The 56477-nt window shown below is 62.9% G+C and carries 54 protein-coding genes (2 of these 54 running past the window's edge); 19 read left to right on the top strand and 35 right to left on the bottom strand.

Annotated features, from left to right (window positions below; translation table 11 throughout):
* The 4 genes in view from AC1DSF_RS25170 to AC1DSF_RS25155 are tightly spaced (at most 15 nt apart) and all read right to left on the bottom strand, a layout consistent with a single transcriptional unit that may run on beyond the window.
* Positions 1-1555, bottom strand: the 5' portion of a protein-coding gene (locus AC1DSF_RS25170) for an ABC transporter ATP-binding protein (protein ID WP_478183631.1). The gene continues 227 nt to the left of window position 1, outside the view; only the first 1555 of its 1782 coding nucleotides appear in the window; its start codon is at positions 1553-1555; the stop codon falls past the left edge of the window.
* Between the two features lie 15 nt (positions 1556-1570).
* The gene (locus AC1DSF_RS25165; RefSeq protein WP_478183630.1) at positions 1571-2044 is read right to left on the bottom strand and encodes a CreA family protein; all 474 of its coding nucleotides are present in this window, start codon (positions 2042-2044) and stop codon (positions 1571-1573) included.
* Positions 2041-2592, bottom strand: a complete 552-nt coding sequence (locus tag AC1DSF_RS25160; protein WP_478183629.1) for an NUDIX hydrolase — start codon at positions 2590-2592, stop codon at positions 2041-2043. Before AC1DSF_RS25160 ends, AC1DSF_RS25165 begins: the two co-directional genes overlap by 4 nt.
* 7 nt (positions 2593-2599) lie before the next feature.
* Positions 2600-3301: a fumarylacetoacetate hydrolase family protein gene (locus AC1DSF_RS25155; protein ID WP_478183628.1), complete on the bottom strand. Its 702-nt coding sequence runs from the start codon at positions 3299-3301 to the stop codon at positions 2600-2602.
* A gap of 102 nt (positions 3302-3403) precedes the next feature.
* Between AC1DSF_RS25155 and maiA the strand changes: the two genes are divergently transcribed.
* Together maiA and pgeF are read left to right on the top strand one after the other, a co-directional pair.
* Positions 3404-4042, top strand: coding sequence for a maleylacetoacetate isomerase (gene maiA, locus AC1DSF_RS25150; RefSeq protein ID WP_478183635.1), 639 nt, complete (start codon positions 3404-3406; stop codon positions 4040-4042).
* Positions 4039-4812, top strand: coding sequence for a peptidoglycan editing factor PgeF (gene pgeF / locus AC1DSF_RS25145; protein ID WP_478126769.1), 774 nt, complete (start codon positions 4039-4041; stop codon positions 4810-4812). Before maiA ends, pgeF begins: the two co-directional genes overlap by 4 nt.
* On the opposite strand, the gene AC1DSF_RS25140 is transcribed toward pgeF, so the two are convergent.
* The gene (locus AC1DSF_RS25140) at positions 4744-5031 is read right to left on the bottom strand and encodes a hypothetical protein (protein ID WP_478126768.1); all 288 of its coding nucleotides are present in this window, start codon (positions 5029-5031) and stop codon (positions 4744-4746) included. The two genes, pgeF and AC1DSF_RS25140, sit on opposite strands and share 69 nt — an antisense overlap.
* Positions 5032-5136: 105 nt before the next feature.
* Here AC1DSF_RS25140 and phaC point away from each other — a divergent pair, with 105 nt between their 5' ends.
* The 3 genes from phaC to AC1DSF_RS25125 all read left to right on the top strand — a co-directional run bounded on the left by phaC (position 5137) and on the right by AC1DSF_RS25125 (position 8890).
* On the top strand, positions 5137-6888 hold the full coding sequence (phaC, locus tag AC1DSF_RS25135) for a class I poly(R)-hydroxyalkanoic acid synthase (RefSeq protein WP_478145585.1): 1752 nt from the start codon (positions 5137-5139) through the stop codon (positions 6886-6888).
* Between the two features lie 58 nt (positions 6889-6946).
* Entirely contained in the window at positions 6947-8125 is a 1179-nt protein-coding gene (locus AC1DSF_RS25130) for an acetyl-CoA C-acetyltransferase (protein ID WP_478145584.1), read from the top strand.
* 81 nt (positions 8126-8206) lie between these two features.
* Complete coding sequence (locus tag AC1DSF_RS25125; protein WP_478126765.1) at positions 8207-8890, top strand: RraA family protein; 684 nt, start codon at positions 8207-8209, stop codon at positions 8888-8890.
* A gap of 14 nt (positions 8891-8904) precedes the next feature.
* Here AC1DSF_RS25125 and AC1DSF_RS25120 read toward each other — a convergent pair whose 3' ends face one another.
* The 5 genes from AC1DSF_RS25120 to AC1DSF_RS25100 all read right to left on the bottom strand — a co-directional run bounded on the left by AC1DSF_RS25120 (position 8905) and on the right by AC1DSF_RS25100 (position 14274).
* A complete protein-coding gene (locus AC1DSF_RS25120; RefSeq protein ID WP_478183627.1) occupies positions 8905-10311 on the bottom strand; it encodes an XVIPCD domain-containing protein in 1407 nt (468 codons plus the stop codon).
* Positions 10308-11096 carry a hypothetical protein gene (locus AC1DSF_RS25115; RefSeq protein ID WP_478146469.1) on the bottom strand — a complete coding sequence of 263 codons (789 nt, stop codon included), beginning with the start codon at positions 11094-11096 and terminating at the stop codon, positions 10308-10310. The genes AC1DSF_RS25120 and AC1DSF_RS25115 overlap by 4 nt, the downstream gene beginning before the upstream one ends.
* A 166-nt stretch (positions 11097-11262) precedes the next feature.
* A complete protein-coding gene (locus AC1DSF_RS25110) occupies positions 11263-12051 on the bottom strand; it encodes a hypothetical protein (protein ID WP_478128975.1) in 789 nt (262 codons plus the stop codon).
* Between the two features lie 31 nt (positions 12052-12082).
* A complete protein-coding gene (locus AC1DSF_RS25105; RefSeq protein ID WP_478183626.1) occupies positions 12083-13480 on the bottom strand; it encodes an XVIPCD domain-containing protein in 1398 nt (465 codons plus the stop codon).
* Positions 13477-14274: a hypothetical protein gene (locus tag AC1DSF_RS25100; RefSeq protein ID WP_478183625.1), complete on the bottom strand. Its 798-nt coding sequence runs from the start codon at positions 14272-14274 to the stop codon at positions 13477-13479. The genes AC1DSF_RS25105 and AC1DSF_RS25100 overlap by 4 nt, the downstream gene beginning before the upstream one ends.
* A 194-nt stretch (positions 14275-14468) precedes the next feature.
* On the opposite strand from AC1DSF_RS25100, the gene AC1DSF_RS25095 reads away from it, so the two are divergent.
* Positions 14469-15470 (top strand): tripartite tricarboxylate transporter substrate-binding protein, encoded by a 1002-nt coding sequence (locus AC1DSF_RS25095; protein WP_478146121.1) that lies wholly within the window; start codon positions 14469-14471, stop codon positions 15468-15470.
* 23 nt (positions 15471-15493) lie between these two features.
* Here the strand turns inward: AC1DSF_RS25095 and AC1DSF_RS25090 are convergent, their stop codons facing one another.
* The 5 genes from AC1DSF_RS25090 to AC1DSF_RS25070 are packed head-to-tail and all read right to left on the bottom strand — an operon-like array spanning position 15494 to position 20492.
* Positions 15494-16369, bottom strand: a complete 876-nt coding sequence (locus AC1DSF_RS25090; RefSeq protein WP_478128321.1) for an endonuclease/exonuclease/phosphatase family protein — start codon at positions 16367-16369, stop codon at positions 15494-15496.
* Positions 16366-17205, bottom strand: coding sequence for a carbohydrate ABC transporter permease (locus AC1DSF_RS25085; protein WP_478183624.1), 840 nt, complete (start codon positions 17203-17205; stop codon positions 16366-16368). The genes AC1DSF_RS25090 and AC1DSF_RS25085 overlap by 4 nt, the downstream gene beginning before the upstream one ends.
* On the bottom strand, positions 17202-18104 hold the full coding sequence (locus AC1DSF_RS25080; protein ID WP_478128319.1) for a carbohydrate ABC transporter permease: 903 nt from the start codon (positions 18102-18104) through the stop codon (positions 17202-17204). Before AC1DSF_RS25080 ends, AC1DSF_RS25085 begins: the two co-directional genes overlap by 4 nt.
* Positions 18105-18120: 16 nt before the next feature.
* A complete protein-coding gene (locus AC1DSF_RS25075; RefSeq protein WP_478128318.1) occupies positions 18121-19425 on the bottom strand; it encodes an ABC transporter substrate-binding protein in 1305 nt (434 codons plus the stop codon).
* A gap of 50 nt (positions 19426-19475) precedes the next feature.
* Complete coding sequence (locus AC1DSF_RS25070; RefSeq protein WP_478128317.1) at positions 19476-20492, bottom strand: ABC transporter ATP-binding protein; 1017 nt, start codon at positions 20490-20492, stop codon at positions 19476-19478.
* Between the two features lie 132 nt (positions 20493-20624).
* On the opposite strand from AC1DSF_RS25070, the gene phbB reads away from it, so the two are divergent.
* The 3 genes from phbB (at position 20625) to AC1DSF_RS25055 (ending at position 24566) form a co-directional block, all read left to right on the top strand.
* The gene (gene phbB, locus AC1DSF_RS25065) at positions 20625-21362 is read left to right on the top strand and encodes an acetoacetyl-CoA reductase (RefSeq protein ID WP_478128316.1); all 738 of its coding nucleotides are present in this window, start codon (positions 20625-20627) and stop codon (positions 21360-21362) included.
* Positions 21363-21496: 134 nt separating this feature from the next.
* Complete coding sequence (locus AC1DSF_RS25060; RefSeq protein ID WP_478128315.1) at positions 21497-22837, top strand: dicarboxylate/amino acid:cation symporter; 1341 nt, start codon at positions 21497-21499, stop codon at positions 22835-22837.
* 37 nt (positions 22838-22874) lie between these two features.
* On the top strand, positions 22875-24566 hold the full coding sequence (locus tag AC1DSF_RS25055) for a cation:proton antiporter domain-containing protein (RefSeq protein WP_478128314.1): 1692 nt from the start codon (positions 22875-22877) through the stop codon (positions 24564-24566).
* 4 nt (positions 24567-24570) lie between these two features.
* Here the strand turns inward: AC1DSF_RS25055 and AC1DSF_RS25050 are convergent, their stop codons facing one another.
* Positions 24571-24975 carry a hypothetical protein gene (locus tag AC1DSF_RS25050; RefSeq protein ID WP_478128313.1) on the bottom strand — a complete coding sequence of 135 codons (405 nt, stop codon included), beginning with the start codon at positions 24973-24975 and terminating at the stop codon, positions 24571-24573.
* Positions 24976-25133: 158 nt separating this feature from the next.
* On the opposite strand from AC1DSF_RS25050, the gene AC1DSF_RS25045 reads away from it, so the two are divergent.
* Together AC1DSF_RS25045 and AC1DSF_RS25040 are read left to right on the top strand one after the other, a co-directional pair.
* Positions 25134-25394, top strand: coding sequence for a hypothetical protein (locus tag AC1DSF_RS25045; RefSeq protein ID WP_478128312.1), 261 nt, complete (start codon positions 25134-25136; stop codon positions 25392-25394).
* 29 nt (positions 25395-25423) lie between these two features.
* A complete protein-coding gene (locus AC1DSF_RS25040; RefSeq protein ID WP_478128311.1) occupies positions 25424-25996 on the top strand; it encodes a hypothetical protein in 573 nt (190 codons plus the stop codon).
* A gap of 36 nt (positions 25997-26032) precedes the next feature.
* Here AC1DSF_RS25040 and xylB read toward each other — a convergent pair whose 3' ends face one another.
* From xylB to AC1DSF_RS24990, 10 genes are all read right to left on the bottom strand, one after another.
* Positions 26033-27487 carry a xylulokinase gene (gene xylB, locus AC1DSF_RS25035; protein WP_478128310.1) on the bottom strand — a complete coding sequence of 485 codons (1455 nt, stop codon included), beginning with the start codon at positions 27485-27487 and terminating at the stop codon, positions 26033-26035.
* A gap of 11 nt (positions 27488-27498) precedes the next feature.
* On the bottom strand, positions 27499-28437 hold the full coding sequence (locus tag AC1DSF_RS25030; protein ID WP_478128309.1) for an AraC family transcriptional regulator: 939 nt from the start codon (positions 28435-28437) through the stop codon (positions 27499-27501).
* 22 nt (positions 28438-28459) lie between these two features.
* Positions 28460-29275 carry an L-iditol 2-dehydrogenase gene (locus AC1DSF_RS25025; RefSeq protein ID WP_478128308.1) on the bottom strand — a complete coding sequence of 272 codons (816 nt, stop codon included), beginning with the start codon at positions 29273-29275 and terminating at the stop codon, positions 28460-28462.
* Positions 29272-30690: a D-arabinitol 4-dehydrogenase gene (gene dalD / locus AC1DSF_RS25020; protein WP_478128307.1), complete on the bottom strand. Its 1419-nt coding sequence runs from the start codon at positions 30688-30690 to the stop codon at positions 29272-29274. Before dalD ends, AC1DSF_RS25025 begins: the two co-directional genes overlap by 4 nt.
* A gap of 9 nt (positions 30691-30699) precedes the next feature.
* Positions 30700-31734 carry an ABC transporter ATP-binding protein gene (locus tag AC1DSF_RS25015; protein ID WP_478128306.1) on the bottom strand — a complete coding sequence of 345 codons (1035 nt, stop codon included), beginning with the start codon at positions 31732-31734 and terminating at the stop codon, positions 30700-30702.
* 139 nt (positions 31735-31873) lie between these two features.
* Entirely contained in the window at positions 31874-32698 is an 825-nt protein-coding gene (locus AC1DSF_RS25010) for a carbohydrate ABC transporter permease (RefSeq protein WP_478128305.1), read from the bottom strand.
* A 10-nt stretch (positions 32699-32708) separates the two neighbouring features.
* Positions 32709-33566: a carbohydrate ABC transporter permease gene (locus AC1DSF_RS25005; protein ID WP_478128304.1), complete on the bottom strand. Its 858-nt coding sequence runs from the start codon at positions 33564-33566 to the stop codon at positions 32709-32711.
* A 122-nt stretch (positions 33567-33688) separates the two neighbouring features.
* Complete coding sequence (locus tag AC1DSF_RS25000; RefSeq protein ID WP_478128303.1) at positions 33689-35008, bottom strand: ABC transporter substrate-binding protein; 1320 nt, start codon at positions 35006-35008, stop codon at positions 33689-33691.
* 172 nt (positions 35009-35180) lie between these two features.
* The gene (locus AC1DSF_RS24995; protein ID WP_478128302.1) at positions 35181-36386 is read right to left on the bottom strand and encodes an MFS transporter; all 1206 of its coding nucleotides are present in this window, start codon (positions 36384-36386) and stop codon (positions 35181-35183) included.
* Positions 36387-36454: 68 nt separating this feature from the next.
* Positions 36455-37660: an MFS transporter gene (locus AC1DSF_RS24990; RefSeq protein WP_478128301.1), complete on the bottom strand. Its 1206-nt coding sequence runs from the start codon at positions 37658-37660 to the stop codon at positions 36455-36457.
* Positions 37661-37882: 222 nt separating this feature from the next.
* Here AC1DSF_RS24990 and AC1DSF_RS24985 point away from each other — a divergent pair, with 222 nt between their 5' ends.
* Together AC1DSF_RS24985 and dusA are read left to right on the top strand one after the other, a co-directional pair.
* Complete coding sequence (locus AC1DSF_RS24985; protein WP_478128300.1) at positions 37883-39013, top strand: DUF2235 domain-containing protein; 1131 nt, start codon at positions 37883-37885, stop codon at positions 39011-39013.
* A gap of 77 nt (positions 39014-39090) precedes the next feature.
* Positions 39091-40116, top strand: coding sequence for a tRNA dihydrouridine(20/20a) synthase DusA (gene dusA, locus AC1DSF_RS24980; protein WP_478128299.1), 1026 nt, complete (start codon positions 39091-39093; stop codon positions 40114-40116).
* On the opposite strand, the gene AC1DSF_RS24975 is transcribed toward dusA, so the two are convergent.
* From AC1DSF_RS24975 to AC1DSF_RS24955, 5 genes are all read right to left on the bottom strand, one after another.
* Positions 40089-40880 (bottom strand): amino acid ABC transporter ATP-binding protein, encoded by a 792-nt coding sequence (locus tag AC1DSF_RS24975; protein WP_478128298.1) that lies wholly within the window; start codon positions 40878-40880, stop codon positions 40089-40091. The genes dusA and AC1DSF_RS24975 overlap by 28 nt on opposite strands.
* Positions 40877-41545, bottom strand: coding sequence for an amino acid ABC transporter permease (locus AC1DSF_RS24970; protein ID WP_478128297.1), 669 nt, complete (start codon positions 41543-41545; stop codon positions 40877-40879). Before AC1DSF_RS24970 ends, AC1DSF_RS24975 begins: the two co-directional genes overlap by 4 nt.
* Positions 41546-41557: 12 nt before the next feature.
* Entirely contained in the window at positions 41558-42406 is an 849-nt protein-coding gene (locus AC1DSF_RS24965) for a transporter substrate-binding domain-containing protein (RefSeq protein ID WP_478128296.1), read from the bottom strand.
* Positions 42407-42455: 49 nt separating this feature from the next.
* Entirely contained in the window at positions 42456-43193 is a 738-nt protein-coding gene (locus AC1DSF_RS24960) for an SDR family NAD(P)-dependent oxidoreductase (RefSeq protein ID WP_478128295.1), read from the bottom strand.
* 122 nt (positions 43194-43315) lie between these two features.
* Positions 43316-43963, bottom strand: a complete 648-nt coding sequence (locus tag AC1DSF_RS24955) for a GntR family transcriptional regulator (RefSeq protein ID WP_478128294.1) — start codon at positions 43961-43963, stop codon at positions 43316-43318.
* Positions 43964-44087: 124 nt separating this feature from the next.
* Between AC1DSF_RS24955 and scpA the strand changes: the two genes are divergently transcribed.
* The 5 genes from scpA (at position 44088) to AC1DSF_RS24930 (ending at position 51555) form a co-directional block, all read left to right on the top strand.
* Positions 44088-46241 carry a methylmalonyl-CoA mutase gene (gene scpA, locus AC1DSF_RS24950; RefSeq protein WP_478128293.1) on the top strand — a complete coding sequence of 718 codons (2154 nt, stop codon included), beginning with the start codon at positions 44088-44090 and terminating at the stop codon, positions 46239-46241.
* A gap of 138 nt (positions 46242-46379) precedes the next feature.
* Entirely contained in the window at positions 46380-47432 is a 1053-nt protein-coding gene (gene meaB / locus AC1DSF_RS24945; protein ID WP_478128292.1) for a methylmalonyl Co-A mutase-associated GTPase MeaB, read from the top strand.
* Between the two features lie 48 nt (positions 47433-47480).
* Positions 47481-49013: an acyl-CoA carboxylase subunit beta gene (locus AC1DSF_RS24940; protein ID WP_478128291.1), complete on the top strand. Its 1533-nt coding sequence runs from the start codon at positions 47481-47483 to the stop codon at positions 49011-49013.
* Positions 49014-49030: 17 nt separating this feature from the next.
* The gene (locus AC1DSF_RS24935; protein ID WP_478128290.1) at positions 49031-51079 is read left to right on the top strand and encodes an acetyl-CoA carboxylase biotin carboxylase subunit; all 2049 of its coding nucleotides are present in this window, start codon (positions 49031-49033) and stop codon (positions 51077-51079) included.
* On the top strand, positions 51079-51555 hold the full coding sequence (locus tag AC1DSF_RS24930; RefSeq protein ID WP_478128289.1) for a VOC family protein: 477 nt from the start codon (positions 51079-51081) through the stop codon (positions 51553-51555). The genes AC1DSF_RS24935 and AC1DSF_RS24930 overlap by 1 nt, the downstream gene beginning before the upstream one ends.
* Before the next feature lie 26 nt (positions 51556-51581).
* Here the strand turns inward: AC1DSF_RS24930 and AC1DSF_RS24925 are convergent, their stop codons facing one another.
* The 4 genes from AC1DSF_RS24925 to AC1DSF_RS24910 all read right to left on the bottom strand — a co-directional run bounded on the left by AC1DSF_RS24925 (position 51582) and on the right by AC1DSF_RS24910 (position 55651).
* Complete coding sequence (locus AC1DSF_RS24925) at positions 51582-52217, bottom strand: LysE family translocator (RefSeq protein ID WP_478128288.1); 636 nt, start codon at positions 52215-52217, stop codon at positions 51582-51584.
* On the bottom strand, positions 52214-52849 hold the full coding sequence (locus AC1DSF_RS24920) for an RnfABCDGE type electron transport complex subunit B (protein WP_478128287.1): 636 nt from the start codon (positions 52847-52849) through the stop codon (positions 52214-52216). Before AC1DSF_RS24920 ends, AC1DSF_RS24925 begins: the two co-directional genes overlap by 4 nt.
* A gap of 4 nt (positions 52850-52853) precedes the next feature.
* A complete protein-coding gene (locus AC1DSF_RS24915; RefSeq protein WP_478128286.1) occupies positions 52854-54254 on the bottom strand; it encodes a polyhydroxyalkanoate depolymerase in 1401 nt (466 codons plus the stop codon).
* A gap of 200 nt (positions 54255-54454) precedes the next feature.
* A complete protein-coding gene (locus tag AC1DSF_RS24910) occupies positions 54455-55651 on the bottom strand; it encodes an amino acid aminotransferase (RefSeq protein WP_478128285.1) in 1197 nt (398 codons plus the stop codon).
* A 110-nt stretch (positions 55652-55761) separates the two neighbouring features.
* On the opposite strand from AC1DSF_RS24910, the gene uvrB reads away from it, so the two are divergent.
* Positions 55762-56477 carry the start of an excinuclease ABC subunit UvrB gene (gene uvrB / locus AC1DSF_RS24905; RefSeq protein WP_478128284.1) on the top strand. Its footprint extends 1396 nt past the window's final position, so 716 of the gene's 2112 nt are visible here — the first part of the coding sequence; the start codon lies at positions 55762-55764; the stop codon falls past the right edge of the window.

The following is a 56477-nucleotide window of genomic DNA, read 5'->3' as shown; positions in this document are numbered from 1 at the left end:
CGCTGGTCGGTTCGTCGAGCAGCAACAGCGAACTGCCTTGCGCCGCCAACACGCCCCGCGCGAGCGACAGGCGCTGCCGCTGGCCACCGGACAGATTGAAGCCGCGCTCGGAGAGCGGTGTGTCGAGATGCGCGTGCGTTGACGTCAACACGTCGTCGAAAGTGCTGACGTGCATGGCAGCATGAAGATCGGCGTCATCGAAGCTCTGGCCGAAGCTCAGGTTCTCGCGCACGCTGGCCTCGAAAACTTCGGTCTCCTGCGGAATCAGCGTCGCGAAGGTTCGCAATAGAGGCCAGGGTTGCGGTTGCCCGTCGATGGACACCGTGCCCGCCTGTGGCGCATAGAGGCCCGCGAGCACGCGCAGCAAGGTGCTCTTGCCTCCGCCGCTCGGGCCGACCAAGGCAATGCGTTCGCCTCGCCGGAGCGCGAGGGACACTTCGTGCAAGCCGCTGCGCGCCGTCTCGCCGGCCGCTTGCATGCCGCGCGGACGGTAGTTCCACACCAATCCGCTGACCTCGATCGTCTGCCAATTGGCTTCGCTGTCGATGCGTTCGTCCGCAAGATCGGCAACCCGCGAAGGCGCTTCCCAGATGGGCTCTGCGCTGCTGTAGTCGGTGTGCATCCGCGCGAAGAACTGAAAGTTCGCTGCCATCGACGACACAACGCTCGCCGCCTGTTGCGCATACTGATAAATCATGAACACGCCGCCGAGCAACACCGTCTGGCCTGGCGCGCGCGACTGCCAGACGTAGATCACGACGAGGCCCCAGGTCAACGCCAACCCCATCAGGTCGACGGCGAACCACTTGCCTTCGTTCAGCACGACGGTGCGCTTCATTGGCTCGGAGATGGCTTCCATCCGCCGGCCCAGGAGCCATCGCGATGCGGCCGACAGGCGCAAGCCGATGACCGTCGATGCATTGCCGAGAAAATCGAGCAGCGCCGCGACGTAGCGGCGGTCGGCATCGTTCTCGACGCGCGCGAGCCGCATCAGCGAGCGGTCGAAGCGAACGATCACGACAGCGATCACCACATAGCCGACGATGGCCATGGCGCCACTGCTGCGCGAAAGCAGGGTCAGTGCAATCAGTGGGCCGATGAAGTTGACGATGTTGGTGAGATAGATGAACTGGTTCTGCGCGAAATCCGAGAGCGCGCGGCTCGCTTGATGCACCCGGTGCTGCAATTCGCCCGAATGGTGCGCGTCGTGCCAGACCAGCGGCGCCGAGGCGATGCGCGCATAGAGCGTGTCGGCCAGTTTTTCGCGCACGCGCAGGCCGACATTGCGCTCGAGGATGCGTCCAGGCCCGTGGATTGCCCATGAGAAGACATACACCCCCGACAACGCGGCGATCCAGCGGCCCGCGCGGCCGATGTCGCCGGTCTGCAGCGCGTTGATGGCCTGCGCTGCGAACCACGGCATGGTGAGCCGCAAGAGCTGCGAACAGGTGAGAAGCACCGTCGCGGTGAGCAACTGCGGTCGTGCGCCCTCGGCGTAGCGCCAGAGAGCTGCGAACAACTCGCGGACAGCGTTGCCTGGTGCCCTCGTGTTCATGCGCGGCTGCTCGCGTTATTTTTGCGGAATCGGCGTCGCGCGGTCGATCGGAACAGCAGTGACACTGTTCTTCGGGGAGCCATCGATGAGGAGATCGGAATAGGTCAGGTAGACGAGCGTGTTGCGCTTCGCGTCGACCATGCGTACGACGCGCAACCGCTTGAACATGACCGACAGGCGCTCGCTATAGACCTCTTCGCGCTTCGGCAGCGGCTGAACAACGCTCACAGGTCCGACTTGCCTGCATGCGATCGAAGCCTCGGACTTGTCTTCTGCCAATCCGAGCGCGCCGGACACGCCGCCCGTCTTGGCGCGAGAAACATAGCAGGTAACGCCGTTGACCTTCGGGTCGTCGTAGGCTTCGACGACGATCTTGTGGTCGGGGCCGATGAGCTTGAAGACGGTGTCGACTTCGCCGATAGGCTCCGCGCACGCCACGGCCGCTGCCAATAAGCCGAGGACGAGGGCGTAAAACTTCAGTCGCTTCATGCGATGTCCAGCGTGTGAACACGGTCGAAGCTGCCCCGGCGGCGGTCCGCGAAATAGAACTGGAGTGCCTCCTTGACCGTGCGGAAGGCGATTTCGTCCCAGGGAATCTCGTCCTCGGTGAAGAGCTTCGCCTCGATCGTCTCGTGACCCGGATCGAACCTGTCGCTCAAGAGCCGCGCGCGGTAGAAGAGGTGCACTTGCCCGACCCGCACGACACTCATCACCGCGAACAGGCCTTCCATCTCGTATTCGGCACCGGCTTCCTCGTCGGTTTCGCGTGCTGCGCCTTGCTCAGTCGTTTCGTTCAGCTCCATGAAGCCCGCCGGCAACGTCCACTTGCCCCATCGCGGCTCGATGTTGCGCTTGCAAAGCAGCACGCGGTCGCCCAACACGGGGATCGTGCCCACCACGTTCAGCGGGTTTTCGTAGTGGATCGTGTTGCAGGCCGGACAGACGGCGCGCTCCTTGGTGTCGCCGTCGTCAGGAATGCGGTACACCACCGCCGTGCCGCAGTTCTTGCAGTGCTTGATGGGGACGCGCAGGAACATGCCGGTTTCAGACGACCTTGACCGTGAGCGACGGCAGGCCGGTGATTTCGCCGACGAGCGTGTCTCCTGCGACCACCGCTGCAACGCCTTCTGGCGTGCCAGTGAAGATCAGGTCGCCGGGTTGCAATTCCCAGGCGGCCGACAGATGCTCGATGGTTTCGCCGATGCTCCAGATCAGCTTGCTCACGTTGCTCCGCTGCCGGTCGACGCCGCCCACGGTCACCGAAATCTCCGCCTTCTCGACATCGCCGGCCTGCGCGACGGGCACGATCGGCCCGATGGGCGCGCTCTGCTCGAAGCTCTTGCCGATGTCCCACGGACGACCCTGCTTCTTCATGTCGTTCTGCAGATCACGGCGGGTCATGTCCAGGCCCACGGCATAGCCGAAGATGTGTTTGTGCGCGTCGGCGGCCTTGATGTTCTTTCCGCCGGTTCCGATCGCTGCAACGAGTTCGATCTCGTGGTGCAGGTTCTTGGTGAGCGTCGGATAGGCCATAGTGCCGGTGGTTTCGGCATCGACTACCACCACGGCGTCGGCCGGCTTCATGAAGAAGAAGGGCGGCTCGCGGCCGGTAAACCCCATTTCCTTGGCGTGTTCCTCGTAGTTGCGGCCGACGCAATAGATGCGGTGCACCGGAAAGCGGCCGGGTTGGCCGACGACAGGGATCGAAACGACAGGGCAGGGGGTGAAAACGTATTCGGAGGCCATGAAAAAACGTCCTTTTCAGCGAAGATGGCAGTGTGCCAGAGGGCAGGGCGCGTTGTCCGCGCCAGGGCTGTGGGCGCCGGGCGGGGATATGCTTGCGCCATGATGAAGCTGCACAACTATTTCCGATCCTCCGCCTCGTTCCGCGTCCGCATTGCGCTGAACCTCAAGGGACTGGACTACGACTACATCCCGGTGCATATCGCCCGCGGCGAGCACAAGACAGGGCCCTTTTCGGCCATCTCGCCGGACATGCTGGTGCCCCTTCTCGAAGACGATGGCGAACGCTTTACGCAGTCGATGGCCATCATCGAATACCTGGACGAAATCCACCCCGAGCCGGCCCTGCTGCCGCACGATCCGGTGGGCCGGGCACGCGTGCGGGCGCTGTCGGAGTCGATTGCCTGCGAAATCCATCCGCTGAACAACCTTCGCGTGCTGAAGTACCTGGTGCGCGAACTCAAGCTGGACGACGACGCCAAGAACGCCTGGTATCGCCACTGGGTACGCGAAGGCATGCTGGCGTTCGAGCGTCAGCTTGCGTTGCTGCCCGCCGGCAAGTACTGCTACGGCAACACGCCGACGATGGCCGATTGCTGCCTGGTGCCGCAGATTTTCAACGGGCAGCGCTTTGATTGCGACTTTTCGGGCTTGCCGCGCACGATGGCAGCTTTCGAGGCGTGCATGCAGCTCGAAGCCTTCCAGCGCGCCCAACCTTCGCAATGCCCTGACGCTGAAGCGTGATCGATCCTGACTGGCTCGTCCCGCAATGGCCGGCGCCGCCCGGCGTAAAGGCGTTGTGCACGACGCGTGCAGGCGGGATATCGACCGCGAACTACGAGGGCCTGAACCTTGGCGACCACGTGGGCGACAACCCGTCCGCGGTGCAATCCAACCGGCAAGCCCTTCGCGACGCGATCGGCGCACGGCCGGTGTTCCTGCAGCAAGTCCATGGAACGGGAGTGCTCGCGCTCGATGCCTCCAGCGTGGACGGCGCGGCTGCCGACGCCTGCACCACCGATGTAAGCGGCATCGCCTGCACGATCATGGTCGCCGATTGCCTGCCGGTGCTGTTCACCGACATGGCTGGCAGGCGAGTCGCCGCGGCGCATGCCGGTTGGCGCGGGCTTGCCGCCGGTGTGATCGAACGCACGCTGGAGACTTTTCAAGCCGACGGCGGTGCGGGCAGTGTCATGGCATGGCTCGGTCCGTGCATCGGCCCCGACGCCTTCGAAGTGGGCGATGAGGTTCGTGCTGCATTTGAAGCAGTTTCACCCGAGGCGCGTAAATGTTTCGTCGCGGCGGACAGCACAGGCACTCCAATGGCTGCAGGCAAATGGATGGCAGACTTGGCGGGCTTGGCCCGCCAGCGCCTGGTTGCTGCCGGCGTCACCCTACTGCACGGAAACGACAGCAGCGACGCCTGGTGCACCGTCCACAACCCGTTACGCTTTTTCTCGCACCGGCGGGACCGGTTCAGCGGCCGCTTCGCCGCCTGCATCTGGCGCGGCTGAATGCGCCCGGATCGCCGCCTCTCGCGCAGCCGCTTCACGCGCCTTCAGAGCGCGGCGCCGTGCGGGCGTGGCCATCAGGTAAACCACCAGTGCCACCGGCGCCAGCCCATAGAGTAGAAAGGTGAAGACGGCGCCCAGCACGGTGCCGTTGGTGTTGGTCGCCTCGGCGACTGCCATCATCAAGGCAACGTAGAGCCACGCGATCACGACAAGGTGCATAGACGGTTTTGTTTCAGGAAGTTATCGGAGGTCTTGCTGGTGAGGCGGTTGCGAATACAGCATACTCAAATCCCGTTCTGAAGAGGTGAGGCAGCAGGAGACATGATGAAACAAGAACACACTGCGGCGGCAGAGCCTTTTGCGCCCTTTCAGCAGGCGCTTTCAGAGGGATGGAGCAAGGCGCTCGAATCCTTCCAATCACTGGGCTTGCAGGGCGCCCAAGCCACGCAGGGCATCCAGGGCGACGGGCACCACGCGCCCTGGGATCTCCCGAAACTCTTCCTTTCCACCGAGAAACTCCAGGAACTGCAGCAGCAGTACATCAGCGAAGCCACGGAGCTTTGGCGTCAGGACATGGCCAGCCGGTCGGCAACGGACAAGCGTTTCGCCAGCGAAGCGTGGGGCAGCAATCCGGTTTCATCGTTTGCCGCAGCTGTTTACCTGTTGAACGCGCGGACGCTCCTCAGTATGGCCGAGGCGGTCGAAGCCGATGCCAAGACTCGCGCCCGCCTACGCTTCGCGGTGGAGCAGTGGATGGCGGCTTCGTCGCCGAGCAATTACCTTGCATTCAACGCCGAGGCCCAGAAGAAGGCCATCGAAACGCACGGTGAGAGCATCGCGAAGGGGATCCAGAACCTTCTCCACGACGTGCAGCAGGGCCACCTGAGCATGACGGATGAAAGCGCGTTCGAAGTGGGCCGCAATGTCGGCACCACCGAGGGCGCGGTCGTTTTCGAGAACAATCTCTTCCAACTGCTCGAATACAAGCCGCTCACGGCCAAGGTGTATGAACGGCCTCTGCTGCTCGTGCCGCCTTGCATCAACAAGTTCTACATCCTCGACCTGCAGCCCGAGAATTCGCTGATCCGCTATGCGGTGGAGCAGGGGCATCGCGTGTTCGTCGTCAGTTGGCGCAATCCGGATCCATCGATGGCGCAATACACGTGGGACCAGTACGTGGAGGACGGCGCCGTCAAGGCGATCCACGTCGCGCAGGAAATCACCGGCCAGGACAAGAAGGGTGGAAAGATCGACACGCTCGGCTTCTGCGTCGGCGGCACCATCCTGAGTACGGCGCTGGCTGTGCTCGCTGCGCGTGGCGAACAGCCGGCATCTTCAGTGACGTTGCTGACGACTTTGCTGGATTTCACCGACACCGGCGTGCTCGACATCTTCATCGACGAGCCTTTCGTGCAGTTCCGCGAAATGCAGATGGGGAAGGGCGGGCTGCTGCAAGGTGGCGAACTCGCGTCGACCTTCAGCTTTCTGCGGCCCAACGACCTAGTCTGGAACTACGTCGTCGGCAACTACCTGAAGGGCGAAACGCCGCCTCCGTTCGACCTGCTTTACTGGAACAGCGACGCGACCAACCTCCCGGGACCGATGTACTGCTGGTACCTGCGCAACACCTATCACGAGAACAAACTGGCAGTGCCCGGTGCAGTGACCGTGGCGGGCGAGAAGGTGGACCTTGGTGCGATCGATGCGCCGGTCTACATCTACGGCTCGCGTGAAGACCACATCGTGCCGATCGGCGGAGCCTATGCGTCGACGCAACTCCTGCAGGGCAAGAAGCGCTTCGTGATGGGGGCGTCCGGCCATATTGCCGGCGTCATCAATCCACCGGCGAAGAAGAAGCGAAGCCACTGGATCCGCGAAGACGGCAAGCTGCCCAAGACGCAAGCCGAGTGGCTGAGCGGCGCGACCGAACACCCCGGAAGCTGGTGGACCGACTGGTCCAACTGGCTCAAGACCCATGCGGGCAAGCAGATCCCTGCCCCCAAGACCTACGGCAAGGGCACCGCCTACAAGGCGCTGGAGCCGGCGCCGGGTCGCTACGTCAAAGCAAAAGCCTGAACCGCCCCTTTCCCGTCATTTCAACTGTCATTTCAATCCACGCATCGGAGAGCACATCATGGAAGACATCGTCATCGTTTCAGCCGCACGCACGGCCGTCGGCAAGTTTGGCGGCTCGCTGGCCAACATTCCTGCGACGGAATTGGGCGCGCTCGTGATCAAGGAAGTGCTCGCGCGCGCCAAGGTCGGCAATGACCAGATCGGCGAAGTCATCATGGGCCAGGTCCTGACGGCGGGCAGCGGACAGAATCCCGCGCGCCAGGCGCTGCTGAAGAGCGGCATCGTCAATTCGGTTCCGGCGCTCACGATCAATGCCGTTTGCGGTTCGGGGCTCAAGGCAGTGATGCTGGCCGCACAGGCCGTGGCCACCGGCGACAGCGAAATCGTCGTTGCCGGCGGGCAGGAAAGCATGAGCCTCGCGCCGCACGTGCTGCCCAATTCGCGCAACGGCCAGCGCATGGGCGACTGGAAGCTGGTCGATTCGATGATCATCGACGGCCTGTGGGACGTGTACAACCAGTACCACATGGGCATCACCGCCGAGAACGTCGCCAAGAAATACGACATCAGCCGCTCCGCCCAGGATGAACTCGCACTGGGCAGCCAGACCAAGGCCGCCGCTGCGCAGGACGCCGGCAAGTTCAAGGACGAGATCGTCGCCGTCAACATCCCGCAGAAGAAGGGCGACCCGATCGTCTTCGACAAGGATGAGTTCATCAATCGCAAGACCAGTGCCGAAGGGCTCGCGGGCCTGCGCCCCGCCTTCGACAAGGCGGGTGGTGTGACGGCCGGCAACGCTTCCGGCCTGAACGACGGCGCTGCCGCGGTGATGGTGATGACCGCCAAGAAGGCCGCGGCGCTCGGGCTCAAGCCGCTTGGCCGCATTGCCAGCTACGCGAGCACCGGCCTCGATCCTGCATTCATGGGCATGGGACCCGTGCCGGCATCGCAGAAGGCGTTGCAGCGCGCGGGCTGGAAGCCCCAGGACCTGGACGTGCTCGAAATCAACGAAGCCTTTGCTGCGCAAGCCTGCGCCGTGAATCGCGAAATGGGCTGGGACGTGAACAAGGTCAACGTGAACGGCGGTGCGATCGCGATCGGCCATCCGATCGGTGCGTCCGGTTGCCGCATCTTGGTGACCTTGCTGCACGAGATGCAGCGGCAGAACGCCAAGAAGGGCATTGCGTCGCTGTGCATCGGCGGTGGCATGGGGGTTGCCCTGACGATTGAGCGTTGAGCGCGATTGCGTTGGACAACAACAAGCCGCGTCCCAGGGCGCGGCTTTTTTCATTTCCGATTTGAACCACAAGGAAAGACGATGAACGACAGCGACCACGCCCTGTTCCAGCAAATCCGCGACGAACTCTTCGTTGCTGCGGTAGGTGATGTGCTCGACACGATGGGCTATCAGCACCAGTTTCTTCCCGCGGGCATCGCGCCGCTGGAGAAGACGATGCGCATCGTCGGGCGTGCAATGCCGGTGCTCGAGGCGGACGTCATCAATGACGGCAATCGATCGGCCGGGCCGCTGTCGGGCAAGCCCTTCGGACTGATGCTCGAGGCGCTCGACGATCTGAAGGCGGGCGAAATCTATATCGCCACGGGCGCCTCGTTGCGCTATGCGCTCTGGGGCGGCTTGATGTCGACGCGGGCGCAGCACCTCAAGGCCGCGGGCGCCATTCTTGACGGCTACGTGCGCGACGCCAATGAAATCGAGCGTCTCGGGTTCAATGTGTTTTGCCGAGGCACTTATGCGCAGGACCAGGGAGTGCGGGGGCAGGTGATCGACTATCGCTGCACGATCGAGATCGACGGCGTACGTATTGCACCGGGCGATTTGCTGTTCGGTGATCGCGAGGGTGTGCTGGTGATTCCGCGCGCGGTCGAGGCGGAAGCCGTGGCAAAGGCACTGGACAAGGTGCGCACCGAAAACAAGGTGGCGGATGCGATCAAGGATGGCATGAGTGCCTGCGAGGCGCTGGCGACCTTTGGCGTGATGTAGTCGGGCTTTTTCGCCTAGAGGCTCATTGCCCGCGCTTGTCGCAGCATGGTGAGTGGCTGTTCCAGCGTGCGCTCTTGAACTTGTTGCTGATCTCGCTCCATGGCTTGCTCCCAAGCCTGAGTGCTCTGAGAAATGGGCGTGTTCAGGCTTTCGACCGTCGGCACACCGGCAATTCGTTTGAGAGCCGAGTCCAGCGCGCCTTGGACCGCGAACACCTTGGAGGCGTCAGTGCTCAGCACGACGTGGTCGATGCGGTTGATCCCATGGGTGCGCGCGGCCACGACGAGGGCGGAGGCGAGCCGGTCACTCTGCCGATCGGGGGTGCGGCCCACCTTCGCATCGAGCAGATGCACGCCGGCTTGTGCCTCGGTGAATAGTTTGTGAGCCGGGTGCTCGGGGTGGTCCAGCTGGGTCAGCTGTGTCAGCTGCAGTTGCCTCGGCGTCGGAAGACCGTGGATCGGGACGTGCTGATGGCTGTCAGCCGTGTGATCGAAATGCTCTGCGACATGCGGCGCCCGTGTGTCTTGGTAGGGGCAACGAGCGGCGGGTGCGCCGAGCCAGATGCCGTTTTGCTCCAGCAGTTTCTCGTTGAGCTTGAGCCCGCGCATGTCCAACTGCAGCTTGCCGGCCAAAGCGGGGTTGAGCATTTCATAGCGGCACACTGAGCCGACGAGCCCGGCGGCGTAATAGTTGGCGTAGTCGGAATTTCCGTGGTGGCCGAGTCGGGTGTCGTCTGGCCTCTTGTCGAAAAAGTGTTTTGCGGCGGCTTCGATGTTGTGGGAGTCGGGGGTGATCGACAGGTCAGGGTTGAGCGTGAATCCCGCCTTCAAAGAGATCCGCAGGCGACCTTCGATTCGTTGCGTATCAACAAAATCATTGACGTAGCCCACCTCTATCGCTAGTTCGTCCATGTCCGAAAGATCAAATTCTGCATTGCCGTGCTTGAGTCTGCTGACCAATGCGTTCCAGCCAGCAATGTGCGCGCTGGCTTCGTCATGGCGATTAATTGAGAGCATCTGTTCGAGCGCACGACTGTAGTCATGGACGGACTGGCCACTTCCTAGCTCGCGCTGGACGCTGCGGTCGAATTGTTCCAGACCGTTTCTGGTGCGCTCTCGATTCATGCCGTGCTGAACTTCATGGCCCATGAGAAACGTGAGCCTATTGCGCTTTGTGGCATCGAGCAGATCGTCGAGCTTTAGATTGATGGTTTTTGTGTCCGAACTGTAGCTGGCTCCGGCGTTCTCGCTTACGGCCATGACGGCGAAACGCTTCAGATGACCGCGCGAGACTGCATCGTTCATCTGCTTCATCAGTGCGGGCGATCCTTCAATGACGGCACGAAGGTTTTGGTAAGCGGGCGACGTTGGATCACCGATTCCGCGCATCAATTGGTCGAGCCGGGGGTCGATAACGCTCATCGCGGCGCTCCCAGGTCCATGTACCTCACGATAAAACCGATAGAGACTCTCTTGATGCAATCATGCGAAATCTTTTCAAGGCTCTCGCCGCTCTCGCCGACCATAGCGACTTCGACTTCGACCGTGCCGCGTTGGTACTGTTTGGCGGGACTCTCGTGTCGAGTGCTGCTGACGTGACGGTAGCCGGTCGCGACTATGGCCTCATGAAATTGCGCCGCATCCAGTTGGCAGACTTCTGTCATTGGAGGGCGATCCGGATGTCTTGTCGTTTGGTAGAACGCTAAACCCAGACCCGGAAGATGCGTCGCATTGTTTGGCCCCAAGACGTAGCGATACCACCAGTTTTCCGTCAGCGGCTGGGAGATCGAGTAAACCATGTTTGGGGGTCTGCCCGAAGAGGGCTGCATGGCAATTCCACTGAACTGCGCTACCCGTTCCCTGGTCAAGTCTTGTGGCTGATGCACACTGTCGATGATCGCCAGCAGTCGACGCAATACTTCAGGCGCATCGAGCCGAGGCGCCTCTGTGGAAGCTGAACTGGACATGTTTTTTTCCTGCGGATGAACAACGGCTTTGTCGGTCGTCGATGAACAGGCACCGAGCGCAAGTCCAACCGACAAACAAGCGAGGCCGCGAGCCAGAAAGCCCGTTGCCAACTTGTTCGAATTGTCAAAAACAATCAGGTCGACGGAAGCAGCGAAGCGCGAAGTTCGCGTCCCGACTCTGAAAATCGATCGAAGCCATCGGCCAGCGATGCCGTGGCCGATGGCGATTTGCTGAATCACCTGTTTCCTTCCGGCGCAGAATTTTTTCCCTGCGCGGCCGCGTTGTTCATTTGAAGCATCAAGGCCGGCGATTTCTCAACGACAGCGCGAAGATTTCCATAGGCGGACGACGTGGGGTCTCCGACTTCACGAAGCACTCGATCAAGCCGCGGGTTGTTTGCGTTCATCACATCGCCCCCACGTCCATGTATTCCACAAGGAAGCCGACGGAGACTCTATGGATGCATCGATGTGAAATTTTCTCCAGGCTTTCGCCACTCTCCCCATACATTCCAATCTCTACTTCGACATGTCCACGCCGATATTGCCTGGAGTCACTAGCGCGGCGAGTGTTGCCTACATGCCGGTAGCCCAGCTTGAGCAGCGCATCTTGAAATTGCGCTGCGTCGAGTTGGCAGATTTCGGTCATGGGCGGGCTGGCGCCCCCAATCTTTGCGGTCTCGTAAAACGCCAATCCAAGCCGCGGAAGATGCGTCGCATTGTTTGGCCTCCAAACGTAGCGATGCCAAAAATTTTCCGTCAGCGGCTGGGAAATCGAGTAAACCACGTTGGGGGGTTTGCCCGAAGAGGGCTGCATGGAAATTCCACTGAACTGCGCTACCCGTTCCCTGGTCAGGTCTTGCGGCTGATGCACGCTGTCGACGAGCGCCAACAATCTGCGCAGCACTTCAGGCGCGTCGAGCCGAGGCGCCTCTGTGGAAGCTGAACTGGACATGTTTTTTTCCTGCGGATGAACAACGGCTTTGTCGGTCGTCGATGAACAGGCACCGAGCGCAAGTCCGACCAAAAAGCAAGCGAGGCCGCGGGCCAGAAAGCCCGCTGCCAATTTGTTCGAATTGTCAAAATTGATCAGATCGACGGAAGCCGCAAAGCGCGAAGTTCGCGGGCCGACTCTGAAAATCGATCGGAGCCTTCGGCCAGCAATGCCGTGGCCGATGGCGATTTGTTGAATCACCTGTTTCCTCCCTGCGCAGAATTTTTTTGGCTCAGAGACTCATTGCCCGCGCTTGTCGCTGCATGGTGTGTGGCTGTTCCAGCGTGCGCTCCTGAACCTGTTGCTGATCTCGTTCCATGGCTTGTTCCCAAGCCTGGGTGCTCTGCGAAATCGGCGTGTTCAGGCTTTCGACCGTCGGCACACCGGCAATTCGTTTGAGAGCCGAGTCCAGCGCGCCTTGGACCGCGAACACTTTGGAGGCGTCAGTGCTCAGCACGACGTGGTCGATGCGGTTGATCCCATGGGTGCGCGCGGCCATGGCGAGGGCGGAGGCGAGCTGGTCACTCTGCCGATCGGGGGTGCGGCCCACCTTCGCATCGAGCAGATGCACGCCGGCCTGCGCCTCGCTGAATAGTTTGTGAGCCGGGTGCTCGGGGTGGTCCAGCTTGCTCAGCTGCAGTTGCCTCGGCGCCGGAAGGCCGTGGATCGGGACGTGCTGATGGCTGTCAGCCGTGTGATCGAAATGCTCTGCGACATGCGGCGCCCGTGTGTCTTGGTAGGCGCAGCGGGCGGCTGGTGCGCCGAGCCAGATGCCGTTTTGCTCCAGCAGTTTCTCGTCGAGCTTGAGCCCGCGCATGTCCAACTGCAGCTTGCCGGCCAAAGCGGGGTTGAGCATTTCATAGCGGCATACGGAGCCGACGAGTCCGGCGGCGTAGTAGTTGGCGTAGTCGGAATTGCCGTGGTGGCCGAGTCGGGTGTCGTCTGGCTTCTTGTCGAAGAAGTGTTTTGCGGCGGCTTCGATGTTGCGGGAGTTTGGGGTGATGGAAAGATCAGCGTTGAGGGTGAAGCCATCCTTCGCAGTGGTGTATAGGTGCCCGTCGATTTCCTGGCTCTCGACAAAGTCGTTCACATATCCGACGTACTTCGCCAGTTTGTCAAGGTCGGACAAATTGGCTTCTGGGTCCCCTTGCTTCACTCGGCTGACCAAGGCGTTCCAACCGGCAATATGCGCACTTGCTTCATCGTTCCGGTTGATCGCCAGCATCTGATCCAACGGCGTGCTGTAGTCATGGACTGCCTGACCGCTTTCAACGACGCTCTTGACATCGGCGTCGAACTGTTGGAGACCTTGCCTCGTGCGCTCACGGTTGATGCCATGCTGTATTTCATGCCCCAGGAGGAAGGTAAGCGAATCTCTTTGCCTGAGATTCAAGAGATCGCTGTGCTTCAGATTGATGGTTTGTGTGTCGGGCCAGTAGCTGGCTCCCGCGCTCTCGCCTTCGGGCATGAAGGCGAAGTGTTTCAAATGACCTTGCGCGACGGCGTCGTTTATCTGCCGCATCAACACCGGCGATTCCTCGATGACTGCGCGCAGGTTTCGATAGGACGCTGATGTCGGGTCACCGACTTCTCGGATCATGCGGTCGAGTTGGGGGCTGATGGCGCTCACTGCATTGCCTCCAAGTCCACATCTTTCACCACGAAGCCAATGGACACTCTCTTGATGCAGTCATGCGAAATCTTTTCAAGGCTCTCGTCGCTCTCCCCGACGATTCCGATTTCTACTTCGACCACTCCGCGTTCGTATTGCTTGGCGGGACTTTCACGACGAGTGCTGCCGACATGCCGATAGCCCATCTGGAGGAGCGCTTCGTGGAACTGCGCCGCGTCCAACTGGCAGATGTCCGTCTTGGGAGGATGCTGGTCGGAGTGTCTTTTGTAGAACGCCAAGCCCAATTCGGCAAGATGTGTTGCGCCGTTTGGCCCCCAGAGATATCTGTACCGCCAGTTCTCCGTGAGTAGCTGAGATATCACATATGTGTCGTTAGCGGGCTTGTCAGAGAAGGGCTTCATCGGAAACCCAGTGAACTGCGCGACCCGCTCGATGGTCAGGTCTTGCGGCTCACGCACGCTATCGATGAGCGCCAGCAGTCGGCGCAGCACTTCAGGCGCGTCAAGCCGAGGCGCCTCTGTGAAAACTGAACTGGACATGGTTTCTTTCTGCGGATGAAGTACGGCTTTGTCGGTCGTCGATGAACAGGCGCCGAGCGCAAGTCCGACCAAAAAACAAGCGAGGGCGCGAGCCAGAAAGCCCGTTGCCAATTTGTTCGAATTGTCAAAATTAATCAGGTCAACGGAAGCCGCAAAGCGCGAAGTTCGCGGGCCAACTCTGAAAATTGTTTGAAGCTCCCGAAGAAGACTTCGGCCGGCCAGGCTGTGGCCGACCCCGATGAATCGATTCACCTTTTCCTCCCTGTGCATAGAAATTTTTATCGCATTCTATGCACGCCTCCGCTATAGCCTGAACGCATTGCATCGAGCAAACTTTTGGCCAGTTGTTAGGCAAAACAGAAGCCCCTCCTTCGCAATTCCTGATTGCGCGTCTGCATCTCAGCAATGACGATGAGGCTCCAATTACCATCCGTCAAAGAGGCGACATGAGAAAAATCACAATGGGTCTGAATGCCACGATCTGGACAGGTCTGGCGGCTGGCCTGCTGGCATTGCAGGCACCCGCGGTCGCGCAATCCAACTGGCCCGAGAAGCCCGTCACGATGGTCGTGCCTTATTCGGCGGGCGGGCCCACCGACGTGGTTGCGCGCATGCTCGCGATCCCGATGGGCAAGTCGCTCGGGCAGACAGTCGTGGTTGAAAACACCGTCGGCGCGGGCGGCACCATCGCGCCGGCACGCGTGGCGAGAGCCGCGCCCAACGGCTACACGATCCTCATCCACCACATGGGCGTGGCGACCGCACCGGCGCTCTACAGGAAGCTGGCGTACGACCCGCTCAAGGACTTCGAATACGTCGGGCAGGTCCTCGATGTGCCGATGACGCTGCTGTCGCGCAAGGACTTTCCCGCCAACAACTTCCAGGAACTGCTCGCCTACGTGAAGGCGAACAAGGACAAGGTGTCCCTTGCCAATGCCGGCGTCGGCGCGGTGTCGCAGCTTTGCGGTCTACTGTTCACGCGCCAGATTGGCGTCGAACTCACGACGGTGCCCTACAAGGGCGCTGGTCCGGCGCTCAACGATCTGATGGGCGGGCAGGTGGATCTGCTGTGCGACCAGACCACGCAGACCGCGCCCGTCATCAAGCAAGGAAATCGCGTGAAGGTATTCGGCGTGACCACGCCGACGCGCCTGTCGAGCATGCCCGACATCCCGACGCTCGACGAGCAGGGCCTCAAAGGCTTCGACGTGCGCGTATGGCACGGCATCTATGCGCCCAAGGGCACGCCGCCCGCCGCAATCAAAAAGCTCAACGCCGCCCTGCGCGTCGCGTTGCAGGACGACAGTGTCAAGGAGCGCCTTGCCGACCTGAGTTCGGAAATCGTGCCGATGGACAAGGTGACGCCCGAAGCCTTGCGTCGGCACCTGGAGGCCGAGGTCGCCCAATGGGGCAAGGTAATCCAGGAGGCGGGCATCCAGGGCGAATGACTGGAACTCAGCGCCAAGGCCCGCTAGTCGGAGAGTTCGATCAGCACCGGCTGATGGTCGGATACCTTCGTCCGCAGATCGACCTCTACGCGCCGCACGCGCGGCGCCAGGGCGTTGCTCACGAACACGAAATCGCAGGCGATCGGATCAGGGCCGTAGGTGCGGTCGAAGAGCCGAAAGGTCGCGTCGTGCGGACGATCGGGATGGGCCAGCGGCCAAGCATCCTGCAGACGCCTGTCGGGCGTGCCGCCGGCAGCCAACGCCGGATCGGTGAAGGGTTCCTGGATCGCCTCATAGGCGGGGTCCGAGGCTGCCATGTTGAAGTCGCCGCAAAGAATGGCCTGCGGCGTGTGCAGCTTGGGCTGAAACGGCGAGCCGCGATACTCGGCAACGGGCGGCGCCGCGGCCTGCTCGCAGGCTTGCGCGTGCAGATCACGCAGCGCCCGGGCTTGCGCGAGGCGCTGCGAGGCAGAGTAGTACTCCAGGTGCGTGGTCATCACGCGCAAGGCGCCGAGTTCAGGGCTGCTCAGCGTGACGACGCTGCACATGCGCGGCATGCTGGTGACGCTGGGATCGGCGGGCCATGGCAGCGCATGGTGCTGGACGCGAGACACCGGCAAGCGGGTCGCGATCAGGTTGCCGAAGCGCTGGCGCCGGCCGTCGGCATCGAACTCATCCACGGCAGCACCGAAGAAGACCTGGAAGCCGGGAAGCAGGGCCTGGATCTCCGCCGGCTGGTCGCCGGGCCGGCCCGGCATCTCGCCGAATCCGGAAGCGATTTCCTGCAGGCACAGCACGTCGAAGTCGCCCATCGCGCGCGCGGCTTCGATGATGCGTTCGGGGCTCACGACCCCATCCAGCCCGCAGCACCATTGGGTATTCCATGTCACCAGTTTCATTTGATGCCAGCCCTCATGAAGCTCTGGACGAACTGTCGCTGAAAGAGCAAGAAAGCAATCAGCAATGGCGCGGATGTCATCAATGTCGCCGCGGTAATCACGGACCAGTCGACGCCTTGGTCTACCGAGGAGAACACCTGCAAGCCCACCGTCAGCGGCCGGGCGTTGACGCTGTTGGTGATGATCAGCGGCCAGAGGAAGTTGTTCCAGTGAAAGCTGATCGAGACCAGTGCGAAGGCGGTGTAGACGGGTTTCGCGAGCGGCACGTAGATGCGCCACAAGGTCTGCATGGCGCTCGCGCCTTCGACGCGCGCAGCTTCGTCCAGCTCTTTGGGGATGCCGAGGAAAGTCTGCCGAAGCAAGAAGATCGCGAAGGCAGACGCGAAGTAGGGAAGCCCAATGGCCACCAAGGTGTCGACGAGTCCGAGCCGGGCCATGGTCTTGTAGTTTTCGACCACGAGGATGTCCGGCATGATCATCAGCTGCACCAGCACGAGCGCGAAGGCGACACCCCGGCCCTTGAACTCATAGCGGGCAAAGGCGAATGCGGCAAGCGTGCCCAGCACCACTTGCACCGCGAGCACCATCGCGACGAGCAGCGTGGTGTTGAGGAAATAGCGGGCAAAGGGCGCGGCTTCCCAGGCGCGCCTGAAGTTGTCCAGCGTGAGCGGCGCAGCGAGGGCGAAGCGCGTCGAGTATTCAGCGGGATGAAAGGCCGTCCACACGGCATAGGCGAGCGGCAAGATCCACAGCAGCGCCAGCATCCAGGCCGCCACGGTGTCCAGCCACGTCGGCTCATTGAACGCCAACCGCTGCGCTTTGACGGCGGCTTTCATTTGTAGTGGACTCTTTTGTCCAGCACGAAGAACTGGAAGAGCGCGATCCCGGCGAGCACCACCACCAGCACCACGGTGATCGCCGACGCATACGCCGTGTCCCAGAAGCTGAACCCCACCTCGTACAAGTGATAAAGCAGCAGGATGGACGCGTTGTCGGGCCCGCCGCGCGTCAGCACGAAGAGGTGGTCGACCATTCGAAACGCATTGATGAAAGCGTTGACCAGGACGAAGAGCGTGGTCGGCATCAGGAGCGGCCATTGCACGCGTCTGAAGAAGTACCAGCGGCTGGCGCCTTCGATGGCAGCCGCTTCGCGCAGGCTCGGGTTGAGGGTCTGCAGTGCGGCCAGGTAGAAGATCATGAAGAAGCCGGCTTCCTTCCAGATCGCCACGAGCGTGACTGCGCCAAGCGCCGTCGAAGGGCTGCCCAGCCAGTTGTGCGACGGCAGGCCGAGCGCGCCGGTGATCTGTTCGAGCAGGCCGTACTGCGGCGTGTAGAAAAAGAGCCAGATGTTGGCCACGGCGATCATCGGCAGCACCGTCGGCGTGAAGTACGCCATACGCAAGAAGGCACGGCCCGCGATGCGCTCGTTGACCCACAACGCCATGACGAGCGCCAGCCCGATCGACAGCGGTATGGTTGCTCCGGCGAACCACAGGTTGTTGCGCACGGCCTTCCAGAACACCGGGTCGTCGACCATCACCGCATAGTTCTCGAGCCCGACCCACACGCCCGGACGATTACCCTTGGGTGTCGAGAAGAAGCTGTCGATCAGCGTCGAGACGGCCGGCCAATGCGTGAAGGCGACCAGCAGCACCAGCGCCGGCAGCAGCATCAGCCACGCGTGAATGGCGTTGCGCGATGCGGTACTCCCTGCGGCGATGCTTTGGCTGGCCATCTGCTGGGTCTGATGCTTACTTGAATGAGCGCAGGATGCGGTCGGCCTCTTTTTGAGCGTCCTGCATGGCTTGAGCCGGCGTCTTCGTGCCGGTCAATGCCGCCTGCAGTCCGTCATTGAGGGCCTTGGTCACGCGCTGGTTGTCGTGCGTGGAGAACTCGGCAACGGACACCGGCAGCTGATCGCGGGCCACCAGCGCGGCCGGGAAGTCGCGACCATATTTGCGCAAGGCGTCGGTTTCGTAGGCGGCTGGCGAGACGGCAACGTAGCCAGTGTCGATGCTCCATTGGGCGGCGCGTTCAGGTTGGGTAATCCACTTGATGAACTTGAAGGCCGCTTCTTGCTGTGCGGGTGTCGACTTCTTGAAGATGTAGAAATTGCCCCCGCCCGTCGGCGAGCCCTTGCGGCGGTTGCCGGGGATCATGCCGACACCAAAGTCGAACTTGGCGTTGGCCTTGATGTTGGTGAGATTGCCCGTGGTCGTGAAGATGATGGCGGCCTTTTTCTCGAAGAAGTCCTTGGGCGTCGTGCCCCACTCGACCACCCCCGGCGGGTGAACACCCGCCTTGCCGAGATCAACCCAGTACTGCAGCGCTTCGATGACCTTCGGGTCGTCGAACTTGACGGCGGTGCCGGCCTCGTTCGCCAGAATCGCATCGTTGGGCGTGGTCAGCGTCTGGAAGAGCCAATAGGGAAAGCCGCTCGACGGAATCTGCACGCCCCATTGCGTGACCTTTCCGCTCGCGTCCTTCTTCGTCAGCTTGGCTGCCGCCTCCTTGAGTTCGGCCCAGTTCGTCGGCGGTTTGTTGGGGTCGAGGCCGGCTTCCTTGAAAGCTTCCTTGTTCCAGTACATCACGACGGTCGAACGCTGGAACGGAATGCCCCAGGTTTTTCCGCCGGTCTGGCTGTTCATCATGAAGGCCTTGTAGAAGCCGCCGAGCCACGCTTTGTCGTCCGCTGTTTTGATGAAGTCGTCGAAAGGAACGATGGCGTCTTCGTCGATCAGCGTGAACATGTCGGTCGACAGCAGCACCGACGTGACCGGCGGCGTGCCGGACTTGTGCGCGGTCAGCGCCTTGACGATGGTTTCCTGGTAGGTGCCGGCGTAGATCGGCGAGACCTTCACACCGGGGTTTTCCTTCATGAAACCGGCCGCGAAGCCGTCGATGGTCTTGGCAATGGGGCCGCCCACCGCGACGGGGTAGTAGAACTGGAGTTCTACCGGTGTCTGCGCATGCAGCAGCCCGGAAGTGGCTGCAAAAAGGCCGCTGGCCGCCAGAAAGGGGACTGCGAGCGTCTTGATGAAAGTCTTGCGTTGCATGGTCTTCTTTTCCTTCGTTGAATCGTCGGGTGGTGCAATGGTTGGCTCAGTCAATCGATGCGTCGCCCGGCCGTGTCGAAGCCGTGGGCGTCCTCGCCGGCCCAGCGCAGGCCCACGCGCTGACCCGGCTCGGCAAGGTGCCGCCCGTCCGTGCGAACCAGGAGCATCTCGGTGCCTATCCGACAGCGCAGAACGAGGTCTGCACCCAGGTATTCCACACTTTCCACGGTGGCGCCGATGCCATCCGGATCGAGCGAGATGGCTTCCGGCCGAACGCCGAGTGTTGCGGCCTTCAGGCCCACCTTGGTGTCGCTCCCCGCGATGCAACCGTCTCCCAGCGCGATCAGGTTCATCGGCGGGGTGCCGATGAACCGGGCGGAAAACGTGGTCGCTGGCTGCGCATAAAGGTCGCGCGGGGCCCCGGTCTGCTCGACATGGCCGCGGTTGAGCAGCACGACCTGGTCGGCCATGCTCATTGCCTCCGCCTGGTCATGGGTGACGTAGATCACCGTGAGCCCGAGTTGCCGCTGCAGATCCCGCAATTCGCGGCGCATCTCCTGGCGAAGCTGTGCGTCCAGGTTGGACAGCGGCTCGTCCATCAGGCACACCTTGGCTTGCGCCACCAGCGCGCGGCCGAGCGCCACGCGCTGTTGCTGGCCCCCCGAAAGCTGAGAAGGCTTGCGATCGAGCAGCTCGGCCAGCCCAAGCAAGTCCGCCGCGTGCCGCAGCCGTTCAGTCTGCTTGGACTGCGGTGTCTTGCGCACCGAAAGTCCGAAGGTGATGTTGTCCGCCACGCTCAGGTGCGGAAAGAGCGCGTAGTTCTGGAACACCATGGCGATCCCGCGCTTTGCCGGGGGCAGGGCCGTGACGTCGTGGCCGTCGATCAGCACGCGTCCGCCCGTGGCGGTCTCCAGCCCGGCGACGATGCGCAGGGTCGTCGACTTGCCGCAGCCGGACGGACCGAGCAGCACACAGAACGAGCCAGGCTCGATATTCAGATTGACCGCATGCAGGGCGGTGGTGTCGCCCCACGATTTGGCGATGTCGATCAACGCGATGGAAGACATCGATTCAGTATATGGACGTCTTGTGACACCCCGTTGCAAAGAAGGCTCAGTGTTTTCCTGATCGAGTGTTGGTGGGAAACTTCGCTACAGTGATCCCGCCGTCCAGGCATGCACACACCAAGGAACACTCTTATGAGCAAAAAAGTCGCATACGTCACCGGAGGCATGGGAGGCATTGGAACGGCCATTTGCCAGCGCCTTCACAAGGACGGTTTCACCGTCATCGCGGGCTGCGGCCCCACAAGGGACTTCGGCAAATGGCTCGCGGAACAGAAGGCCGAAGGCTATGAGTTCCACGCGTCGGTCGGCAATGTCGGCGACTGGGAATCCACCGTCGATGCCTTCACCAAGGCCAAGGCGGAGCACGGCACCATCGACGTCCTCGTGAACAACGCGGGTATCACCCGCGACCGCATGTTCCTGAAGATGACGCCCGAGGACTGGAGCTCGGTGATCGAGACCAACCTCAACAGCATGTTCAACGTCACCAAGCAGGTGGTGGGCGACATGGTCGAAAAGGGTTGGGGCCGCATCATCAACATCAGCTCGGTCAACGGCGCCAAGGGGCAGGCCGGCCAGACCAACTACTCGGCCGCCAAGGCCGGAATGCATGGTTTCACCATGGCCCTGGCACAGGAACTCGCCGCCAAGGGCGTGACGGTCAACACCGTGAGCCCGGGCTACATCGGCACGGACATGGTCAAGGCCATCCGCCAGGAAGTGCTGGACAAGATCGTCGCCACCATCCCGGTCAAGCGCCTGGGCGAACCGAGCGAAATCGCCTCGATCATCGCGTGGCTCGCGACCGACGAAGGCGGCTATTCCACCGGGGCCGACTTCTCGGTCAACGGCGGTTTGCACATGCACTGAGGATTGGCCGCAGACCATTCAGCAAGAGACCCGCTCAGGCGGGTCTTTTGCTTTCTGGGCGGCCACGTGTTTCGCGGCTACAGTCATAGCCGCCCGGTCAGTCGTTCAAACGGCCTATAGCAAGGAGACCAGAAATGAGCCCAGCCGCCCCGGCGCATGCAAAGCCGCCCATCTACAAGTCGCTCTATGCGCAGGTGATCACCGCGGTGGTCATCGGCGTGATCCTCGGACACTTCTATCCCTCGGTGGGCGAGACGATGAAGCCGCTGGGAGACGCCTTCATCAAGCTCATCAAGATGATGATCGCGCCGATCATCTTCTGCACCGTGGTCGTCGGCATCGCCGGCATGGAAGACATGAAGAAGGTGGGCAAGACAGGCGGGCTCGCCTTGCTCTATTTCGAAGTCGTCAGCAGCATCGCGCTCGTGGTGGGGCTGGTGCTGGTGAACGTGCTGAAGCCGGGCGTGGGCATGAATGTCGATCCGGCTTCGCTCGACACGCGTGCGCTGGCTGCGTACACGGGACCCGGCAAGATGGAAGGCACGGTCGACTTCCTGATGCACATCATCCCCAACACGCTCGTGGACGCATTCGCCAAGGGCGAAATCCTGCAGGTGCTGTTGATTGCGGTGCTGTTCGGCTTTGCCTTGCATCGCTTCGGCGGCCGCGGCACTCTGGTCTTCGACGTGATCGAGAAGGGCTCGCACGTGCTCTTCGTGATCGTCGGCTACATCATGAAGCTGGCGCCCATCGGGGCTTTCGGCGCGATGGCCTTCACGATCGGCAAGTACGGCATCGGCTCGCTCTTCCAGCTTGGCAAGCTGATGGGGACGTTCTATCTCACGTGCCTGCTGTTCATCTTCGTGGTGCTGGGCGCGATTGCGCGCTTCCACGGCTTCAGCATCTGGAAATTCATCAAGTACATCAAGGAAGAACTGCTGATCGTGCTTGGCACTTCGTCCTCCGAATCAGTGCTGCCGCGCATGATGGAGAAGATGGAGAACCTCGGCGCGAACAAGACAACTGTCGGCCTGGTGATTCCCACGGGCTACTCGTTCAACCTCGACGGCACGTCGATCTATCTCACGATGGCGGCGGTCTTCATCGCGCAGGCGACCAACACGCCAATGACCCTCATGCAGGAGATCACCCTGCTGGCCGTGCTGCTGCTGACCTCGAAGGGCGCGGCGGGCGTCACCGGCAGCGGCTTCATCGTGCTGGCTGCAACGCTGTCGGCGGTGGGACACGTGCCGGTCGCGGGGCTGGCGCTGATCCTTGGCATCGATCGGTTCATGTCGGAGGCGAGAGCGCTCACCAACCTGATCGGCAACGGCGTTGCGACCATCGTGGTCGCCAAGTGGACCGACGAACTCGATACCGCGCGGTTGAAGGCGGGCCTGAACAACGAGACCTGGGTCGAGGCGCAGGAACCGGAAGACCTGGTCAACGCCCGTACGGGAAAGATGGCCACTTGAATCGGCTTCGGGCGTCGTTCTTGCAGAATGCAAGGCGATGCCCCATAGCGTTTCACTGATCAACACCGTCGCGGCAGGCCTGGGCCTGGCGCTGTTGCTCGGCTTTCTCGCGGCGCGCCTGCGATTGCCGGCGCTGGTGGGCTACCTGCTGGCGGGCGTGATCATCGGCCCGTTCACCCCCGGCTTCGTTGCCGATGCCGAGATCGCGGCGCAACTCGCCGAAATCGGGGTGATGCTGCTCATGTTCGGAGTGGGCCTGCATTTCTCGCTCGACGATCTGCTCGCGGTCCGAAAAATCGCACTACCGGGCGCGCTGTTCCAGATGATCGTGGCGACCTTGCTCGGCGGCGCCTTGGCCACTTGGTGGGGATGGAGCCTTGGCGGTGCCCTGGTCTTCGGCCTGGCGCTTTCCGTTGCCAGCACGGTGGTCCTGCTGCGTGCGCTTGAAAACCTCGGCTTTCTCGATTCCTTCACCGGCCGCATCGCCGTCGGCTGGCTGGTGGTCGAAGACCTGGCGATGGTGCTCGTGCTGGTGCTGCTGCCACCTTTGGCGACGGCGCTCGGCGGTGCCGATGCGGGTGCCGAGAACCTTCCTATCTGGCAGACGCTGGGCCTCACGCTGCTGCAGGTCGGCGGCTTTGTCGCACTGATGCTGGTCGTCGGGCGCAGGGTGTTTCCGTGGCTCCTGTGGCAGGTCACCCGGACCGGTTCGCGCGAACTCTTCACGCTTTGCGTCGTCGCGGCCGCGGTCGGCATTGCGTTCGCATCGGCTTCGCTGTTCGGCGTCTCGTTTGCGCTGGGCGCCTTCTTTGCGGGGATGGTGATGCGCGAATCGGAGTTCAGCCACCGTGCCGCCCAGGAATCGCTTCCGCTGCGCGATGCGTTCGCGGTGCTGTTCTTCGTTTCGGTGGGGATGTTGTTCGATCCGGCTGTGCTGGTCGAGCGTCCCTTGCAGGTGTTGGCAGTGGTGCTGGTGATCGTCGTCGGCAAATCCGTCGCCGCTTGCGCGCTGGTGCTGCTCTTTCGCTATCCGCTGGGCACCGCGCTCACGGTCAGCGCGAGCCTGGCGCAGATTGGCGAGTTCTCGTTCATCCTTGCCGCACTGGGTGCCCGGCTGGGGCTGCTGCCAATGGAGGGCCAGAGCCTGCTGCTTGCCGGTGCGCTGATCTCGATCGCGACCAATCCGCTCTGGTTCAGCCTGATCGCTCCGCTGCAAAGGTGGCTGCATGCTCATTCGTCTTTCGCGCGCGGGCTGGAATCGCGGGACGATCCTTTGGCCGAACTGCCGACCAGCACGGCGGCGCGCTATCTGTCACGGCAGGTCGTGCTGGTCGGATACGGCCGCGTCGGGAAGCGAATCGCCTCGGCCCTGGCCGCTCACGACGTTCCTTTCGTGGTCGCCGAGCAGAACCGGGAACTGGTCGAAAAGCTGCGCGAACAGGGCATTGCGGCAGTTTGGGGCGACGCCTCCGATCCAGGCGTGCTGGTCCAGGCGCATATTGCTCGCGCGCGTGTCCTGGTGGTGGCCACGGCCGATGCAATCAATGTGCGGCAGATGATCGAAACCGCACGAACCCTCAATCCGGCCATTCAGACGGTGATCCGCAGCCACAATGAAGACGAGGCCAACCTGCTGGCGAAGGAGGCCTGCGCGACGGTGTTCCTGGGCGAGCACGAACTTGCCCAAGCGATGGCTCGAGAAGTGCTTTCGCACGCCGCGGCCGCATGATCCTTCAGAGGTCTTCGATCACGAGTGCCCTGTACCGCTGGGCAATCGAGTAGGGCACTTCGCGCACGAGCATCATGAGCCGCTGCGCCGAGGCTTCGTCCTTGGTGCGAACGAGCAGCGCCGTGTGGCCTTCGCGCGCAAGCTTGGTATAGGCCCTGACGGTCGCCCCGTCGGTTCCGGCGGAAGGAAGCGGGTTGTCGGTGTCGCGGACGGTCGGCGTGATCTGCTCCAGCACGACGTGTGGCGGAATCAGATAGACCTCGTCGCCACTGAAGCCTTCGTCGATGAGTTGGTGCCCAATGCGGCTCGCGTCGGCTGCGTGCGGAAACATCACGAACGAATGGCCCGAAGGATAAAACGCGCCCCCGACGGCTGCGGTCATGTGCGGTGCCAGCGTGAAATGCTTCATGTCTCCTCCTGAAGGTGGATTTACGAACATTGAGCCTAGCCGTCTCATTGGTCAAGTCATGCGCGCGTTCAAGAGGGCGGCGCGAGAGGTGCAAAATTCATACTAATGGTCACATTTGTGACGATTCGTGATATTGTGACTAGCCGTTGCAGCGGCGGTTGCATAGGATCAACCGCTTACTTGATGTCGCCGCTAACTCTATGTCGCAACTGCGAAATATCGCCCTTACCGTCCAGGAACTCGAAGAAGGCGAGTTCTACTGGGTGTTGATGGAGGCGACCGACTGTGTCGTCGAAGATACGCTCTCTTACCTGCCGATAGAGGCGGCAAGCGAGCCGCAGGTCACGTACTCCAATGCTTTGGTCGCGGGTGTGGCAGCAATCCGAAAAATGTTTGGCAAGGACGGCCCGCGGAGTTGAGCGGGCTGCCTTGGAATCAGGGGGAAACCATGCGGAAACTTGGAGCGGCCATCGCGGCCGGCATTGCTGTGTTGGTGGCCGCGGGCTGGTTCTACCGGCCCTCCACGTCGGCCGAGATCGCCGCCTGGGTGCAGACGCTCGGTGTGCTCGCAGCCATTCTCTGGGCCGTGCGGCTGCAATTGGCGGCATCCAGGCAGAACCTGCGACAGGCGGGCCAGGTCGCTTCCATCTTTGCAAGCCACATGCACTGGGTCTTTCGTGAGCTGAGCGATGCCTGCGGCAAGCGCAGCTGGGCCGACTACACAGTGCACCGCCGCATCCTCCAGGAGGTGCTTTCGCAAGGCCGCGAAGTGACGCTGCAAATGCTGGACGGCCGCTCGCTCGCCATGGTGAGCAGCCTGCGCACCATCGCTGTGGAAGCATTGGAGATGACCGAGGGCCACAGCGACGCCGGCAATTGGCCGCATCTGCATCTCTACTTCGAGCGGCGCCTCCCGAGCATCGCCGCATGGTTGTCGGCCACGGGCAATCCGCCCGAAAGCAATGGCCCGACCGACTATGCCGGTCTGCGAACGTCCTTCGGACAACTCGGCAATCTCTAGCAGTCTCCAGCAGTCTCCAGCAGTCTCCAGCAGTCTCTAGCCAAAAGCCGGCCGCATGGCCGCGTACAGCGCCTTGAAGCGCGCATGGCGGGTCGTCAGGACACTTGCGTTCGATGGATCTGGCTCGAATCTCTGCCGCACCGGCGGACGGCGGCAGACTTCCGCTTCCGACCCGCCATCCGCCAGCCAAGCCAGTCGTGCCGCGCCCATCGCTCCGCCGGCTTCGCCCCCTTCGCAGACCGCAAGGGGCACTTCGAGGATGTCCGCCAGCAGCTGCGACCACCACGCGCTGCGAGCACCGCCGCCGACCAGCACCAGATCGCCGGCCGGTCGCGCGAGGGTGTCCAGCCCGTCCCGCAGCCCGAAGCTCACGCCTTCCGCCACTGCATAGGCAATCTCCGCCGGTCCGTGCGCGTGCGTCAGCCCGAAGAGCACACCTTGCGCGCGGGTGTCGTTGTGGGGCGAGCGCTCGCCGGAAAGATAGGGGAGAAAAAAAGGCGAGTGCTCGCGGCCGGCGGCGTTCAGCGTTGCGGCGGCAGCCAGCAGCGCGGCCTCGTTGCCCAGGCCGAATGTGCGCGCAGCCCAAGTCACTGCGCTGGACGCCGACAGCATCACGGACATCTGGTGCCAGCGTCCCGGAAGGGCATGGCAGAAGGCGTGTACGGCCTGTGACGGATTCGGCTCGAAGTGGTCTCCGCACACGAAGATGACACCGGATGTGCCCAGCGACACGAAGCCTTGGCCCGCTTCCACCAGCCCCATGCCCACGGCACTCGCTGCGTTGTCGCCGCCACCGCCCGCGAGCGGAATGTTTTCGGGGAGCCCCCATCGCCGAGCCAGCTCGGGCTTGAGCCTGCCGGCGATCTCGCTGCCTTCGACCAGGTCCGGCATGTGCTGTCGACCGAGTCCGCAGGCGGCGAGCAGTTCGTCCGACCAGTCGCGAGCGGCGATATCGAGCCACAGCGTGCCCGACGCGTCGGACATATCGCTCGCGCGCGTGCCGCTCAGCTTGAAGCGCAGCCAGTCCTTGGGCAGCAGCACGCAGGCGGTGCGCTTGAAAAGTTCCGGCTCGTGCTCGCGCATCCACAACAGCTTGGGCGCGGTGAAGCCGGGCATCGCAAGATTGCCGGCGATGTTTGTGAGGCGCGGCACGTGCGCCATGAGGGCTTCGCACTGCTTTGCGCTGCGACCGTCGTTCCAGAGAATGGCGGGCCGCAGAACCTCGCCGGCCGCGTCCAATGCGACGGCGCCGTGCATCTGGCCCGAAAGACCCATGGCACGAACGGCAGCAAGCGACTCTGCATTGCTCCGGCGCAGCGCCGCCATGACCGTCTCCAGGGCTTCCCACCATTGCTCGGGCGACTGCTCCGACCACAGCGGTGAGGGCCGGCTCACGGTGAGCGGCGCGCGGGCGAGCGCAATGATGCGGTGGTCCGCGCCGAGCAGCAGCGCCTTCAGCTCCGACGTGCCGAGATCGAGCCCGAGGTACACGGCCGTTTCCTTCAAGCGATGCTGCCGAAACGGCTGTCGCTCTGGCGCCGGAACTCGGTCGGCGTCATGCCCTTGATCTCGAGAAAGCGCCTGTTGAAGTTCGCGACATTGTTGAAGCCGACCTGATAGCAGATGTCGGTCACGTAGTGGTCCGTCTGCATCAGCAGGTGGCAGGCGCTGTTGATGCGGACCCGGTTCACGAAGTCCGTGAAGCTGTTGCCAGTCGAGCGCTTGAAGAAGCGGCTGAAGCGGCTTTCGCTCATGCCGAGTTCGCTGGCGATGTCGGCCATGACGATCGGATCGGCCAGGTTGGACGTGATCCGGTTGACGATGATGTTGATCTGGTCGACCTCCACGTCGCCCTCGACACCCTGCATCTGCACGTTCGAAAGCAGCCGGTAATCCGTGCAGTGGACGAGTTCGTCCAGGTATTCGAGAAAGCGCGACAGACGCTGCAGGCCATGTGCCGCCTTGACTGCATTCCAGTGCGCGAGCGCACGGTCCGCGAGGCCGAAGAACTCGACGCCGTGGCGCGCGCGTTCGAGCAACTGCAGCGTCTCGCGCAGCTCCGGAATCTCCGCTGCCGCGCGTTCGATCGGCTCATGGCGAAACTGGATGACGCGGTCGCGTCCGATGGCGCCGCCTTCCGGCGCATCGAGCGAGATCCAGTTGTGAGGAAGCCGCGGTCCGCACAGCACGAGATGACCGGGCTGGAAAGGGCCGATCCAGTCGCCGACGAAGGCCCGGCCCGAAGTCTCCGTGATGAGATGAAGCTCGTACTCTTCATGAAAGTGCCAGCGCACCAGCGGGCTCGGAAAGCCGTGCGCGAGGCAGCGCACGAGGCCGCTTTCTTCCGGCGCCTCGTAGCCCAGCGATGGCGAGCGCGTGATGTCGCGCTCGAGTTCGGGCTCTCGATGGCGGGGCAGATGCCTTTGGCGCGCCGATGTCATGGAAACGGACCTTCTCTTTGCCTCAGCTCATCACATTACCACCGTCGACGTTGAGCGTTTGCGCCGTGATGTAGCGAGCCTCGTCGCTCGCGAGAAATACCGCGGCGTCGGCGATATCGTCCGGACGCCCCATCCGCCCGAGGGGAACTTCGAGCCCGACCTGGCGCTTCTTCTCGCCGGGCTGGAGGTTCTGGTATTTGGCGAAGAGGGAATCGACATGGGCCCACATGGGCGTGTCGACGACGCCCGGCGAAATCGCATTGACGCGGATGCCATGTGGCGCCATCGCAAGCGCGGCGCTTTGCGTGTAGCTGATGACCGCCGCCTTCGTCGCGCAATAGTGGGAGACGAGCGCTTCGCCGCGACGACCTGCCTGCGAAGCCATGTTGATCACGGACGCGCCTTGCGTCTGCGCGTCCACCATGTGCTGAAGAACACGCTGCATGACGAAGAACATGCCCTTGACGTTGACCGCAAAGAGGCGGTCGAACGAGGCTTCGTCGCTCTGCAACAGCGGTGCCATGTCGAACAGTGCGGCGTTGTTGACGAGCGTATGGATCGGCCCGTGCGCCGCCTGCGCCGCATACAGCATGCCGCCAACGGAAGGCATGTCCGTCACATCGGCTTCGACATAGGCGAGCGCATTCGGGTGCCGCCGCCGAAGCGACTGGACACCATCGGATGGCTGCGCCGTCCTGTCGGCCAAGGTGCATTTGGCGCCCTGGGCAAGGCAGGCTTCGGCGATGGCCAGACCGATGCCGCCGCCGGCACCCGTGATCAGCACATGCCGTTGTGCGAGTCGACCTGTGGTTCCTGTCCTCACAGTTGCCTCCGTCATTTTCCGGCTCCCTTGATGAATGCCTCGACACGCATCGCAGCCTTGCGCAAGGCATCGACCAGCCGGGCATCGCCGGCAGCATCGCCCCACAAGGCGGGGTCTGCGCTCAGCGCGGCGACCGGATCGGCTGCTTCGCAGATGGCGTGCGCTACGGCTTCGTCCATTCCCTGATCCTGGTAGACGTAGGGCAGCGTCTTTTCATGCCAGCGTTGCAGGAAGGCGAGGAAAAGGGCAGGGAGCATGGCGACGCTGTCGATGGATTCGCCGCGCCCCAGGCGCTCGCGCACCGTCGGTGCGATGAAGCCGGGGATCTTCGAGAAGCCGTCCATCGCCACGCGCTGGTTGGTGTCTCGTATTGCAGGATTACCGAAGCGGTCGAGCACCACGTCGCGGTACGCCGGAAGGTCGACGGGACTGGGATTCGCGGACGTGTTCAGGCAGGGGATGACGTCGTCCGTTACGTAGTCGAAAGCCATGCGCCGTATCGCGGCGTTGCGGGTGCCTTCGTGGATGTACTGCAGACCCAGCAGCGTTCCGGCCCAGGCGATGCAGCTATGGCTTGCGTTGAGGATGCGGATCTTCGCTTCTTCATAAGGCGAGACCGAATCGACCAACTGCACGCCGACGCGGCCCCAGTCGGGTCGGCCATTCACGAAGTCGTCCTCGATCACCCATTGGATGAAACTCTCGCCGGTGACCGGCGCGGCGTCGTCCCAGCCGCTGGCTTGCAGCACGCGCTGACGCAGCTCTGGAGGGGGTCGGGGCGTGATGCGATCGACCATCGCATTCGGGCAACGCGTTTGCGTGCGGACCCAATCGGCCAGATCGGTCTGGCCCGCCTGTTCGATGAATTCCAGCAGTCCCTTGCGGAAGCGGTCGCCGTTGTGGCGCAGGTTGTCGCAATTGAGCAGCGTCACCGCGCTCGAATTGGCGCCGCGTCGCGCACGCAGGATCGCGCAGATGGCGCCGTAGATCGTCGCGCCCGGATGTCCCTTGCGAGCCCGATCGAGATCCGCCGCCAGATCCGGCGCAGTGAAGTCCAGCTTGTCCATCGGATCGAGGTAGTAACCGGCCTCGGTCACGGTGAACGAGATCACCCGCGTGCGTGATTCAGCGCCACGCGCGATGACTTCGCGCAGCTCTGGGTCATAGGCCAGCACTTCCTGGATCGACGTGATGCGCTGGTAGCGATATTCGCCGGCGGGCGACACGGTTTCCAGCGTGTACTGGCCGCCCTGGGCGCGCAGCGCGTTTTCCACGTCGGCCATGTCGGGCCGCAGATTCGCGCCAATGAGCGACCAGCGCGTGTCGCCAGCATCGATCAGCGCCTGCAGGTACACCGCCTGGTGCGCGCGATGGAAGGAGCCGAGCCCGAGGTGGAGCACCGCGAATTCGGAAGGGGAGGGATGGGCCATGGAAGCAACTCAGGCGGCGACCGTTCGGCCTTCGCGATTGAAGAAATGAAGTACGGAAGGATCGAGTTCGACGCTGACCGGATCGCCCGCCTGCAGGTCGGTGCGCTCGTTCTGGCGCGCCACCAAAGGCACGCCGCCGACGTCGATGTGGATCAGCGTGTCGGCGCCGAGCGATTCGACCAGTTCCACGCGAGCTTGCGCGCCGACGCCGTGCCCGTCGTGATGCACGCGCAAGCCCTCGGGCCGCACACCAAGGAATCCATCCTGCGGCAGCCTGCCGCCTGTCAGCGCAGAGAAGCTCGGTATCGCCTTGGCCTCCACCATGTTCATCGACGGCATGCCGATGAACTGCGCGACGAACTGATTGGCAGGCCGGTCGTACAGGTCCATCGGCGTGCCGACCTGCTCGATCAATCCATCGCGCAGCACGACCACGCGGTCGGCCAATGTCATGGCTTCGACCTGATCGTGCGTGACGTAGATGCTGGTTGCACCCAGCGCACGATGCAGCTTGTGGATTTCCACCCGCGTGTTGCCACGCAGGGCCGCATCGAGATTCGAAAGTGGCTCGTCGAAAAGAAACACCTTGGGCGCGCGCACGATTGCACGACCGATGGCGACCCGCTGGCGCTGACCGCCCGAGAGCTCCTTCGGCGTGCGATTGAGGTATTGCGTGAGGTTCAGCGTCTTCGCGGCGTATTCGACCTTGGTCTTGATGACGTCCTTCGACACCTTCGCGAGCTTGAGTGCGAAAGACATGTTGTCGTACACGCTCATGTGCGGATAGAGCGCGTAGCTCTGGAACACCATCGCGAGATCGCGCTTGCCGGACGGCGTGTGCGTGATGTCCTTGCCATCGAGCAACAGCTTGCCGCTCGTGATCGCTTCGAGCCCCGCAATCAGCCGCAGCAGCGTCGACTTGCCGCAACCCGAGGGACCGACGAACACGATGAACTCGCCCTTGTCGATCTCGAGATTCACGCCCTTGATGACGTGCGTTTCCCCGAAGCTCTTCTGGATATTGTCGAGTTGCAGGTAGGCCATCAAATGTCTCCTTGAATATTTGTCGGGGAACGCCGCGAACAGTGAGGCCGCCACGGAACCGGCTCCGCCGGGCCGTCGGCGGCGCCCCCGGCAGGGGGTAGGCGAAGCGACACGCAGTGCGCGCAGCCTGGGGGCGAGCTCATTTCACCGCCCCGAAGGTCAGACCCTGGACGAGTTGCTTCTGGCTGAACCAGCCGAACACCACGATGGGCGCGATGGCCATCACCGACGCTGCAGAGAGCTTGGCCCAGAAGAGGCCCTCGGGACTGGAGTAGGACGCGATGAGCGTCGCGAGGGTGCCGGCTTTTGCGGAGCTGAGATTGAGCGCCCAGAACGCTTCGTTCCAACTCAGCACCAGGCAGAGCAGCCCGGTGGAAGCCAGCCCGCCAATCGAGAGTGGCAGCACCACGTGCCGGAACTCCGTCCACAGGCTGGCGCCATCCATGCGCGCGGCTTCGAGGATCTCCGGCGGGATGTCCTTGTAGCTCGTGTAGAGCATCCAGACCATGATCGGCAGGTTCGACAGCGTGAAGACCACGGTGAGTGCCGTGCGCGTATCGAGCATCCCGGCGGTCTGCGCGAGCACATAGATCGGCACCAATGCGCCCACGGCCGGCATCATCTTGGTGGAGAGCATCCACATGAGGATGTCACGCGTGCGCTTCGTGCGAAAGAAGGCCATCGAATACGCGGCGGGCGCGGCGATCAGCAACCCTATGATCGTTGAGCCAACGCTCGTGATGAGCGAGTTCTTTGCATAGAGCAGGTAGTCGCTTCGGCGCTGCACTTCGGTGAAGTTCTCCAGCGTCGGCTCGAAGATGAAAAGCGGCGGAACGTGGATGGCCTGCAACTCCGTCTTGAACGAAGTCAGCAGCAGCCAGCCCAGCGGAAAGAAGAGCAGCAGCGTGACGGCCCAAGCGACGACCGTGCGCAGTGCGAGGGGAAAGATGTTGGTGGTTTGCATGCTGCGGCCCTCAGTCGAGGTTCTTTCCGATGATGCGGATCAGGAAGGCCGCAACGATGTTGGCCAGCACCACAGCGAAGAGCGCGCCTGCGGAAGCCACCCCCACGTCGAAGTTCATCAGCGACTGCTTGAAGATGAGGTAGGTGAGGTTGGTACTCTCGTTGCCCGGCCCGCCATTGGTCGTGACCGCAATTTCGGCAAAGACTGAAAGCAGAAAAATCATCTCGATCATGATCACCACCGCCATCGGCCGCCCGAGGTGGGGCAGGGTGAGATAGCCGAAGCGCTGGACGGCCGTGGCGCCGTCCATGCGCGCGGCTTCCATCTGCTCACGGTCGAGCGACTGCAGCGAGGTAATGAAGATCAGGCAGGCGAACGGCAGCCACTGCCAGGCGACCATGATGATGACCGAGAACAGCGGCACATCCGTGAGCCAGTCGACGGGCTCGGCGCCGAAGCTGCGCCACAGGTCCGCGAGGACGCCGTAGATCGGGTTCATCATCATGTGCTTCCACAGCAGCGCGTTCACCGTGGGCATCACGAAGAAGGGCGAGATGAGCAGCACGCGCACGATGCCGCGCCCGGGAAAGGGCTCGTTCACCAGCAGCGCAAGCCCGACCCCCAAGCCGACCGTGATGATGATCACGCTGCCGATCAGCACCAGCGTGTTCCACACTGCCGGCCAGAAGTCGGGGTCGGTGACGAAGTAGCTGAAGTTCTCGATCCCGTTGAACGTGCGCTCGCCGGGCTGCATCAGGTTGTAGTTGACGAACGAAAAGTAGATGGACATCAGCAGCGGCACGAGCATCCAGAGGACGAGCGTGATCACGGCCGGCGCCATCAGCGTTCGAGGCAGCAAGCGGTTCATAAGAAGACCCCCATGGCATGGCTTTTGTCGTGAGTTGCCGCGGACCCGGCTTCGCCGGGCCGCTGGCAGCGCCACCCGTGGGGGGTGGGCGAAGCGACACGAAGTGCGCGCAGCCTAGGGGGCTACTTGTAATAGCCGCCCTTCTTCATCTCGCGTTCGGCGGCCGTCTGTGAGGTCTTCAATGCCTGGTCGACCGTGACCTTGCCTGAAAGCGCGGCGCTCATCTGCTGGCCGACAGCGACGCCGATGGCCTGGAACTCCGGAATGGCCGCGTATTGCACGCCGACGTAAGGCGACTTGGGCAATGTGCTGTCATTGGGGTTGGCGGTATCGATCGCCTTCTTTTCGGCATCGGCAAAGCGCGCCGCCTTCACGAACTCGGGTGATGCGTAGGTCGTCTTGCGCGTGCCGGTCGGCACCGAGCCCCAGCCCTCTTCCTTGGCGACGAGCTTGACGTAGTCCTTCGACGTGGCCCACTTCACAAAAGTCTGCGCCGCATCGGCCTTCTGCGAACTGGCGGGAATCGCCAGCGCCCAAGCCCAGAGCCAGTTCGCGCCCTTCGGCGTGACCGCCACGGGAGCCTGAGCGAAGGCGACCTTGTCCGCCACCTTCGATTGCTTCGGATCGCTCACGAAGGAAGCCGCAATGGTCGCATCGACCCACATCCCGCACTTGCCTTCGTTGAAGAGCGCAAGGTTCTCGTTGAAGCTGTTGGCCGAGGCACCGGGCGGGCCGTAGGCCTTCATGAGGTCGACGTAGAAGCTGACTGCGTCATGCCAAGGCTTGGAGTCGATCTGCGGCTTCCAGGTGGTGTCGAACCATTGCCCGCCATTGGTGTTGACCATCGTCGTGAGGAGCGCCATGTTGTCGCCCCAGCCCGGCTTGCCGCGCAGGCAGATGCCGTAGACGCCGCCCTTCGGGTCGTGGATCTTGCCGGCCAATTCCTTGACCTGCGTCCAGGTCGGTTGCTCGGGCATCTTGAAGCCGACCTTGTCCGCGAGGTCCTTGCGGTACATGAGCATCGAGCTTTCGCCGTAGAACGGCGAAGCGTAGAGCTTGCCGTCCACTGAGAGGCCGCTTCGGATCGCGGGCAGCAGGTCGTCGACGTCATAGGCGGCATCCGTCGCAATGGGCAGCAGCCAGCCTTTCTTGGCCCAGATCGGCGTCTCGTACATGCCGATGGTCATCACGTCGAACTGGCCGCCCTTGGTGGCGATGTCCGTGGTCACGCGCTGGCGCAGCGTGCCTTCTTCCAACGTGACCCACTTCACCTTGATGTCCGGATGCGCTTGCTCAAAGAATTTGGTGAGCTTCTGCATCTCGATCATGTGGCCGTTGTTGACGGTCGCGACGACAAGCTCGGTGTCGGCGTGCGCCAGGCCGGCGGTTGCGGCTGCCGCTGCGACTGCGAGCACCAGGCCCGCCTTCAGAAAACGCTTCATGTTGTCTCCTTGGTTCGACGACAGGCGTCGCCGCGCCCAGATTCTGGAGACTCTGAATTGCGGGTTTGGTACTTCTTCGGCCAGTGCCGATACTTAATTGCACCAGTTGATTGGTGACTTCCCTAATTCGAGCAAGAAGTGATGTGCCGCTCGATGGGCTTGGGCAGTGCGTTCAGGCGGCTTGCAACGCGGGTGCGCGATCGCCAAAGCGGCTGCCCCATGCAGCGATTGCCAAAGCCACCAGCGTGATGGCGGCACCGGCCCACGGAAGATCAGCCAGGGGAGCGCCGGCGGCGAGCATGCCACTACCGATCCACGCGCCCGTTGCGTTGCCGAGGTTGAAAGCGCCCTGGTTCAGCGTCGAGGCCAGGTTGGGGGCGGCGCTCGCGTGCTGCACGATCAGCGTCTGCAGGAGCGGCACGAGCGCAAACGACAGCGTGGTCCAGACCAGCATCAGCACGACGGTCGGCGAGCGCACCGGCAAAGCGAAATGCAGGAGTGCCAGCACGAGTGCGTTGAGGCCCAGCACCAGCAGCAGTGAAGGCACGAGCCGCCGGTCGCCCAGCCGCCCGCCCACCGTGCTGCCGATCGTGAGCCCGACGCCCAGCAGGAGCAGGATGGGCGCCACCGCAGCCTCTGAGAAACCGCTCACCTGAGTCAGCAGGGGGGCTATGTAGGTGAAAACACAGAACAGGCTCGCGGATGCCAATGCGCTCGTCGCGAGTGCCAGGAGGACGCGGGCGTCCGCGAGCACGGTGAATTCGCGCAGGATGTTGCTCTTCTGCATTTCGATGTGGCGGGGCAGCAGCACGATCAGCGAAGCCACTGCGCCCAGTGCGATCACGACGATGGCTGCGAAGGTCATGCGCCAGCCGTAGTGCTCGCCGATGATGCGGCCAAGCGGCACGCCCAGCACGTTCGCCAGCGTGAGGCCGGTGAACATCAGGGCGATGGCTTGCGAGCGCTTGTTCGGCGCAACCAGCCCCGCAGCGACGACCGAGCCGATGCCAAAGAAGGTGCCGTGCGCGAGCGCGGTAATCACGCGGGCGACCATCAGCATCGCGTAATTGGGCGCGAGCGCGCAAAGGAGATTGCCCACCACGAAGAGCGAAGCCAGCGCGATCAGCGTCGCCTTGCGCGGCAGGCGTGCCGTGGCGACTGCAAAGACGGGCGCACCGATGACCACGCCCATGGCATAGGCTGTGACGAGAAGCCCCGCCTGCGAAAGCGTGACGCCCAGATCGAGCGCCATTTGCGGCAACAAGCCCATGACCACGAATTCACTGGTGCCGATCGCGAAGGCCGCGGCGGCGAGCGCCAGCAGGGCAATGGGCATGCGAGACGAAATGGCGGAAGTCGCTTCGGTGTGCTGGGTCATGCGAAGGTGCTGAAAGGTGCTATCGGAGGAGGATATAGGGTTAACCCTGATTATCCCGAAGCACTTCGTCAGGTCGCAGGCGAAAGGGAATTCCGACGGAACTCCGTGGCGTAAAACAACAGTGCCACCACGGCGAACACGCCCCCCAGCAGGCTGAGGCCGTTCCACCCGTGGAAGGTGTAGATGGCCGCAGCCAGTCCGGAAGCGATTGCGGCGCACATGAAGATGAAAGTCAGGAAGAGGCCGTTCAGCCGTCCGCGGAGTTCCGGCGCCAGCACATACAAGCTGCGCAGACTGAGCACGTTGCACAGCTGTACGGCCGCATCGAGCAGCACACCCGCGGCGACCAGCCCCAGCAGCGAATGGAAGTGCACCGAGACAGCCCCAAGGCCGAACGACAGGAGCGCCACCGCGATCGCCGCGCCCGTCGCGGGCCGCGAGAGGCCGCGATCCGCCAGCCGCCCGGCCCAGGGTGCGGCGAGTGCACCCGCCGCCCCCGCCAGCGCGAACAGCGCGATGCCGCCCTGGCCCATGTTGAACTCGCTTGCAAGCGCGAGCGGCACCGCGGTCCAGAACGCTTGGAAGCCGGCGAACATCATTCCCTGGTAGAACGCCCTGCGCCGCAGAAGCGGCGTTCGCCAGACGATGCCGGGCAGAGAGGCCATCGTGCGCGCGTAGCCGAGCGATGCGTGCGGGTGCCGATCGGGCAGGACACGCCATATCACGACCGCGAGGGTTGCCATCAGTACGGCGGAAATCCCGAACACCGCGCGCCAGCCGAAAGCTGCGGCGACCACACTGGAGAACGGCCGCGCCAGCATGATGCCGGCCAGCAGTCCGGCCATGATGTTGCCGACGACCTTGCCGCGCGTTGCCTCCGGTACGAGGTGAGAGGCCAACGGAACCAGCACCTGCGCGGCGACCGCGCAAGCGCCAACCAGGAACGAAGCCGCGAGAAAACTCGCTGCCGAGTCGGACAGTGTGATGCCGATCAACCCGATCACTGCGCCGGCCATCGCGAACGTGATCAGTCGACGGTTTTCGACCACGTCGGCCAGAGGTACCAGCAGGAGCAATCCGGCGCCGTAGCCGAGTTGGGTCAGCGTCATGATCAGCCCGGCCAGACCCGGCTGCAGTTGCAACGTGACGGCGATCGGCCCGATGAGCGGCTGCGCGAAGTAGATGTTGGCGACGCAGAGTCCGCAAGCGATGGCGAACAGAACGGTCAAGCCGGTGGAAAGCCCGCCGGGTGCGGGCGCTTTGATGTGAGGCAAAAGAGACCTTCGACGGATTTAGGGGTTAACCCGAAAGGGTTGGCACCTTAGCATTTCTCACGCCGCCGTGCAGGCCGCCCGGTGCGGGGTTGCCGCGCGGCATATCGCGAATGGCGCATGGCCGGGCATTTGGGAAGGGGCCAAACTGCCGCTGCAAGATCAGGATGCCTTGTGTGCCTTGTGTGCCTTGTGTGCCTTGTGTATTTGCGAAAGGAATTCGCCGTGGCAAAGAACATCGTCTTTTGTGCCGACGGCACGTGGAATGGGCTCGGCCAAGGCGATACGCAGGATCTCCAGGCCAAGGCCACCAACGTGCTGCGTCTGTTCGCGGCACTGCAGGGTGACGTCACCGCGGATTCGCTTCGAAAGCAGGACGAGCAGGAAAAGGTCGCCGCCGGACCGGACGCCCGAATCACGCAGGTCGCGAAATACCTGCACGGCGTCGGCGATTCGCAGAATGCCGTCCTGAAGATCCTCGGCGGCGTGTTCGGCGAGGGCTTTATCGAGCGCATCGTTCGCGGCTACACCTTTATCTCGCGCAATTACGCGCCAGCCGACCGCATCTATCTGGTCGGCTTCAGCCGCGGCGCCTACACCGCCAGGGCGCTCGCCGGAATGATCGCGAAGATGGGCCTGCTGCCGCAAGACGCCATGCACGATGCCGAAACCGCCTACAAGCTCGGCATCTTCGTCTGGAGCCAACACCGCAAGGCAATGGGCAAGCAGAGCACCCTGCTCGGGTATCTTGAAGAGTTCAAGGCTCAGCCCATCGACCTGAATCGCCTGGTGCAGGGCGCCGGCATCGAAGCCGTCGGCGTCTGGGACACCGTGGGCGCGCTCGGGGTGCCGACCTATGGCCTGGACGATGCGTCGAAAGTCGACATCTTCGAATTCGCGGACCGGGTTCTGTCGGACAAGGTGAAGGCCGGATTCCACGCGCTCGCGATCGACGAGCAGCGCGTGGACTTCGAGCCGACCCTCTGGGAAGACAGGCAAGGCATCGAACAGCGTTGGTTCTGCGGTGCGCATGCCGACGTCGGCGGCGGCTATGCAAAGCGGGATCTGGCCACCTGCTCGCTCGATTGGATGATCGGGCGCCTGCGCGGCGCCGGCGTTGCGATCTCTGCGCAGTACCGGGCGACCGATGCGTTCGAATTTGGCCCGATTCACACGCCGTACAGGGAGCCACCCTTCGACGTGCGGCCACATTCGCCGAGGCAGATCCCGGGGGACGCGCGGTTTCATCCAAGCGTACAGCTGTACCTCACGCAGTTTGCGGCTTATGAGCCGTCTTCCAATCTCGCGCCCTGGCTCAGGGGCAGGCAACTGGCTGCGGCGGTGTTGGCGGCATAACGGGGAAAATGGCGCCTTGTGCGCATTCCCGCATTCCCGGGCCGCCCTCTTCAGGCGGTGCCGCAGCAAGAACCGTTATGAATCAAAGAGTCAAGCCGCCCGAGATATCTGTCGCCCCCATGATGGACTGGACGGACCGCCACTGTCGCTTCTTCCACCGCCTGCTCACGCGCCGCGCGTTGCTCTACACCGAAATGGTGACCACCGGCGCGCTCATCCACGGCGACGTGCCGCGACACCTGCGCTTCAACACCGAAGAGCACCCTGTCGCGCTGCAACTCGGCGGCAGCGAGCCGGCCGACCTTGCGCACTGCGCCAAGCTCGGCGAGGAATGGGGCTACGACGAGATCAACATCAACTGCGGCTGCCCGAGCGAGCGAGTGCAGCGCGGCGCATTCGGTGCCTGCCTGATGAACGAACCCGAGCTCGTGGCGGATTGCGTGAAGGCGATGGTCGATGTGGTCGAGGTGCCGGTCACCGTCAAGCACCGCATCGGCATCGACAAGGTCGAAAGCTACGACTTTGTGCGCGACTTCGTCGGCAAGGTGAGCGAGGCGGGCTGCGAAGCTTTCATCGTGCATGCGCGCAATGCCTGGCTCAAGGGGCTTTCGCCCAAGCAGAACCGGGAAGTGCCGCCGCTGCGCTATGAGTTGGTGCATCGGCTGAAGCACGACTTCCCGGCGCTGCGTTTTTCAATCAATGGCGGCTTCAATGAGATCGCGCAAATGCAGGCGCATTTGCGGCTGTTGGACGGCGTGATGATCGGGCGCGAGGCTTATCACAACCCGTGGTGGCTGACTGAGTGGGACCAAGCCTTCTACGGTGAGGCGCCTTCGACGGCCACGCGCGAAGACGTCGAGCGCCAGATGTGCGACTACATGGTGCGCGAGGCCGAAGCCCACGGCACGCCATGGTCGAACATCGCGCGTCACATGCTCGGCCTGCGCAATGGGCTCGCCGGCGCGCGCCATTGGCGGCAAGTCTGGAGCGACCATCGGCTCAAGGCGCTGTCGCCGCATGAAGTGATGACGCGGGCGCACTCGCACGCGATTCGCCCTGACGCCGAGGAGCCGGCTCAGGCGCTGGCCGGCCTGCCTTCGTGAAAGCGGGCGAGGAAGGCGCGTGTCGCCGGCTCGTTGGGCTCATCGATCACCTGGCGCGCTGGACCGCATTCGACGATGACGCCGTCGCGCATGAACGCCACCTGATCGGCCACCTCGCGCGCGAAGGCCATCTCATGCGTGACGAGCACCATGGTCATGCCTTCGTCGGCCAGCACTCTGATGACGCGCAGCACTTCGCCAACCAGCTCTGGGTCGAGCGCCGACGTCACCTCGTCGAACAGCATCACCTGCGGCTCCATGGCCATCGCGCGGGCAATGGCGACGCGTTGCTTCTGCCCGCCTGACAGTTGATCCGGCCAGGCGTCGGCCTTGTCCTGCAAGCCGACCTTGCCGAGCAGCAATCTTGCCTTGGCTTCCGCCTGCGCCTTGGCTTGTCGCAGCACGGTGACAGGTCCTTCCATGACATTGCCCAGCACAGTCATGTGCGGAAACAGGTTGAAGTGCTGGAAGACCATGCCGGTGCGGGCGCGGAATGCGGAGAGCAGCGCGTCCCTGGGCAGCCGCGTCGCAGCGCCCTTGAAGGCCATCGTCTGGTCGCCCACGCGTACGGTGCCTTCGTCGGGCACGGCCAGCAGGTTCAGGCATCGCAGGAGCGTCGACTTGCCGGAGCCCGACGGGCCGATGAGTGCCACGACCTCGCCTTTGCCGACGGAGAGGGACACGTCGCGCAAGACGCGGTTGTCGCCAAAGCTTTTGCCGAGGTGGCTGACCTCGATCATGGGTGCGTTCACGGTCGGAGTCATGCGCGGGCGGTCTTCGAAAGACGGGTTTCCGCACGCTTAACCAGAATCGTCGCCGGCAGCAGCACGATGAAATAGGCGAGCGCCACGACGGTGTAGGTTTCCAGCGGACGGTAGGTCTCGTGCGCGATGCTCTGGCCCTGGTAGAGCAGGTCGGGCAAGGCAAGCACCGACAGCAGCGAAGTGTTCTTGAGCTGCAGGATCGACTGGTTGAGCAGCGGCGGCACCATGCGCCTGAAGGCCTGGGGCAGCACCACCCGGCGCATCACCTGAAAGCGGCGCATCCCCAATGCGCGTGCGGCATCGCTTTGCTCGGGGTCGATCGAGATGATGCCGCCGCGGATGATCTCCGAGAAGAACGAGCTCCCGTAGAGTGACAGCGCCAGGATGGCCGCGAGCGCCGCCGAAATCTGGATGCCCGTCAGCACCGGCAGCGCGTAATAGAACCACACCAGTTGCACCAGCACCGGCGTGCAGCGAAAGATTTCGACATAGCCTCGCAGCGGCGCCCGGAGCCAACCGTGCCGCGACAGCCGGCCCATGGCGACTGCCAATCCGATCAACAGCCCCAGCAGCGTGCAGATCACCGTATAGGCGGCCGTGTAGCCCAGGCCGATGAGGAGGAGCCGGCGAAAGCCCCAGAGAAATTCAAAGTCCCACTGGTACACGGCGGCCTTGCTTCAGAAGCTGATTTCGGTCGGTACTTGATCCGGCTTCACGCCCGACAGCGCCTGCATGTTGCTCAGCACCACCTGCTTGACCTTGCCGCTGGCGCGCGTCTGCGCGATCCACTTGTTCACGTATTCGATCCATTGGCGATCGTTTTCCTTGCGGAAGCCGAGGTTCGTCGTGGTTGCCTGCGTCGGCGTCGGCAGCACGATGTGGCCGATCGTCGGGTTCTTGCTCATGACGGTGAGTGCGAGCACCACTGCCAGTACCTGGCAGTCTGCGCGCCCGGTCTGCACCGCCAGCGTGGCGTCGGCGGCTTTTTCGAGGCGGATGATCTGCGCGTTGGGAAGCGTCTTCGTCACCATCTGGTCGTGCGACGAGCCGATGTCGACCGCGACCTTCACGTCCGGCTTGTTCAATTCTTCCCAGGTCTTGGGATTGAAGCCCTTGCGCGCCACCAGCACGAAGGCATTGTTGAAGAGCGGGTCCGAAAAGTCGACCACCAGCGCGCGCTGGGGTGTCGGATTAAGCCCGAAGAACACGTCGATCTTGTTCGACTGCAGGTCGAGCACCGAATTGCCCCAGGTGGTTTCGTTGATGTCCAGCTTGACGTCGAGGCTGCCCGCCAGGTTCTTGGCGAAGTCGATCATGAAGCCCTGCCATTCGCCGGACGCCAGATCCTTGTGATAGTAGGGCGCCGCGCCGGCCACCGCGCCGATGCGCAACACCTTCGTGCGGTGAATGCGCGCCCAGGCACTTTCGGGCTCCGCTTGCGCGAAGGCCTGAGTGGCCCAGCTCGACGCAGTTCCGGCAGCTCCTGCGGCGGCAACGCGGGCAATGAATTGGCGACGGTTTGTCATCGAATCGTTCTCCATCGGTTGAAAAATCGGGGTGCGTGGCGTTGCGTGTCTACAAGGTCATGCCGCCGTCGACGTGCAGCACTTGTCCCGTGATGAATGCGGCTTCCGGGCTCAGCAGAAAGGCGATCGGCGCCGCAATGTCGTCGGGCGTGGCGAGGCGCCCTGCGGGCACGCGTGACAATGCCTGCTTCCATTGATCAGCGGTCAGGGCGCCGCTGTTCGGGCGGTCCTTTTGAACATAGCCGGGAGCTACCGCGTTGACGGTCACTCCGCGCGCGGCCACTTCCGCCGCGGCCGCCTTGACCAATGCCTCGACGCCCGCCTTGGCTGCGGCAGTGGCGGGAAAGCTGGACGCTCCGAGCGTGAACCGATGCGCGACGAACGAACTGACGGCAACGAATCGCCCGTGCGAGGCTTGTTCGAGCAGCGGAAGGGATTTGCGCAAGAGATGGGCGAGCGAGACAACCATGGTGCGCAGCGAGCGCTCGACGATGTCGTCATCCAACTGCGCCAACGTGCGGCGGTCGGCAAAACCCGCATTGGCGACGACGCCGCGCAACCCACCGAGCGCCTGTGCGGCATGGAACAGCGCATCGACAGTGCCCGCATCGGCCATGTCGCCGATCACCACGGTGCTTCGTACGGCGCTGCATTCGCGCGCGAGTGCCATTGCGGCTTCTCGCTGGCTGCCGGTGTGGATCACGAGATCGATCCCTTGTGCCGCCAGGCGCCTGCATGTTGCAGCCCCGATGCCCGAGCCCGCGCCGGTCACGACCACACTACTCATTCACGATACTTTCTCTTCGGATCACCGGAGGGGCGCCGCTTGCGTTAAGTCGAAGCAAGTATTGTGCAAGCAAAGCACGCCGCCAGGATGCGGGTCGAAGTCGGGCCTCCGACGGGGCAGGGTCAGTTCGCCGCTTCGAGCCCGTTGCTGAAATGCTGCTGCATGCGTGCCATGGCGACGGCCGGATTGCGCCCCTTGAGCGCGGCCATGATCGCGCGGTGCTCCTTGAGGGATTCGGCGATGCGCCCGGACTTCAAGAGCGAGTTGTGCCGATTGAGCTTCATCACCTTGCGCAGGTCGGCCACCATCTGGTCGCGCCAGCGGTTGTCGGCAATGGCGAGCAGCCGCATGTGAAAGCGCTCGTTGATGGCGAAGAAGTTCTGGCGGTTCACGTGGCCCGGCGCGGCGGCCGCTTCGAGTTCGGTGTGCAGGGCTTCGAGCTCGGCCAGTTCGGCATCGGAGGCGCGCTCGGCGACCACGCCAGCGGCGTCGCTCTCCAGCAGGCTCAGAAGGTGATACACGTCGGCCAGGTCCTTGTCCGAAACCTCGGTCACGTAGGCGCCGCGCCGCACTTTCATGGTGACAAGGCCCTCGGCGGCAAGTACCTTGAGCGCTTCTCTCAGTGGGGTGCGGCTGATGCCGTATTCGTCTGCCAGCTTCAGTTCGTCGATCCAGCTGCCGGGCTCGAGCTCGCGGTTGAAGATGCGCTGGCGAAGTAGCTCCGCCACCTCTTCGTAGAGGGCGCGAGGAGTGAGGGTGAGCGCAGACATGGGTGGAAATGTACCGCAACTCAGATTGTTTGAATTAATAATTACAGATGGGTTAGACTCGCTCCCGACCCGGGCCGCACCTGTGCGCGCCCCCTCGTTCCGCGACCTTTTCAAAGCTGCGCCCATGAGCAAACCCGAACCTCAATTTTCAAACGCCACCCTCGAAGCATGGGCCAAGGCCGCCGCAAAATCCGCTCCCGGTGGTGATGTGAATGCATTGAACTGGATCACGCCCGACGGCATCACCGTCAAGCCGCTCTACACGTCCGCCGACTTGAAAGGGTTGAAGTACGCGGACACGTTGCCCGGGTTCGAGCCTTATCTGCGAGGCCCGCAAGCCACCATGTACGCGGTGCGTCCCTGGACCATCCGGCAATACGCGGGCTTCTCGACAGCCGAGGAATCGAACGCTTTCTATCGCAAGGCACTCGCTGCCGGCGGCCAGGGCGTGAGCGTCGCGTTCGATCTTGCAACCCACCGGGGCTACGACAGCGACCATCCGCGCGTGACGGGTGACGTGGGCAAGGCCGGCGTAGCGATCGATTCAGTGGAGGACATGAAGATCCTCTTCGACCAGATTCCGCTCGATAAGGTCAGCGTGTCGATGACGATGAACGGTGCGGTGCTCCCGGTGCTTGCAGGCTATGTGGTGGCAGCGGAAGAGCAGGGTGTCTCCCAGGACAAGCTCAGCGGAACGATCCAGAACGACATCCTCAAGGAGTTCATGGTCCGCAACACCTATATCTTTCCGCCGGAGCCGTCGATGCGGATCATCGGCGACATCATCGAGTACACGGCGCGCAACATGCCGAAGTTCAACTCGATCTCGATCAGCGGCTATCACATGCAGGAAGCCGGCGCGAATCAGGCGCTGGAACTGGCCTTCACGCTGGCGGACGGCAAGGAGTACGTCAAGACGGCGCTCGCCAAGGGTCTGGACGTCGATGACTTCGCGGGCCGGCTGAGCTTCTTCTGGGCCATCGGCATGAACTTCTATCTGGAAGTCGCCAAGATGCGCGCGGCGCGCCTTCTGTGGTGCCGGATCATGAAGGAGTTCAACCCGAAGAACCCCAAGAGCCTGATGCTGCGCACCCACTGCCAGACCTCGGGCTGGTCGCTGACCGAACAGGACCCCTACAACAACGTGGTGCGCACCACCATCGAAGCCATGGCCGCGGTGTTCGGCGGCACCCAGAGCCTGCACACCAACGCACTGGACGAAGCGATTGCGCTGCCCACCGAGTTCAGCGCCCGCATTGCGCGCAACACCCAACTCATCATCCAGGAAGAGACGCACATCACCAACGTGATCGACCCGTGGGCTGGCAGCTACATGATGGAAAAGCTCACGCAGGACATGGCCGATGCCGCCTGGACCATCATCGAAGAGGTCGAGGCAATGGGCGGCATGACCAAGGCGGTCGACAGCGGTTGGGCCAAGCTGAAGATCGAAGCCGCCGCCGCCGACAAGCAGGCGCGCATCGACTCGGGCAAGGACGTGATCGTCGGCGTCAACAAGTACAAGCTCAAGAACGAAGACACGCACGACATCCTGCAGATCGACAACGTCAAGGTGCGTGACGGGCAAATCGCCAAGCTCAAGGCCATTCGCGAGAAGCGCGACAGCGCCGCAGTGCAGGCAGCGCTCGACGCGTTGACTGCCGCCGCCAAGAGCGGCGAAGGCAACCTGCTTGACCTCAGCATCAAGGCCGTGCGCTTGCGCGCCACCGTTGGCGAAATCAGCGATGCGCTCGAGAAAGTCTACGGCCGCCATCGTGCCGACACACAGAAGGTGACCGGCGTCTACGCGGCTGCTTACGACTCCGCCGAAGGCTGGGAAGCGCTTCAGAACGAGATCGCTGCTTTTGCTGAAGAGCAGGGCCGGCGCCCGCGCGTGATGATCTCCAAGCTGGGGCAGGACGGCCACGATCGCGGCGCGAAAGTCGTTGCCACCGCCTTTGCCGATCTTGGTTTCGACGTCGACATGGGCCCGCTGTTTCAAACGCCTGAGGAGTGCGCGCGGCAAGCCATCGAGAACGATGTGCATGCCGTCGGTGTGAGCACGCTTGCCGCAGGCCACAAGACGCTGGTGCCGGCCATCATCGAAGAACTCAAGAAGCAAGGTGCCGACGACATCATCGTTTTCGTCGGAGGGGTGATTCCGCGCCAGGATTACGAGTTTCTCTACGACGCCGGCGTGAAAGGCATCTACGGCCCGGGAACGCCCATCCCTGCCAGTGCCAAGGACGTGCTCGAGCAGATTCGCGCTGTTCTATGACGCACACCCCCAGGCTTGCCCACTTCGTGTGGCCGCCCACCCCCTTGCAGGGGGCAATACCAGCGGCCCGGCGAAGCCGGTTCCGCGGTATTTCCCGAGGCGATTGGGGCGGGAGCTGAAGTGGCGGCGATCGAGTCCATGAAATCCGTGGTCACGGCCGGGTCGGTGGTGGCATCGGAGGGGCCTTTGCAACGGCGTGCGATTGCCAAGGCGATCACTCTGCTCGAATCGACGCGTGACGATCACCGGGCACAAGCCGATGAATTGCTGACTGAATTGCTGCCGCATACGGGCAAGTCCTTCCGCCTGGGCATTTCAGGCGTGCCCGGCGTGGGCAAGTCGACTTTCATCGAGACGCTGGGCCTGTTCCTGATCGAACGCGGCCATCGTGTTGCGGTGCTCACGATTGATCCTTCGTCCACTGTGTCCGGCGGCTCCATCCTGGGCGACAAGACGCGGATGGAAAAGCTCTCAGTGCATGAGCGGGCCTACATCCGTCCGAGCCCGTCATCCGGCACGCTGGGCGGTGTCGCAGAGAAGACGCGCGAGGCAATGCTGGTGTGCGAGGCCGCGGGCTACGACATCGTCATCGTCGAGACAGTCGGCGTGGGCCAGAGCGAGACGGCGGTGTCGGGGATGACGGACATGTTCGTGCTGCTGCAATTGCCGAACGCCGGCGATGACCTGCAGGCGATCAAGAAGGGCGTGATGGAGCTCGCCGATCTCGTCGTCATCAACAAGGCGGACATCGACAAGGATGCCGCGACGCGCGCGCAGGCGCAGATCACATCCGCGCTCCGGCTCTTCGGTCATCACGGCAATCCGGCGCATGCACAGAGCGTTCAGGCGGCGCACGCCGAACCGGGGTCGCCTGAAGCGGAAGTGCGCCTGTGGCTGCCCAGGGTGATGCAACTCAGTGCGCTGGCCGGGACCGGCATCGATGCCTTCTGGGATTCGGTGCTGCAGTTCCAGTCGCTGCAGACTGCCAACGGCAGACTCGCGTCGCGGCGCGAAAAGCAGGCGCTCGCATGGATGTGGGAACGCATCGAGGCGGGCCTGAAACATGCATTTCGACACCATCCACGCGTGCGCGAGCTGCTGCCGCAGGCGATTGCCCAAGTCACCACTGGCACGCTTCCGGCATCGACTGCCGCACGAAATCTTCTCGCCGCACAGGCGGGGCAGGCGTAGCCTGTCGGACCCATCGAGCCAACAAGATCAACTTTTCAATAGAACGTCATGAAAGAAATCCTCGAACAACTTGAAAAGCGCCGCGAACAGGCACGCATGGGCGGTGGCCAGAAGCGCATCGACGCCCAGCATGCCAAGGGCAAACTGACGGCCCGCGAGCGCATCGAGCTTTTGCTCGACGACAACACCTTCGAAGAATGGGACATGTTCGTCGAGCACCGATCGAGTGATTTCGGCATGGCCGACACGCGAATTCCCGGCGACGGTGTCGTCACGGGCTACGGCATGATCAACGGCCGGCTGGTCTTCGTCTTCAGCCAGGACTTCACGGTGTTCGGCGGCGCGCTCAGCGAAGCGCATGCCGAGAAGATCTGCAAGGTGATGGATCAGGCCATGAAGGTCGGCGCACCCGTCATCGGACTCAACGACTCCGGCGGGGCGCGTATCCAGGAAGGTGTCGCCTCGCTCGGCGGCTACGCCGAAGTGTTCCAGCGCAACGTGATGGCTTCCGGCGTCGTGCCGCAGATCAGCATGATCATGGGCCCCTGCGCGGGCGGCGCGGTGTATTCGCCGGCCATGACGGACTTCATCTTCATGGTGAAGGACAGCTCATACATGTTCGTCACCGGCCCGGAGGTGGTGAAGACGGTCACGCACGAAGACGTCACGGCCGAGGAATTGGGCGGCGCGTCGACGCACACGACCAAGAGCGGCGTGGCCGACATGGCGTTCGAGAACGACATCGAAGCACTGATGATGCTGCGCCGGCTCTACAACTACCTGCCGCTGAACAACCGCGAGAAGCCGCCAGTGCGCCCCAGCGGCGATCCGGCCGAACGCGCCGATCTTTCGCTCGATACGCTGGTTCCGGACAACACCAACAAGCCTTACGACATGAAGGAGCTGATCTCGAAGGTGGTCGATGACGGCGACTTCTTCGAACTGCAGCCTGACTACGCCAAGAACATCGTGATCGGCTTTGCCCGCATGGAAGGCCAAAGCATCGGCATCGTTGCCAACCAGCCGCTGGTGCTCGCGGGCTGTCTGGACATCAAGTCTTCGATCAAGGCGGCGCGATTCGTGCGCTTTTGCGATGCTTTCAACATCCCTGTCGTGACCTTCGTCGACGTGCCCGGCTTCATGCCCGGCACCAGCCAGGAGTACGGCGGCATCATCAAGCATGGTGCCAAGCTGCTCTATGCCTACGCCGAATGCACCGTGCCGAAGATCACCGTGATCACGCGCAAGGCCTATGGCGGTGCCTACGACGTGATGTCGTCCAAGCACCTGCGCGGCGACGTGAACCTTGCATGGCCACGTGCGGAGATCGCCGTGATGGGGGCCAAGGGCGCGGTCGAGATCATCTTCCGCGAGGACAAGAACGACCCCGAAAAGCTCGCGGCACGCGAAGCCGAATACAAGGCGCGCTTTGCCAATCCGTACGTCGCCGGCACGCGCGGCTATATCGACGATGTGATCCTGCCCAGCGAGACACGCAAGCGCATCTGCCGAAGCCTTGTGATGCTCCGCGAGAAGAAGCTGGAAAACCCGTGGCGCAAGCACGGCAACATCCCTCTGTGAGTCCGGGAGAAGAGAACATGTTCAAGAAAATCCTTATCGCCAATCGGGGTGAAATCGCATGCCGCGTCATCAAGACGGCGAAGAAGATGGGCATCCTGACCGTCGCCGTCTACTCCGACGCCGACAAGGACGCTCGCCACGTCGAACTCGCCGACGAAGCGGTGCACATCGGTGCATCGGCCAGCCGCGAGAGTTACCTTCAGGCGGACCGCATCATCGCGGCTTGCAAGCAGACTGGCGCTGAGGCTGTGCACCCTGGCTATGGCTTTCTCTCCGAGAACGAAGCCTTCGCCCGCAAGGTGGAAGACGAAGGCATCGTCTTCATCGGCCCCAAGCACTATTCGATCGCCGCCATGGGTGACAAGATCGCGTCGAAGAAGCTGGCGAACGAAGCCAGGGTCAACACCATTCCCGGCTGGAACGACGCGATCGACACCGCCGAGCGTGCGGTCGAGATCGCCAAGGACATCGGTTACCCGGTAATGATCAAGGCGTCGGCTGGTGGCGGCGGCAAGGGCTTGCGCGTGGCCTTCAACGACAAGGAGGCTTTCGAAGGCTTCACCTCGTGCCGCAACGAGGCCCTCAACAGCTTCGGCGACGACCGCGTGTTCATCGAGAAGTTCGTCGAAGAGCCGCGCCATATCGAAATCCAGGTGCTGGGCGATTCCCAGGGCAATGTGATCTACCTGAACGAACGCGAATGCTCTATCCAGCGTCGGCACCAGAAGGTGATCGAGGAAGCACCGTCGCCCTTCATCAGCGATGCGACGCGCAAGGCAATGGGCGAGCAGGCTGTGGCGCTCGCCAAGGCAGTGAAGTATCAGAGCGCGGGCACAGTCGAGTTCGTGGTGGGCAAGGACCAGAGCTTCTATTTTCTGGAGATGAACACGCGCCTGCAGGTGGAGCATCCGGTGACCGAAGCCATTACCGGCCTTGACCTCGTGGAACTGATGATCCGCGTTGCCGCCGGCGAGAAGCTGCCGCTGACGCAAGCGGAAGTGAAGCGCGAGGGCTGGGCGATCGAATGCCGTATCAATGCGGAAGACCCGTTCCGCAACTTCCTGCCGTCGACGGGCCGGCTGGTGCGCTTCCAGCCGCCGAAGGAGACGATGTTCTCCGCCGACACTGAACATCTGTATGGCGTGCGGGTAGACACCGGTGTGTACGACGGCGGCGAAATCCCGATGTTCTACGACTCGATGATCGCCAAGCTCATCGTTCACGGTCGCGATCGCGCGCACGCGATCGCCTTGATGCGCGAGGCGCTCAACGGGTTCGTGATTCGCGGCATCAACAGCAATATTCCCTTCCAGGCAGCGCTGCTTGCGCATCCGAAGTTCGTCGCTGGCGACTTCAACACCGGGTTCATTGCCGAGCACTACGGCAAGGGCTTTCATGCGGAAGACGTGCCGCATGACGATCCGGACTTTCTGGTGGCTCTCGCGGCTTACGTCCATCGACGGTATCGCGCCCGCGCGTCCGGCATCAGCGGCCAGCTCGAAGGCCATGGCGTCAAGGTCGGCGAGCAATTCGTGGTGGTCGTGCTCGACGAAGCCGGCCAGCATGTGCACAAGCCGGTGTCGGTCACGGACTTTCATGGGCAGACGGGATCGAGCGCGGTTGCGGTGAATGGCAACAGCTACAAGATCGACAGCAAATCGGCGCTCGGCAGCATTCGCGTCGAAGGCACGGTGAACGGTCGCGCCTTCACCGCTCAGGTCGAGCGCGGGGCCGGCAAGAATCCGCTGTCGCTGCGCGTGTCGCACAACGGCACCCAGCTCGAGGCGATGGTGTTGTCGCCGCTCGGTGCACGACTGCTGAAGCTCATGCCCTACAAGGCACCGCCCGATCTCAGCAAGTTCCTCATGTCGCCGATGCCTGGCCTGCTGGTCGAAGTGGCAGTGCAGGCCGGCCAGCGCGTCCAGGCGGGCGAGAAACTGGCGGTGATCGAGGCAATGAAGATGGAAAACGTGCTGTTCGCGACGCAGGATGGCGTCGTCGGCGCCATTGCGGCCGCCAAGGGCGAATCGTTGTCCGTCGATCAAGTCATCATGGAGTTTGCCTGATGAGCCGCCCATTCAAGGTGCTGGGCATCCAGCAGATCGCGATCGGCGGCCCGGACAAGACGCGGTTGCAGACGCTATGGGTCGAGATGCTGGGTCTCGAAGTCACGGGCACGTTCAGGAGCGAACGCGAGAACGTCGACGAGGACATCTGCGCGATCGGCGGCGGGCCGTTCAAGGTCGAGGTCGATCTGATGCAACCGCTGGATCTGGACAAGAAGCCGGCTGTGCACACCACGCCGCTCAATCACGTCGGCTTGTGGATCGATGACTTGCCCAAGGCCGTCGAATGGCTGACGGCGCGGGGTGTGCGCTTTGCGCCCGGCGGCATCCGTGCCGGTGCGGCAGGCTTCGATATTTGCTTCTTGCACCCGAAGGGCAACGAGGAGTTTCCGATCTCGGGGGAAGGCGTGCTGATCGAACTCGTGCAGGCGCCGCCGGAGGTCGTCAAGGCTTTCACGGCCCTCGCGGGCTCTTAGAGCTCCGACGCCAATGTTGATTGCGATCAGGCGCCGGGGCGGCGCCAGATCGCAAGCGTACCGGCCAGAAGCCACATGCCCACGGCGCAGCCCCGGTTGAGCCTGCGCAGGCTGCGTTGCGAGAGCCAGCGCACGGCTTGCGTGCCGGCGGTGGCGTAGCCCAGCATCACACAGGTGTCGAGACAAACGAAGATCGCGCCGAGCAGCAGGTATTGCTGGCCCTGCGGCTGGGCCGTGTCGATGAATTGAGGCAGGAAGGCCGCGAAGAACAGCAGGGACTTCGGATTGGACAACGCCACTGCGAGGCTGCGCAGCAACGCAAGCCGGCCAGGAAGCGGTTTGGCCGCTGAAGCTGCCAGTTCCCTCGCAATATCGGGTGCTGGCGCGCGCCAGAGCTTGACGCCGAGCCAGACGAGGTAGACGACGCCCACGAGCCGAATCGCGTTGAAGAGCCACTCGGATGCCGCAAGCAGCGAGCCCAAGCCCAGGGCGACGGTGGCAATCACGATGCTGCTGCCGAGCGACGCACCTGCGATTCCCCAGCCCGCTGCACGCATCCCGCCCCCAATGCCGTTGGACAGCGCAAGAAGCATGGTCGGGCCCGGCGTGATCGCAAGCGCGATCGAGGCCAGGGTAAAGAGAAGGAGGGTATCGCCGCTCATGACTTGCCGCTGCCGGTTCTGGATGCGCTCGCCGCGCGAGCGCGGGCAAGGGCTGCTTCAACGATGGCCCGCTTGCGGTCTGCCGGGGGCGCCGCATCAGGCGCATCGACCTGGCTCGGATCGGCAACAGGGGCCCTCTTGTCGCTGCGCAGCTTATGGCCCTCATAGCGCTCGCGCGCGTGTTCTGCCTGCTCTTGCGACCACGCTTGCCAGCCGCTGCGGCCGGGCGTGGCCACTTCCAGCGAGATGCAATCGACGGGGCAGGCCGGAACGCAGAGTTCACATCCGGTGCAATGTGCCTCGATCACCGTATGCATGCGCTTGTGGATGCCGACGATGGCATCTGTCGGACAAGCATCCAGGCACAGCGTGCATCCGATACACCACGCCTCATCGATGACTGCCATCGCGCGCGGACCCTCGACGCCGAACTGCGGATTGACTTCCGTTGCCGGGCGACCCGTCAACCGCGAAAGCCGCTCAATGCCCGCAGCACCGCCAGGCGGGCATTGATCGATCTCCGCCTCACCGGCTTCGATGGCATGCGCGTAGCCTGCGCAATCTGGATAGCCGCAGCGCGTGCACTGCGTTTGCGGCAGCGCCTCGAGCAGGCGCATCGCCAGAGCGCTCACGGCATCACGCGGACTTGCGCTGCGACGTACGTGAGCGGGGTGCCGGCGCAGTCTTGCGTGCTGCAGCCGATGTCGCGCGCTTCTTCGCAGCGGAGGGCTTCGGGTCTTCCTGGGCCAGCGTCACTTGCGATGCGCGCGTCTGCGGCTTGTCGTGCGCCAGGATGAAAGCCTTGACTTCGGGATAGACGCGGTCTCGCCAGCGGCGGCCGCTGAAGATCCCGTAATGGCCGGCGCCCTTGACCTCAAGGTGCCTTTGCTCGTCGGACGAAATGCCCGTGCACAGATCATGCGCGGCCCGCGTCTGGCCCGCGCCGGAAATATCGTCCAGTTCACCTTCGACAGTCAGCAAGCCCGTCGAACGGATGTCCTGCGGCCGTACGGGCTCACGCACGCCTTCGGGGTTCTTCACTTCCCAGGTGCCGTTGACGAGCTTGAAGTCCTGGAAGACCGTCCTGATGGTGTCGAGGTAGTAGTCCGCATCCATGTCGAGGACGGCGTTGTACTCGTCGTAGAAGTTGCGGTGGGCGTCGGCGCTCGCATCGTCGCCCTTGATCAGATTCTTGAAATAGTCGTAGTGGCTGCTCGCGTGGCGGTCGGGGTTCATCGCGACGAAGCCCGTGTGCTGCAGGAAACCCGGGTACACGCGGCGACCGGCGCCGGGAAAGCCGTCCGGCACGCGGTAGATCACGTTGTTCTCGAACCATTCGAAGCTCTTGTTCATTGCCAGGTTGTTGACCGCGGTAGGCGATTTGCGCGCATCGATCGGGCCGCCCATCATCGTCATCGACAGCGGCGCCTTTTCGCCACGGCTCGCCATGAGCGAGACCGCTGCCAGCACGGGCACCGTTGGCTGGCAGACGCTGATCACGTGGCAGTTGCCGTACTCGGCCTGCAGGTAGCGAATGAAGTCCTCGACGTAGTTGACGTAGTCGTCAAGGTGGAATTCGCCCTTGGAGAGCGGCACGAGGCGCGCATTGACCCAGTCGGTGATGTAGACCTTGTGGTCCTGAAGCATCGTGCGCACCGTGTCGCGCAGCAGCGTTGCGTAATGGCCGGACAGCGGTGCCACGATCAACACCACGGGTTGGCTCTTGAGGGTCTGGAGGATTTTCGGTTCGTCAGTGAAGCGCTTGAAGCGGCGCAACTGGCAGAAAGGCTTTTCGACTTCGATGCTTTCGTGGATCACCACGTCGCGGTCCTCGACCTTGACCGTCTTGATCCCGAATTCCGGCTTCTCGTAATCTTTGCCCAGGCGGTAGAGCAGGTCGTAGCCGGCAGCCATGCGTTGTGCAATAGGCGTTTGCCCAAACACAGCGCCTTGCCCATAGAGTTTTGAGGCGGCTTGTGCGAAGTCCGCAAACGGCTCCATCAGGGAGCGTTGCGCTTCATAGAGTTGGTAGAGCATGGGAGGCCCAGTTAGTTATTGCAGTGCAATATATCAGTTGCCATTTTCTACAAATGGGGCGAGTGTTCAACTTGACAAGGCAGTCGTGACATTCGAGTCGCCCTGAACACTTATTTCGGCAACTTAAGCATCGGGGTGCGGGCCAACCCAAAGGCTGAGTTAAAAGGCGACGCCCTCTCCAACGCGCCGCCATTCACGGCTCAGACGACCTTCGCGATACTCTGGCAGACGTAATCGATGTTCTTGCTATTGAGCGCCGCAACGCACATGCGGCCGGTGTCGGTGCCGTACACGCCGAATTCCTCGCGCAACCGGACCATCTGCTCCTTGGTAAGCCCCGAATAACTGAACATTCCGATTTGTGACGTGATGAAGCCCATGTCCTGCTTCACTCCGGCAGCTTTGAGTCCGTCGACCAACTTGTGCCGCATGGCCTTGATGCGCACGCGCATTTCGGCCAATTCACCCTCCCAGACAGCACGCCGGGCCGGGTCGTTCAGCACCGCTGCGACGACCGCGCCGCCATGGATCGGCGGGTTGCTGTAGTTGGTGCGAATGGCGATCTTGAGCTGCGACAGCACGCGGCCGGCTTCTTCCTTGCTTTCGCAAAGCACCGAAAGCGCACCGACCCGTTCGCCGTACAAGCTGAAGCTCTTGGAAAACGAGGTGGAAACGAAGAAAGTCAGGCCCGCTTGCACGAACTTGCCGATCACCGCGCCGTCCTCGGCGATCCCGTTGCCGAAGCCCTGGTAGGCCATGTCCAGGAATGGCGTCAGATTCGCCGCCTTGACCACGGCAATGACCTGATCCCACTGCGCCGGCGTGATGTCGTATCCGGTCGGGTTGTGGCAGCAGGCGTGCAATACGACGATCGTTCCGGCGGGTGCGGCGTTCAGCGCCGTGAGCATGCCGTCGAAGTTGATGCCGCGCTTGGCAGCGTCATAGTAGGGATAGGTTTCGACCTCGAACCCGGCGTTGGTGAAGAGCGCGCGGTGGTTTTCCCAGCTTGGATCGCTAATCAGCACCTTTGCCTGCGGGCTCAGCTTCTTGAGGAAGTCGGCGCCCACCTTGAGGCCCCCCGTTCCGCCGATCGCCTGGATGGTGGCGACACGGCCGGATTTCACGGGTTCGCTGTCAGCGCCGAAGACAAGGCCCTTGACCGCGTTGTCATACGCGGCGATACCGTCGATTGGCAGATAGCCGCGCGCGCTGGGCGACTTCATCATGTCTTCTTCCGCGGCCTGGACGCACTTCAGGAGGGGCAGCTTGCCGTTGTCGTCGTAGTACACCCCCACGCCGAGGTTGACTTTTTGCGGATTGCTGTCGGCGGCGTACTGCTCGTTGAGGCCCAGAATCGGGTCGCGGGGCGCCATCTCGACGGCGGTGAACATAGACATGGAGAAATCCTTTTCGGGTGGTCGATTCGCGTGATGCCGGGAGCTGCGTTACGCTTTCCGGTTCGCTTGAATTTTACCGGCCGCGGCCGCATCTCTCTCAGCTCCAAGCCATGCCAGATACGTCCGAAGTCATTCCAGAGCCTCAGCATGCCGATCCGGTAGGTCCGGTCAAGCAGGGTGAGTTCATCAAATTCCCCGGTTCGCCGTTTGAGCTCTACCAGCCCTATCCGCCGGCGGGCGACCAGCCGGCGGCAATCGCCGGGCTGGTCGAAGGCGTGCAGGACGGCGAGGTCTTCCAGACGCTGCTGGGCGTGACCGGCTCGGGCAAGACTTTCACCATGGCGAATGTGATCGCCCGCCTGGGTCGCCCGGCGATCGTGTTTGCGCCCAACAAGACGCTGGCGGCCCAGCTCTACAGCGAGTTCCGCGAGTTTTTTCCAAAAAACGCGGTCGAATACTTCGTCAGCTACTACGACTATTACCAGCCGGAAGCCTACGTCCCTCAGCGCGACCTGTTCATCGAGAAAGACAGCTCGATCAACGAGCACATCGAGCAGATGCGCCTTTCAGCGACCAAGAGCGTGTTGGAGCGGCGCGACACGGTGATCGTGGCCACCGTGAGTGCGATCTACGGCATCGGCACGCCCGAGGACTACACGCAGATGCGCTTCATCATGCGGACAGGCGACAAGATCGGGCAGCGCGACGTGATCGGCCGACTCATCCGCATGCAATACACGCGCAACGAGCAGGACTTTGCGCGTGGGACGTTCCGCGTGCGCGGCGACACCATCGACGTCTTTCCGGCCGAGCACAGCGAGTTGGC

The sequence above is a fragment of the Variovorax sp. 01N429 genome (assembly GCF_056399425.1).
This window is presented reverse-complemented; position numbering and strand designations above follow the sequence as displayed.

Bases quoted from the DNA above. Each gene is read 5' to 3' on its own strand.
- AC1DSF_RS25165 (WP_478183630.1), bottom strand. From the start codon at position 2,044: ATGAAGCGACTGAAGTTTTACGCCCTCGTCCTCGGCTTATTGGCAGCG.
- AC1DSF_RS25160 (WP_478183629.1), bottom strand. From the start codon at position 2,592: ATGTTCCTGCGCGTCCCCATCAAGCACTGCAAGAACTGCGGCACGGCG.
- AC1DSF_RS25155 (WP_478183628.1), bottom strand. From the start codon at position 3,301: ATGGCCTCCGAATACGTTTTCACCCCCTGCCCTGTCGTTTCGATCCCT.
- maiA (WP_478183635.1), top strand. From the start codon at position 3,404: ATGAAGCTGCACAACTATTTCCGATCCTCCGCCTCGTTCCGCGTCCGC.
- AC1DSF_RS25140 (WP_478126768.1), bottom strand. From the start codon at position 5,031: ATGCACCTTGTCGTGATCGCGTGGCTCTACGTTGCCTTGATGATGGCA.
- phaC (WP_478145585.1), top strand. From the start codon at position 5,137: ATGAAACAAGAACACACTGCGGCGGCAGAGCCTTTTGCGCCCTTTCAG.
- AC1DSF_RS25130 (WP_478145584.1), top strand. From the start codon at position 6,947: ATGGAAGACATCGTCATCGTTTCAGCCGCACGCACGGCCGTCGGCAAG.
- AC1DSF_RS25125 (WP_478126765.1), top strand. From the start codon at position 8,207: ATGAACGACAGCGACCACGCCCTGTTCCAGCAAATCCGCGACGAACTC.
- AC1DSF_RS25120 (WP_478183627.1), bottom strand. From the start codon at position 10,311: ATGAGCGTTATCGACCCCCGGCTCGACCAATTGATGCGCGGAATCGGT.
- AC1DSF_RS25095 (WP_478146121.1), top strand. From the start codon at position 14,469: ATGAGAAAAATCACAATGGGTCTGAATGCCACGATCTGGACAGGTCTG.
- AC1DSF_RS25090 (WP_478128321.1), bottom strand. From the start codon at position 16,369: ATGAAACTGGTGACATGGAATACCCAATGGTGCTGCGGGCTGGATGGG.
- AC1DSF_RS25085 (WP_478183624.1), bottom strand. From the start codon at position 17,205: ATGAAAGCCGCCGTCAAAGCGCAGCGGTTGGCGTTCAATGAGCCGACG.
- AC1DSF_RS25080 (WP_478128319.1), bottom strand. From the start codon at position 18,104: ATGGCCAGCCAAAGCATCGCCGCAGGGAGTACCGCATCGCGCAACGCC.
- AC1DSF_RS25075 (WP_478128318.1), bottom strand. From the start codon at position 19,425: ATGCAACGCAAGACTTTCATCAAGACGCTCGCAGTCCCCTTTCTGGCG.
- AC1DSF_RS25070 (WP_478128317.1), bottom strand. From the start codon at position 20,492: ATGTCTTCCATCGCGTTGATCGACATCGCCAAATCGTGGGGCGACACC.
- phbB (WP_478128316.1), top strand. From the start codon at position 20,625: ATGAGCAAAAAAGTCGCATACGTCACCGGAGGCATGGGAGGCATTGGA.
- AC1DSF_RS25060 (WP_478128315.1), top strand. From the start codon at position 21,497: ATGAGCCCAGCCGCCCCGGCGCATGCAAAGCCGCCCATCTACAAGTCG.
- AC1DSF_RS25055 (WP_478128314.1), top strand. From the start codon at position 22,875: ATGCCCCATAGCGTTTCACTGATCAACACCGTCGCGGCAGGCCTGGGC.
- AC1DSF_RS25050 (WP_478128313.1), bottom strand. From the start codon at position 24,975: ATGAAGCATTTCACGCTGGCACCGCACATGACCGCAGCCGTCGGGGGC.
- AC1DSF_RS25040 (WP_478128311.1), top strand. From the start codon at position 25,424: ATGCGGAAACTTGGAGCGGCCATCGCGGCCGGCATTGCTGTGTTGGTG.
- AC1DSF_RS25030 (WP_478128309.1), bottom strand. From the start codon at position 28,437: ATGACATCGGCGCGCCAAAGGCATCTGCCCCGCCATCGAGAGCCCGAA.
- AC1DSF_RS25025 (WP_478128308.1), bottom strand. From the start codon at position 29,275: ATGACGGAGGCAACTGTGAGGACAGGAACCACAGGTCGACTCGCACAA.
- dalD (WP_478128307.1), bottom strand. From the start codon at position 30,690: ATGGCCCATCCCTCCCCTTCCGAATTCGCGGTGCTCCACCTCGGGCTC.
- AC1DSF_RS25015 (WP_478128306.1), bottom strand. From the start codon at position 31,734: ATGGCCTACCTGCAACTCGACAATATCCAGAAGAGCTTCGGGGAAACG.
- AC1DSF_RS25010 (WP_478128305.1), bottom strand. From the start codon at position 32,698: ATGCAAACCACCAACATCTTTCCCCTCGCACTGCGCACGGTCGTCGCT.
- AC1DSF_RS25005 (WP_478128304.1), bottom strand. From the start codon at position 33,566: ATGAACCGCTTGCTGCCTCGAACGCTGATGGCGCCGGCCGTGATCACG.
- AC1DSF_RS25000 (WP_478128303.1), bottom strand. From the start codon at position 35,008: ATGAAGCGTTTTCTGAAGGCGGGCCTGGTGCTCGCAGTCGCAGCGGCA.
- AC1DSF_RS24995 (WP_478128302.1), bottom strand. From the start codon at position 36,386: ATGACCCAGCACACCGAAGCGACTTCCGCCATTTCGTCTCGCATGCCC.
- dusA (WP_478128299.1), top strand. From the start codon at position 39,091: ATGAATCAAAGAGTCAAGCCGCCCGAGATATCTGTCGCCCCCATGATG.
- AC1DSF_RS24975 (WP_478128298.1), bottom strand. From the start codon at position 40,880: ATGACTCCGACCGTGAACGCACCCATGATCGAGGTCAGCCACCTCGGC.
- AC1DSF_RS24965 (WP_478128296.1), bottom strand. From the start codon at position 42,406: ATGACAAACCGTCGCCAATTCATTGCCCGCGTTGCCGCCGCAGGAGCT.
- AC1DSF_RS24960 (WP_478128295.1), bottom strand. From the start codon at position 43,193: ATGAGTAGTGTGGTCGTGACCGGCGCGGGCTCGGGCATCGGGGCTGCA.
- AC1DSF_RS24955 (WP_478128294.1), bottom strand. From the start codon at position 43,963: ATGTCTGCGCTCACCCTCACTCCTCGCGCCCTCTACGAAGAGGTGGCG.
- scpA (WP_478128293.1), top strand. From the start codon at position 44,088: ATGAGCAAACCCGAACCTCAATTTTCAAACGCCACCCTCGAAGCATGG.
- meaB (WP_478128292.1), top strand. From the start codon at position 46,380: ATGAAATCCGTGGTCACGGCCGGGTCGGTGGTGGCATCGGAGGGGCCT.
- AC1DSF_RS24940 (WP_478128291.1), top strand. From the start codon at position 47,481: ATGAAAGAAATCCTCGAACAACTTGAAAAGCGCCGCGAACAGGCACGC.
- AC1DSF_RS24935 (WP_478128290.1), top strand. From the start codon at position 49,031: ATGTTCAAGAAAATCCTTATCGCCAATCGGGGTGAAATCGCATGCCGC.
- AC1DSF_RS24930 (WP_478128289.1), top strand. From the start codon at position 51,079: ATGAGCCGCCCATTCAAGGTGCTGGGCATCCAGCAGATCGCGATCGGC.
- AC1DSF_RS24925 (WP_478128288.1), bottom strand. From the start codon at position 52,217: ATGAGCGGCGATACCCTCCTTCTCTTTACCCTGGCCTCGATCGCGCTT.
- AC1DSF_RS24915 (WP_478128286.1), bottom strand. From the start codon at position 54,254: ATGCTCTACCAACTCTATGAAGCGCAACGCTCCCTGATGGAGCCGTTT.
- AC1DSF_RS24910 (WP_478128285.1), bottom strand. From the start codon at position 55,651: ATGTCTATGTTCACCGCCGTCGAGATGGCGCCCCGCGACCCGATTCTG.